The organism is Microbacterium sp. HSID17254 (genome assembly GCF_003989315.1).
Taxonomy (GTDB): domain Bacteria; phylum Actinomycetota; class Actinomycetes; order Actinomycetales; family Microbacteriaceae; genus Microbacterium.
Genome location: NZ_RBLT01000005.1, coordinates 112,858 through 167,368 on the forward strand (window position 1 = coordinate 112,858; position 54,511 = coordinate 167,368).

The window sequence follows — 54,511 nt, forward strand, 5'->3', positions numbered from 1 at the left end:
GACGATCGCGGCACCGCGGGGCATCGACATCGCGAAGTCCCGCAGCAGCGGCCGCAGCGCCAGGTACTCGTGCCCGGAGCTGTTCGCCACGACCGAGCCATCGGGGAGCCCGATGAGGTCGCGGTGCCGGAGGACCCCGTGGTGCGTGTGCAGCTCGCCGTCCTCGCGGAGCGTCACGGTGTGCAGGCGACCCTTCGGGCCGGTGAGCTGTACGCGGTCGCCCTCCCGGAAGGGGCCGCTGGGGCGCGGGGCGGACGTGGTCGTCATCGGGTGGCCTCCGTGATCGCGGCGCGGGAGCCGAAGAGCTCCACGAGGTCGGCGGCACCACGGCCGTCGAGGGTCGGCCACAGCTCGTGGGCGCCGAGACCGTCGAGCGGGACGATGTGGGGCACGCCGAGCGTCAGGGCGCCCGAGGCGAGGCCCGCGCGGAGACCGGTCGGGGAATCCTCGATGACCACGACCTCGGCGATGTCGACGTCGAGGAGCGCGGCGGCCTGCAGGTACGGCTCCGGGTGCGGCTTGGGGTTGTCGACATCATCTCCGGCCACGACGATGTCGAAGGCCTCGAACTCGATCAGCCCGACCACGTCGAGAGCCATCCGGCGCAGCGACATCGTCACCAGACCGGTCGGGATCCCGGCGGCACGGAGATCGCGGAGAAGCTCCTGGGCGCCCGGCCGGAAGGGGACGCCCTGGGCCCGCAGCGACTCCTGCACGGCCGTCGTGAGGTGGGAGACGATCGCCTCCGGAGCCATGTCGACCCCCGCGCCCTGGAGGATGATCGCGCTGTCGATGAGGCCGCTGCCCACGAGCTGCAGGGCGTCCTCATGGGACCAGGTGCCGCCGAACGACTCCACCAGTGCGGTCTCGGCCGCCATCCAGTACGGCTCGGTGTCGACGAGTGTTCCATCCATGTCCCAGAGGACCGCGCGGGGCTTGTTGCTCACTGAACCCATGCTAGCCGGGCCCGCCCACATCCCCTCGACGCGGGCTAGCCTGGGGGGACGGAGCCACGACCTCGAAGGGAGTACGGCATGGACGTTCTCGGTTCGCGCATCATCATCGCCGCCTTCGACGGCTGGAACGACGCCGGTGAGGCCGCGACCGGAGCCGTCGGCGCGCTGCAGGCGGCGGGCGGCTACGACCTCGTGCACTCGGTCGACCCGGAACTCTACTTCGACTACCAGTACACGCGACCCGCCACCCGGCTCGACGCCGAGGGCCGCCGTCAGATGACGTGGCCGGAGGCGGGGCTGTGGCGTCCGCGCGAGCCCGGACCCGGCCCCGAGTTCTGGCTCCTCACCGGTGCCGAGCCCGCGCGCACCTGGCAGGCGTTCGCGTCCGAGTTCATCGACGTCGCCCTGCGCGACGACATCACCGGCTTCGTGACCCTCGGCGCCATGCTCTCCGACGTGCCGCACACTCGCCCGATCTCGATTTTCGCGTCGAGCCAGAACGAGCAGGTCCGGGAGGCGCATGCGCTGGAGCGGTCGGTGTACGAGGGCCCGGTCGGCATCCTCACCGTTCTCGAGCACTTCGCCGAGAACGCGGGCATCCCCTCCGTGAGCCTCTGGGCGAGCGTCCCGCACTACGTCGCCTCTGCCGCCCCTTCGCCGAAGGTCACCCTGGCCCTCCTCGACCGTCTCGAGGAGCTGACCGGGGTGGATGTCGACCGCCGGCACCTCCGCACGGAAGCCGCGGCCTGGGAGGCGTCGATCGATGCCGCCGCATCCGAGGACGAGGACATGGCGGAGTACATCCGGCAGCTGGAGCGCACGCGGGACACATGGGACTCCCCCGATGCGTCGGGAGACGCGATCGCCCAGGCCTTCGAGCGCTACCTGCGGCGCCGCGACGACGGCCGCGGCGACCGCAAGCGCTGATCAGGCGTCCGGCTCAGGCCGAGGCCGGGATCACGCCCATCGCGAGCAGCACGAGCAGCACGCCGCCGAGCAGGATCCGGTAGATCACGAACGGCAGGAAGCTGCGCTTCGAGATCCAGTTCATGAAGAACGCGATCACGCCGAGCGCGACGACGAAGGCGACCCCTGTCGCGGCCATCGTGTCGCCGAGCGAGAAGAAGGACGGCTCGCCCCAGCTCTTGAACAGCTGGTAGAAGCCGCTGCCGAACACGGCCGGGATCGCCAGCAGGAACGCGTAGCGGGCGGCGGCGGCGCGCTCGTAGCCGAGGAACAGCCCCATGGTGATCGTGCCGCCGGACCGCGAGACGCCGGGGATGAGTGCGAGTGCCTGGGCGAGTCCGAAGGCGATGCCGTGCGGGTAGGTCAGATCGTCGAGCGTGCGGCGCTTGGCTCCGACGTGGTCGGCGATGCCCAGGAGGATGCCGAACACGATGAGCATGATCGCCACGATCCAGAGCGAGCGGAAGACGGTCTCGATCTGGTCCTGGAACAGGAGTCCGAGCAGCACGATCGGGATGCTGCCGATGATGATGAGCCACCCCATGCGCGCGTCCGGGTCGTTCCGCGGCACCTTTCCGGCGAGGGACCGGAACCACTGGGAGATGATGCGGACGATGTCGCGCCAGAAGAACACGACGACGGCGGCCTCGGTGCCGATCTGCGTGATGGCGGTGAACGCCGCGCCCGGGTCCTCCCCTGAGGGCAGGAACGTCCCCACGACCCGCAGATGGGCGCTGGAGGAGATCGGCAGGAACTCGGTGAGACCCTGGACGATTCCCAGGATCAGAGCTTCGAGCAGGTGCATGGAGAGGCCTTCGTCTTTCGGGGCGGCACGGAGCGCGTGGACGCCGCTCAGTACGTGCGCAGCAGATCGGCCAGCACCCGCTGACCGAAGACAAGTGAGTCTACGGGCACCCGCTCGTCGACTCCGTGGAACATCCCGGTGAAGTCGAGATCGGCCGGCAGGCGCAGCGGGGCGAAGCCGTAGCCGGTGATGCCGAGCGTGGCCAGCGCCTTGTTGTCGGTTCCCGCGCCCAGGAGGTACGGGATGACAGGGACACCGGGGTCGTGCCGCCCCAGCGCCGCCACCATCGCCTCGACGAGCTCACCTGTGAACGGCGTCTCCATGCCGATGTCACGGACCACGGTCTCGATCCGGATGTCGTCACCCACGATGCGCTGCAGCTCCGCGAGCACGTCGTCCTCGGTCCCCGGGATCACGCGGACGTCGATCAGCGCCTCGGCGCGCTCCGGGATGACGTTGTGCTTGTAGCCGGCGGTGAGAGCCGTCGGGTTGGTCGTCGTGCGGAACGTCGACCGCAGGAAGGCCTCAGCCGGGCCGGCCGCGGCGGCGAGGGCGTCGGGGTCGTCGGCGCTCCGGCCGCTCAGCGCGCTCAGGCCCTCGAGCAGCGCCTCCGTCGTCGGCGTGAGCCGGACCGGCCACCGCGTGCGGCCGATGGCGGCGACGGCCTCGGCGAGCTTCGTGACGGCGTTGTCCTCGTGCAGGCGGCTGCCGTGCCCCGCCCGGCCGGTGGCGACGAGGCGGATCCAGATCAGCGCCTTCTCCCCCACCTGCAGCAGGTACGCCCGACGGTCGTCCACCGAGATGGAGTAGCCGCCGACCTCGCTGATCGCGGCCGTCGCCCCGGCGAACCACTCCGGCCGGTCCTTCACGACGAGCGCGGAGCCCTCGACCCCGCCGTTCTCCTCATCGGCGAAGAACGCCAGGACGAGGTCGCGCTCCGGCTGCTCCCCCGCGCGCAGGATGTCGGCCACGGCGGTGAGGATCATCGCGTCCATGTTCTTCATGTCGACCGCGCCGCGACCCCACAGCATGCCGTCCTGCACGGTGCCGGCGAACGGATCCACCGTCCAGTCCTCGGCGACCGCGGGCACGACGTCCAGGTGGCCGTGCACGACGAGAGCCGGCTTGGTGCGGTCGCGGCCCGGGACCCGCGCCATGACGTTCGTGCGCCGCGGGATGGGCTCGTAGTACTCGACCTCGAGTCCCAGCTCCTCCAGGTACGCCCCGACGTACTCGGCCGCCTCGCGCTCCCCTTTCGCGTTGCCGCCGCCGTAGTTGGAGGTGTCGATGCGGATGAGGTCGCTCGCGACGCGGGCGACCTCCGGCAGGGAGGAATCGGTCATGGACTCAGGCTATCGAAACCGCGTGCCACGCCCGGGCGTCACGCTCGGTTCGAGACGCCTCCGAGAACGTGCTAATCTCATTCTTCGGTCGGCAACGATCAAATCCAACACCTGCGCGGGTGGCGGAATGGTAGACGCGCTAGCTTGAGGTGCTAGTGCCCGATAGGGCGTGGGGGTTCAAGTCCCCCTCCGCGCACAGAGAGCGAAGGCCCCGGATCCACGGATCCGGGGCCTTCGTGGTTTCCGGTGCGGTCATGGCGGTGCGCTGCGGTCCCGCGCGAGCGGGACCGCAGGACCGTCACACCGCGCCGACGCCGAAGAGCAGACCCAGCGCGTAGGTCACCGCCGCCGCGCCGAACCCGATGGCGAGCTGCCGCAGGGCCCGCCGGAGCGGCGGTCCTCCGGAGAGGACGCCGACCATCGCACCGGTGCTGAGCAGCGCGACGCCGACCAGCACGAGCGCGAGCACGATCGCCGCGGTGCCCTCCATGCCGAAGATCCAGGGCAGGACGGGCACGATCGCGCCGGAGGCGAAGAGGAGGAAGCTGGAGATGGCCGCCGTCCAGTCGTTGCCGACGACCTCGTGGGCGTCGCCGCCCTGGACGGCCACCGGCCCCGTAGCCGCACGCCGGACGCCTTCCTGGGCCGCCTGGACGATGCGACGGGCCCGGGCCAGCGACTCGCCCTGATCCATGCCGCGGGCGCGGTACACGAGCGCGAGCTCGTTCTCGTCGATGTCGAGGTCGGCCGCGGCCGCCGCGGCATCCTCGTTCGCCTCGGTGGCCGTGAGGAGCTCCCGCTGCGACCGCACGGACACGAACTCCCCCGCGCCCATCGACAGTGCGCCCGCGAGGAGACCCGCGATGCCGCTGAACAGGACGAAACCCGAGCTCACGCCGGTGGCGCCGATGCCGAGCACGAGGGCGAGGTTGCTGACGAGACCGTCGTTCGCCCCGAAGACGGCCGCGCGGAAGGAGCCGGAGAGGCGCCGGCGGCCGCGCGCGGCGAGACCGCGGACGACCTCGTGGTGGACCTTCTCGTCGGCGCGCATGGCCGGGGTGGCCCAGCGCTCGGCGTCGTACGGGGAGCGGGCCTCGGCACTCTGGGCGAGGGCGAGGACGAAGATCGAGCCGAAACGGCCGGCCATCCACCCCAGGAGGCGGGAACGGACCCCGGCCCGCGGCAGGCGCGTCGGTTCGCCGCCCAGCAGGTCGAGCCAGTGCTTCTCGTGCCGGCGCTCGGCCTCGGCGAGCCCGAGCAGGATCGCCCGCTCCTCCCCCGACCGGCGGGCCGCGAGGCGCTGATAGACGGCGCCCTCCGCCCGTTCCTCGACGAGATAGCGAGCCCAGCGCCGTCGATCGGCGGCCGTGGAATCGGCTGCGGCAGGGGCTGTCATGGAACCTCCAGGTGTCACGGTGCCCGGCGTCCGGGCAACCGTTCCACGCTATCCGCGCGGTGCCGCGCCGGCCGCGTCCTGGCACGGATTGCCAGCATTTCGGGGATCCGAAGCAGCGACCGGAAAGTGCTCAGGAGCGGACGCGCTTGCGCAGCACCTCGATGCGGGACTGCAGCTGTGTCACGGTCGCCTGCGCCACCGCCGGACCGCCGCAGATACGACGGAGCTCGGCATGCACGGCGCCGTGCGGCTGGCCCGACTGCCGGGCGTAGAGGCCTACCAGGCTGTTCAGCAGTTGGCGCTGCTCGCGCAGGGTGCGATGCAGCGGCGCCGGCAGTGTCGTCGTCTGCGTCGGGTCGGCCTGGGCCTCCCGGACCTCGCGGTGCCGGGACTGGCGGGCCTGCCGCTGCATCAGGAGCTCGTGCACGTGCTCGGGCTCGAGCAGACCGGGGAAGCCGATGAACTCCTCCTCCTCGGGCGTGTTCGGCTCGGCGAGCTGGCCGAACTCCTTCCCGTCGAACACCATGCGGTCGAAGTGGGCGACGGAGGAGATGGCCTGGTAGCTGAACTCCTGGGTCAGCGCGTCGGAGGCCTCGTCCTCGCGGTTCGCGCTCTCCAGTAGCGAGTCCTCGAGGCCGTCGTCGTCCTTCGACTGACGGTCGAGCGCGTGATCGCGCTGCTTCTCCATCTCGTTCGCGAGCTTCATCAGCACGGGGACGTGCGGGAGGAAGACGCTCGCCGCCTCGCCTCGACGACGCGCCCGCACGAAGCGGCCGATGGCCTGAGCGAAGAACAGCGGGGTGGACGACGACGTCGCGTACACGCCCACCGCGAGCCGCGGCACGTCGACGCCCTCCGAGACCATGCGCACCGCGACCATCCACCGGGCGGTGCCCTCCGAGAACTTCTCGATACGCTCGGAGGCGGTGGCGTCGTCGGACAGCACGATCGTCGGCTGCTCGCGGGTGATGCTGTGCAGGATCTTGGCGTAGGCCCGGGCGACGGTCTGATCCGTCGCCAGCACGAGTCCGCCAGCATCGGGGATGTGGTGCCGGATCTCGGTCAGACGGCGATCCGCCGCGGAGAGCACAGCAGGCATCCAGTCGCCCTCGGGGTCGAGGGCCGTTCGCCAGGCCTGCGAGGTGACGTCCTTCGTGTTGTCCTGTCCCAGATGGGTCTCGAGTTCGTCGCCGGCACTCGTCCGCCACCGCATCTTCCCGGCATACATGTGGAAGAGCACGGGACGGACGACGCCGTCCGCGAGAGCGCGGCCGTACCCGTAGGCGTAGTCGGTGCTGGAGACCCGGGCTCCGGTCTCGTCCGGGAGGTACTCCACGAACGGGATCGGTGCGGTGTCGCTCCGGAACGGGGTCCCCGAGAGCAGCAGTCGGCGTTTCGCAGGTCCGTAAGCATCGCGGATCGCGTCGCCCCAGCTCAAGGCGTCGCCGCCGTGGTGCACCTCATCGAGGATGACCAGGGTCTTCGCGTCCTCCGTCAGGTGACGGTGCACCGACGACTTCGCGGCGACCTGCGCATACGTGACCACGACGCCGTGATAGTGCCGCGCCGGTGCCCAGTCGCTGTTGCGGAAGCGCGGGTCGAGCCGGATGTGGACGCGGGCGGCGGCGTCGGCCCACTGGGTCTTCAGGTGCTCCGTGGGTGCCACGACGATGACCCGGTTCACCTCGCCCATGCGCATGAGCTCGACCGCGAGGGTGAGCGCGAACGTGGTCTTGCCGGCGCCCGGTGTGGCGGCCACGAGGAAGTCACGCTGGTCGGCCTGGAAGTACGCGTCCAGAGCCTCCTGCTGCCATGCCCGCAGCTTGTTCGCCGTTCCCCACGGGGCGCGCTGAGGGAAGGACGGAGAGAGCATCGACTCCACGATAATCGCTCCCACTGACACCGCGGCATCCGCCAGGGTGCCGCGCGCGTCCCCCTCGAAAGCACCGGCACGGGTAGGCTCGGTCACTGCGCGGCGGTCACCACCGTGCGCGCACGCCTTCGCGAAGGAGAGCCGGATGAGCGATCAGGAATCGACCAGGACCCCGTACGTCGCGAACGAGACCCCGCACCCGTGGCGCCGGTTCGTCGCGATCGGCGACTCGTTCACCGAGGGCATCGGCGACCCGGACCCGGCGGCCCCCGGGGGTCACCGCGGCTGGGCCGATCGCGTCGCCGAGGTGCTCGCCCAGCAGGTTGACGACTTCGCCTATGCCAACCTCGCCGTCCGGGGGAAGCTCATCGCGCAGATCGTCGCCGATCAGGTGGAGCCCGCCGTCGCGCTGCGCCCCGACCTCATCTCGATCTGCGCGGGCGGCAACGACGTCATCCGCCCCGGCACCGATCCGGATGCCATCGCCGCGCAGCTGGAGGACGCGGTGGCGCGCCTGTCGTCCACCGGCGCGGCCGTGGTCGTGTTCACCGGCATCGACACGGGGTTCACGCCGGTGTTCCGTCCCTTCCGCGGCAAAGTCGCGATCTACAACGAGAACGTCCGCGCGATCGCGGAGCGCCACGACTGCATCGTCGCGGACCAGTGGGCACTGAAGGTCGTGCAGGATGCGCGATTCTTCGACGACGATCGCCTGCACTACAACGCGCTCGGCCACCACGAGGTCGCGCGGATGGTGCTCCGCGCCCTCAACGTTCCGAACGACCTCGAGGCCATGCAGCCCGAGCCGCTGCCGCTGCGGACCTGGCGTGCCGCCCGCAGCGAAGACCTCGGCTGGGCCCGGGAGCACCTCGTGCCCTGGGTGCTCCGCCGGCTGCGCCACCAGTCGTCCGGCGACCACATCGCTGCCAAGCGCCCCGAGCCCTCCCCGGTCATCCTCCCCGGCAAGGAGTGACGCGCACTCTCACTCCGCGGGAGCGAGTGCCCACAGCGCCACGGCGGCGGCCGAGGCGACGTTGAGCGAATCCACGCCGCCGGCCATCGGAATGGTGACCACGGTGTCCGCGCTGTCGAGCGCGGTCCGCGTGAGACCGTCGCCTTCGGCTCCGAAGAGCAGCGCCACCTTCTCGGGCCGCTGTGCCGCATACATCCGGAGATCCACGGCTGTGTCACTGAGTGCGAGGGCAGCGATGTCGAAGCCCTGCTCACGGAGATCCGAGACCGCCGACGACCACTCGTCGATCCGGGTCCAGGGCACCTGGAACACCGTGCCCATGCTCACCCGGACGCTGCGACGGTAGAGCGGGTCGGCACAGCGCGCCGACACGAGCACCGCATCCGCCCCCAGGCCGGCGGCGGCGCGGAAGGCGGCGCCGACGTTGGTGTGATCGCGGAGGTCCTCCAGCACCAGCACCAGCCGGGCGTCGCGCACCACGTCGGCGACCGGCGCCAGAGCCGGACGGCGCATGGCGGCGAGGGCTCCGCGGTGGACCTGATAGCCGGTGACCTGTTCCGCGACCTCGTCCGGGACCACGAGCACCGGAACGGCGCGCTCCCCCAGGATGCGCCGCACCTCGTCGACGCGCCGGGCCGAGACCAGCACCGATCGGGGTTCGTGCCCGACGGCCAGCGCGCGCTCGATCACCTTGGCGGTCTCGGCGATGTAGAGTCCCTCCGCGGGCTCGCGGACGGCGCGGAGGGCGGTGTCGGTGAGGCCGCGGTAGTCGTCCAGCCGCGGGTCGTCGATGTCGGTCACATGCTGGAGGTCCACCGCTCCACTCTGCCATCCCGGTTCTCGTCCCCCCGCGCCGCGTAGACTCGATCGAGGAGGTCCTGTGAGCGTGACGAACACCGCCGAGCCGTCGGCCGAGCTCTCCCACGCCGCCGACCTGCTGCGCGGCAAGCGGATCGCCCTTCTCACCGGCGCCGGGATCTCGACCGACTCGGGCATTCCCGCGTACCGCGGCGAGGGGGCGCGCACCCGCAGCGACCCCATGACGATCCAGACCTACCTCGGCGACGAGGCCGCCCGGCGCCGCTACTGGGTCGGCGGCCACCTCGGCTGGCGGGCGTTCGCGCAGGCCGCCCCGAATCCCGGCCACCGCGCCCTCGCGGAGATGGAGTCCAGGGGCGTGGTCTCGGGTGTCATCACCCAGAACGTCGACGGACTGCACCTCCGCGCGGGCAGCTCGCACGTCATCGAGGTGCACGGGACCATGCGCCGCGTGCTCTGCCTGCACTGCGGTCAGGTGTTCGACCGTCGCGACATCGCCGTGCAGATCGAGGAGCGCAACCCCTGGATCACCGTCCCGGAGAACGTGGCGCTGGCTCCGGACGGCGACGTGCTCCCGGAGAGCACCGAGGGCTTCGTGGTCCCGACCTGCACCGTGTGCGCGGGCATGCTCAAACCCGACGTGGTGTTCTTCGGAGAGTATGTGCCGCAGGACCGCTTCCGTGCCGCCGAATCGTTGCTGCGCTCCAGCGACGCGCTCATCGTGGCCGGCTCCTCTCTCGTCGTGAACTCCGGCGTGCGCCTCGTGAACCGGGCGCGTCGACGCGGCATCCCTCTGATCATCGTCAATCGCGAGCCGACCCGCGCGGACGCCTGGGCCGATGTCACCATCGCCGCCGGCACCAGCGACGTGCTCCCCGCCCTGCAGGAGATGCTGTCGTGACCTATCTCACCCTCATCCGCCACGGTCAGACCGACTGGAACCTCGCCCGCCGCATCCAGGGGTCGACCGACATCCCCTTGAACGAGACGGGCCGCGAGGACGCGCGGTGGGCGGCAGAGAAACTCGCCGGCACGACGCACCATGCCGTCTACACGAGCCCGCTCGTGCGGGCGAGCGAGACCGCAGGCATCATCGCGGAGCGCCTGGGCTTGGAGATCGCCGGCGTGGTCCCCGACATCCGGGAGCGGGAGTTCGGCGAGGGCGAGGGCATGCTCGTCCCCGACTACATCTCGACCTACGGCGACTGGCACGCGGAGGTCCCCGGCGCGGAATCGCTGCACGAGGTCGGCGTCCGCGCCATCGCCGCGCTGCACCGCATCGCGCGCGACGCCCGGCGGAGGTCGGCGCCGCAGGCGGAGTCGGTGCTCGTGGTGACCCACGGCGGAGTCATCCGCGCCGTCATCGACCACGTCTCCGGCGGTACGCTCCCCCGGGACGGCGAGGTGCTGCGCAACGGCTCCGCGCACCGGTTCGTCGCGGCACCCGGCTACCTCCGGCTGCTCGAGGAGACGCCCGTCCTCTGACGGGACGGTCAGCCGGCGCGGGAGACCACGGCGCGCGCGTGGCGCAGGACGGGCTCGTCCACCATGCGCCCCCGGAAGCGGAACACACCGCGCTCCTGAGCCGCAGCGGCGAGCACCTCGCGCGCCCATGCCACGGTCTCGGCGTCCGGGGCATATGCCGCCCGGATGACCGCGACCTGACTCGGATGGATGCATGCCGTCGCGCGGAACCCCGACGCCGCCGCATCCTCCGCCTCCCGCTCCAGCCCCGCGGTATCGCCGATGTCGACGTGCACCGCGTCGATCGCCGCCTTGCCGTGCGCACCGGCCTCCAGGAGCACCCGGGAACGGGCATAGCGCGCGATGTCGCGGTAGCCGCCCTCCGTGTTGCGGGACGAGGTGCCGCCGAGGGAGGCCACCAGATCCTCCGCGCCCCACATCAGTCCGGCGACCGCCGGGTGCGCGGCGATCTCGGGCGCCGCATGGATCCCGCGCGCCGTCTCGCACAGCGCGAGCAGGGTGAAGCCCGCGTCGAAGGCGTCCAGGCTCTCCCCGCTCTCCGTCTTCGCCACCATCACGGTCCGGAACGGCGAGCGAGCCAACGCCTCGAGGTCGTCCGCGAACGCCGCGGAGTCCGGGGCGTTCACGCGCACGATGACGCGCGCGGGGTCGAGGTCCGCGGCGACGATGTTCTCGCGGGCCTCGTTCTTCGCCTCCGGCAGCACGGCGTCCTCCAGATCGAGGATCACGGCATCCGCCCGTTCCTGGGCCTTCGCGAAGCGTTCCGGGCGGTCCGCCGGGCAGAACAGCAGGGCAGGGCCGAGGTCGAAGGTCATGCGGCGTCCTCCTCCGGCCGGCAGCGCACCAGCACCGTCCGGACGGCCGTCGCGACCACCGTGCCGTCCTGGTTGCGTCCGGTGTGCGCAATCTGCACGACGCCCTGGCCGGGACGGGACGACGAGAGCCGCTTGTCGACGACGACGCTCTCGGTCGTGAGCGTGTCCCCGGCGAACAGCGGATGCGGGAAGGCGATGTCGCCGAGGCCGAGCTGCGCCACCAGCGTCCCCTGCGTGAGCTGGGCGACGGAGGACCCCACCATCGTCGACAGCGTCCACATGGAGTTCATGAGGCGCGCGTGGAACGGTTCCTGGGCATCGGCGAACGCCGCGTCCAGATGCAGCGCCTGGGTGTTCATCGTCAGCGTCGTGAAGAGGACGTTGTCCGCCTCCGTAGCCGTGCGACCGGGGCGGTGCACGTACCGGACGTCGGTCTCGAACTCCTCGTAGTACAGGCCGCGCTGCACGACCTCGCGCATGGTCATGCCTCCACGCTACCGGGCGAGTCCGAGCGCCCTGGCGATCACGAGGAGCTGGACCTCGGTGGTCCCCTCGCCGATCTCGAGGATCTTGGAGTCACGGTAGTGGCGCGTCACCGGGAACTCGTTCATGAAGCCGTTGCCGCCGAAGATCTGCGTCGCATCGCGGGCGTTGTCCATCGCGGCCTCGCCCGCGACGAGCTTCGCGATGGCCGCCTGCTCGGCGAACGCCTCTCCCGCGTCACGGAGGCGTGCGGCGTGGTGCCAGGCGAGCCGTGCGGTATGCACGCGCGCCCTCATCCGCGCCAGCGTGAACTGGGCGTTCTGCCGCGTGCTGAGGGCGCTGCCGAAGATGGTGCGGCTCTTGGCGTACTCGACCGCCGCCTCCAGGCACCCCTCCGCCGCGCCGGTCGACAGGGCGGCGATCGCGATGCGGCCCTCGTCCAGGATGCTGAGGAAGTTGCGGAACCCGCTCCCCCGCTCGCCGAGGAGATTGCCCGCCGGCACCCGCGCTCCGTCGAACGTCAGCGGATGGGTGTCCGACGCGTTCCACCCCACCTTGTCGTAGGGCGGCTCGACCGTGAATCCCGGCGTACCGTTCGGGACGATGATCGTCGAGATCTCCTTGCGTCCCTCGCTCTGGCCGGTGACCGCGGTGACCGTCACGAAACGGGTGATCGGAGTGCCCGAGTTGGTGATGAACTGCTTGGAGCCGTCGATCACCCACTCGTCGCCGTCGAGCCGCGCCGTCGTGCGCGTCGCCCCGGCATCGCTCCCGGCCTCGGGCTCGGTGAGTCCGAACCCGGCGAGGGCGCGACCGGCGAGGAGATCCGGCAGCAGCTCGCGCTTCTGCTCCTCGGTACCGAAGCGGAAGACGGGCATCGCCCCCAGGCTCACCCCGGCCTCGAGGGTGATCGCGATCGACTGGTCGACCCGTCCCAGAGCCTCGATGGCGAGGCCGAGCGCCATGTAGTCGCCGCCCTGCCCGCCGTACTCCTCGGGGAAGGGGAGTCCGAAGAGACCGAGCTCCCCCATCTGCCGCACGACGTCCATGGGGAGCGTGTGCGTGCGATCCGCCTCGTACGCCTGCGGAGCGACGACCGTGTCGGCGAACTCGCGTACCATCGCGGCGAGCTCCCGCTCCTCCTCGGTGAGATCGTGCATCATCGGTCCTCCTCCGTCATCGTCACGCGGGCGACCGGTTGATCGCGCCGCACCTGATCGCCCATAGCGACCAGCAGCCGCACCACGCCGTCGTGCGGCGCGAGCACGGGGTGCTCCATCTTCATCGCCTCGATCGATACGAGAGGCGCTCCCGCACGCACCGCCGACCCGTCCTCGACGTGAACAGCCACGACCCCGCCGGGCATCGGGGCGCGAGCCTCGGGCTCCGTGGCCCTGGCTTCGCGTTCCGCGGCGGCGAGGCGCCTCCGCATCCGGTCACGGCGATCCAGGGGACGCAGCCGGAGCGTCCGTCCTTCCTCGCTGACCCATACCGCGCCCTCGGCGTCGCGGGCCGCGTGCACCCGGTCCGAGCGCACCAGGGGTGGCGTCGCGCGCACGATCTCGTCGTCGTCCGTGAGCAGGGCGACGGGTTCTGGGGCGCACGGCGCCGCTCCGAGACGCCAGCCCGGGAGACTGTGCCACAGCGGGCCGGCGCCCTCGCGCCCGGTGACCGTCTCGGAGCGGGTCTGCACCACGCTGGCACCCGCCGCGAGTTGCGCCGCCGACGGAGTCACCGGTGCGAGCGGGAGCAGGGTCTCGATGAGTCCGGTGTCGAGGTCTCCCTCGCGCACACGTCGGTCCTGAAGCAGCTGGCGCAGGAACGCGATGTTCGTCTCCACGCCGAGCACCACAGTGCGGGCGAGGGCGTCGTCCAGGCGCAGCAGCGCCGTCTCCCGGTCCTCCGCCCACGCGATGACCTTCGCGATCATCGGGTCGTAGAACCCGCTCACCACGCTCCCGGACTCGACGGCCGCATCCACCCGGACGCCCGGAGGCGCCTCGAAGAGCAGCACAGTACCCGTCGAGGGCAGGAACCCCCGTTCAGGCGTCTCGGCGTACACCCGCGCCTCCACGGCATGGCCGGTCGTGCGGGGCTCGACGTCGAGCGGCTGTCCATCGGCCATGCGGAGCTGCAGCGCGACGAGGTCGAGTCCGGTGACCTCCTCGGTCACCGGATGCTCCACCTGCAGCCGGGTGTTCATCTCGATGAAGAAGACGTCTTCCGGTGCGTCCGCGTCGACGAGGAACTCCACGGTGCCGGCCCCGACATAGGCGACGCTCTCCGCTGCCCGCACCGCCGCCGCGAGCAGCCGGTCGCGGGTCGCGGACGGGATCCCGGCGGACGGCGCCTCCTCGATCACCTTCTGATGACGACGCTGGAGCGTGCACTCCCGCTCGCCGAGCGCCACGACGGTGCCGTGGACGTCGCCGAACACCTGCACCTCGATGTGTCGCGGTCGACGGATGAGACGTTCCAGGATGAGCGCGTCGTCGCCGAAGGCGGATGCCGCGACCCGTCGGGCGGAGCTGAGCGCGCTCGCCAGACCCGTGCTGTCGGCGACGACCTCCATGCCCTTCCCCCCGCCGCCCGCGCTCGGCTTCACGAGGAGCGGGAATCCGACAGCCTCCGCCTCCTCGCGGATCTCCGCGTCGGACAGCCCGCGCGCGTCGAACCCCGGCACCACGGGCACGCCGCTGCGGCTCACGTGCTCACGGGCTCGCGCCTTGTCCCCCATGATCTGCAGCGCCTCGACGGTGGGACCGATGAAGACGATGCCGCTCTCCGCACACGCCTCCGCGAGCCCGACGCTCTCGGAGAGGAATCCGTAGCCGGGATGGACGGCCTCCGCTCCGGAGGCACGAGCCGCCGCGATGACGGCATCGATGTCGAGGTACGACTCCGCGGCCGGTGCCGGACCGATCCGCACGGCGGCATCCGCCTCGCGGACGTGCGGCGCGTCCGCGTCCGCGTCGCTGTAGACCGCGATGCTGCGGATGCCGAGGTCGCGGAGGGTCCGGATGATCCGGCGCGCGATCTCGCCGCGGTTCGCGACGAGGACCGAGGAGAACGAGAGTTCGGGTGAAGGCGACATGGGGCTCACATCCGGAAGACGCCGAAGCGCGGCTCGGGCAGAGGGCTGCGGGCGACGACGTCCAGGGCGAGTCCGAGGAGGTCACGGGTCTGCTCCGGATCGACGATGCCGTCGTCCCAGAGCCGTGCGGTGGCGTAGTACGGCTCGCCCTGCTCTTCGTACTGCGCCCGGATCGGCTCCTCGAACGCCGCACGCTCCTCCGCGGTCCACGACTCCCCTCGCGCCGAGAGCTGGTCGTCCTTCACGGTGGCGAGCACCGAGGCGGCCTGGGGTCCGCCCATGACCGAGATCCGACTCGCGGGCCAGGTCCAGAGGAACCGCGGAGAGTAGGCACGTCCGCACATCGAGTAGTTGCCCGCTCCGAAGGAGCCCCCGATGATGACGGTGAGCTTCGGGACGCGGGTGGTCGCGACGGCCGTGACCATCTTCGCCCCGTCTTTCGCGATGCCACCGGCCTCCGCATCGGAGCCGACCATGAACCCGGTGATGTTCTGCAGGAAGAGCAGGGGGATGCCCCGCTGATCGCAGAGCTCGATGAAGTGCGCGCCCTTGAGCGCCGACTCGCTGAACAGCACGCCGTTGTTCGCGACGATGCCGACGGGGTGGCCGTGCAGCCGCGCGAAACCCGTCACCAGTGTGGTGCCGTACTCGGCCTTGAACTCATGGAAGGTGTCGCCGTCGACGAGGCGGGCGATGACCTCGCGCACGTCGTAGGAGGCGTTGACGTCCACCGGAACGACGTCATACAGGGAGCCGGCCTCCGCGGGCGGTCGACTGTCGCCGACGTCCCAGGCCGGGGCGAGCGGCGGCGGCAGCGTGGCGACGATATCGCGGAGGATCTCCAGGGCGTGCTCGTCGTCGTCGGCCAGGTGATCCACGACGCCGCTGCGACGGGCATGCAGCTCCCCTCCCCCGAGCTCCTCCGCCGTGACCACCTCGCCGATCGCCGCCTTCACCAGTGGCGGCCCGCCCAGGAAGATCGTGCCCTGTTCCCGGACGATGACGGTCTCGTCGCTCATCGCCGGAACGTAGGCGCCCCCGGCCGTGCACGAGCCGAGGACCGCTGCGAGCTGCGGGATGCCCTGCGCGGACAGCCGCGCCTGGTTGAAGAAGATGCGTCCGAAGTGCTCCCGATCCGGGAACACCTCATCCTGGCGGGGAAGGAAGGCGCCGCCCGAGTCGACGAGGTAGATGCAGGGAAGGCGGTTCTCGAGGGCGATCTCCTGCGCGCGCAGATGCTTCTTCACGGTCAGCGGATAGTAGGTCCCGCCCTTCACGGTGGCGTCGTTGCAGACCACCATGACGTGCCGGCCGTGGACCAGGCCGATGCCGGCGATGACACCGGCCCCGGGCGCCTCGCCCCCGTACAGGCCGTCGGCCGCGAGCGGCGCGACCTCGAGGAACGGACTGTCCTCGTCGAGGACGCGCGCCACCCTGTCGCGAGGAAGCAGTTTGCCGCGGGCGACGTGTCGCTCACGCGAGGCGGTCGGCCCGCCCTGCGCTGCCGCGGCGAGACGGTCGCGGAGCTGCTGGGCGAGCGCTTCCTGGGTTGCCGGCATCGTGACGTCCTCCTCGACCCACGTCGCGCCGGGTGGGAGCCTGGCGCGCTGCATGCATTCTCGGTTAGTGTTCACTAACCCGTTGATTCAGGTTAGCGAGGATTAACTGAGATGACAAGCCCCGCCACCGCCCGCGACCGCGCCAAGGCGGAACGCTCCGACGCGCTTCTGCATGCCGCGGCACGGCTCTTCGCCGCGCGCGGGTACAGCGGCGTGAGCCTGGAGGACATCGGCGCCGCCGTCGGCGTGTCCGGGCCTGCCGTGTACCGCCACTTCGCCGGGAAGCAGGCCCTTCTCGGCGCGGTCCTGGTCAAGGTCAGTCAGGACCTCGTCGCGGGCGGACGACGCGTGTCCGCGGAGACGACGGCAGCCGACGAGCGGATGCGCGGACTCATCCGCTTCCACGTCGAGTTCGCGCTCGGCAACGCCGAGGTGATCCAGGTGCAGGACCGGGACCTCGCCTTCCTCGACGACGACGACCGCGCCGAGGTCCGTCGCCTGCAGCGCGCCTACATCGAGCTCTGGATGGATGCGCTCGCCGCCCTGGATCGTCCGGAGTCCCTGGACCGCGACGAGCTGCGGCTGCGCGTGCAGGCGTGCTTCGGTCTCATCAACTCCACCCCGCACAGCACACGCGCCGCGACGAGACGGCACGCGGCCACCGCGACCGTGCTGGTCGCGATGGCCGAGGCCGCGCTGCGCGCCGCTAGCTGAGCAGCATCGCCCGCCCCGGATCCTCGAGGATGTCCGCCACGTCCTTGAGGAACGTCGCGCCCTCGGCCCCGTCCACGAGGCGGTGGTCGAAGGACAGGCTCAGCGTCATGAGCTGACGCAGCGCGATCTCCCCGCGGTACTCCCACGGCTGCCGACGCACGGCGCCGACCGCGAGGATTCCGGACTGCCCCGGCGGGAGGATCGGTGTTCCGGCGTCCACCCCGAACACCCCGATGTTCGACAGCGAGAACGTACCTCCGGCGAGTTCGGCCGGCGAGGTCTTCCCCCCACGCGCGGTCTCCGCGAGGGCACGGATCGCTGCGGACAGCTCCACCAGATTCATCCGCTCCGCGTCCCGGATCATCGGCACGATGAGACCACGCTCGGTCGCGGCGGCGATGCCCAGGTCGACGAAGCCGTACTCGACGATCTCCCCGGACTCCTCGTCCCATCGCGCGTTCAGGCCCGGAGCACGGCGCAGGGCGAGGCAGACCGCCTTCGCGACGACGGCGAGCGGGCCGATCCGATGCTCCGAGAGCGCTCGGTCGTCGCGGAGACGTGCCAGCATCTCCATGGTCGCGGTCACATCGACCGTGTGGAACACCGTGACGTGCGGGGCGGTGAAGGCGCTCTGCACCATCGCCGCCGCCGTGTGCTTGCGGACCCCGCGGATCGGGATGCGCGTCTCCCGCGGCCTCCCCTCCGCGCGCGGGAGAGTTCCGGAGATCGGGGTGGTCTCGCGCTCGGGTGCCCCGACCAGCCGCGACGGCTCCGCTCCGATGCGCTCCGCATACGCATCCACGTCTGCCCTCGTGATCACGCGGTCGCCGACTTCCGCGGCGACGAGGACGAGGTCGACGCCCCGTCGCTTGGCGTAGGCGCGCACCGGAGGGGTGGACCGTGGTCGCTCCAGAACGGGCTCGACCGCGACCGATGGCGTCGCGTCGTGCGGAGCCGCCTCGAGAACGGCCGTGTCGGCCGCCGAGGCCACCGGGGCGGCACTCCGGCGCCGTGCCCGGCGCGCGGGGCGTCCGCTCGAGGTCGGGGCGGCTCCGTAGCCCACGAGGTTCGGCTGCGCCTTCTCCGCGGAGGACTCCTGCTCGCCACCGGACGGCGCCGCCGGAGGGTCGTCCCCCTCGATGTCGAAGGCGATCAGCGGCGCTCCCACGGCGACGGTCTCTCCCGCGTCCGCGTGGAGGGTCGAGACCGTGCCCTCGTATGGCGACGGCAGCTCGACGACGGCCTTGGCCGTCTCGACCTCCGCGAGGGTCTGGTTCAGCGCGACGCTGTCGCCGGGCGCGACGAGCCACTGCACGACCTCGGCCTCGGTGAGTCCTTCGCCGAGGTCGGGGAGACGGAATTCGGCGATCATGCGTCTGCTCCCGTCAGGCTGTGCGGGCGATCCATCACGCGGTCGACCGCATCGAGGATCCGGTCGAGGTCCGGCAGGTGGTACTTCTCGAGCTTGGCCGGCGGGTAGGGCACGTCGTGGCCGGTGACCCGCAGCGGAGCGGACTCCAGGTACTCGAAGCAGCGCTCGGTCACGCTCGCGATGACCTCCGCGGCGAGTCCGGCTTCCCGGGAGGCCTCGTGCGCCACGACCACACGCCCGGTCTTGCGCACCGAGGCGGCGACGGAGTCGTAGTCCACCGGCGAGAGCGACCGCAGGTCGATCACCTCCAGGGCGATGCCCTCGTCCTCCGCGGCCTCCGCCGCCTGCAGCGCGGTGCTCACCATGGCCCCGTAGGTGAGGACGGTGACGTCGGTGCCCGGGCGCACCACCCGCGCGACACCCATCGGCGGGGCATCCGCGAGCGGGGCCTCCAGGTCGACCTCCCCCTTGTGGTGATAGAGGCGCTTGGGCTCGAAGAACACGACGGGGTCGTCCGAGGCGATCGCCTGGCGAAGACTCCGGTAGGCGTCCTCCGGGTTCGACACGGCGACCACCCGAAGGCCGGCCGTGTGCGCGAAGTACGCCTCCGGAGACTCGGAATGATGCTCCGCGGCACCGATGCCGCCGGCCCAGGGGATCCGGATGGTGATCGGCATCTTCACCCGCCCCTGGGTGCGGTAGTGGAGCTTCGCTACCTGGGAGACGATCTGGTCGAAGGCCGGGTAGACGAACCCGTCGAACTGGATCTCGACGACCGGGCGGTAGCCGCGGAAGGCGAGGCCGACGGCCGTGCCGACGATCCCGGACTCCGCGAGGGGGGTGTCGATGACCCGGGCCGCCCCGAACTCGTCGAGGAGGCCGTCCGTGATCCGGAAGACGCCGCCGAGCTTGCCGATGTCCTCCCCCAGGAGCACCACCTTCTCGTCGTCGCGCATCGCCTGACGCAGGCCGGCGCCGAGCGCCTTGCCGAGAGTGAGCTCGGTCATGGTCACGCCTCACCCTCGAACGACGCCAGATAGGCGGCGTACTCGTTGCGCTGCCGCTCCAGACCCGTGTGCGGCTCGGCGTAGACGCCGTCGAAGACCGCCAGCGGCGGACGGGTGACCATGCCCAGGCAGGTCGCGCGCATCTCCTTGGCGATGGCGTCCGCAGCCGCCTGCGTCTCGGCGACGTGCTCCGCGGTGAGGTCGCCGGTCGCGCGGAGGTACGCCTCGATGCGCGCGATGGGGTCGCGGCGCCGCCACGACTCTAGCTCGGCCTCGTCCCGGTACCTGGTGGGGTCGTCCGCGGTGGTGTGCGGACCCATCCGGTAGGTCACCGCCTCGATGTAGGCCGGCCCCTTCCCGGAGCGCGCGTGCTCCAGCGCCCAGCGCATCGCCGCCAGGCACGCGAGGACGTCGTTGCCGTCCACGCGGAGGCTCGGGATCCCGAATCCGGGGGCGCGTCCCGCGATCGGGTACTGCGACTGCACCGCGACCGGCTCGGAGATGGCCCAGTGGTTGTTCTGGCAGACGAACACGACCGGCGCCTGGTAGGACGCGGCGAAGATCATCGCCTCGTTCACGTCCCCCTGACTGGTGGCCCCGTCTCCGAAGTAGGTCACGGCGACCTCCGGGGCCTTCTCGTGCCGGATGCCGAGGGCGTACCCGACCGCGTGCAGGGTCTGGGCGCCGATGATGATCTGCAGCGGAGCGACCCGCAGGACCGCGGGATCGTAGGCGGCACCCTCCTCGCCGCGCCACATGCGCACGTAGTCCCCCGGCTGGGCGCCGCGGGCGTAGATCACGCCGGTCTCACGGTAGCTCGGGAAGACGTAGTCCTGCGGATCGAGGGCCCGGGCGGTGCCGATCTGCGTGGCCTCCTGCCCCTGGCACGGCGCCCAGAGACCGAGCTGCCCCTGGCGCTGCAGGGCGACACCTTCGGCGTCGATCCGGCGGAGGATGACCATGTCGCGATGCAGGGCGCGCAGCTGCGCGGCGTCGACATCGGCGACGAACGGGTCGAGGCGGGCGTTCGCGACGCGGGTCCCGTCCGGAGCGAGGATCCGCTCCGACAGCTCGAGATCCTGGGCGGTGTCCGCGATGGGGGTGGTCTGCGGCGACATCATCGTCCTCCTCGTCCCTGGCGGCCCTCGTGGGGCGACGCACAATGGAGCCGGCGTCATCACCGGCATGGTCTGAGGGTACGTCCGGTCAACACCTCGCTCAAGCAACTCAACGCCGATTGAGCATGTTGCTCATTTTTCTCCGATGCCGTGCTGCTAGGGTTTGGCACTATGCCTGGACTGGACCGGATCGACCTGGAGCTTCTCGCGGCCCTCGCCGACGACCCGCGCGTGACGATCGTCGCTCTCGCCGAGCGCATGAGCCTGTCGCGCAACACCATCCAGGCGCGGATGGCCCGACTGGAGCAGAGCGGCGTCTTCCTCTCCTACGAGCGCGCCTTCTCCCCCGACGTCCTCGGGTTCCCGCTGCAGGCGTTCGTCAGCATCGGCGTCCGCCAGACCGAGCTCCCCCGCATCATCAACGAGCTGGCGCGCATCCCGGAGGTCGTCCAGGCACACGGTCTGAGCGGCTCCATCGACCTGCTGGCGCGCGTGGCGTGCCGCGACGCCCGTCATCTGTTCGACACGGACGCCCGGATCCTCTCGATCGAGGGTGTGGAGCGGACCGAGACCTCGCTCGCCATGGGTGAGGTGATCCCGTTCCGAGTGGCCGGGCTCATCGGCCTCGCGCGACGGGAATCCTGAGGAACCGACGGATCGCGCCGGCCGCTTCCGACGGCGTCTCATAGTGGATCAGGTGACCCACCTGGGCGATCTCGACGAGAGACGCGTCGGGGAAGAGCGTCACCAGCTTCCGTTCCGCCTCGATCGGGGTGATGTCGTCGCGCTGTGCGGCGATGAGGAGCGTGGGCACGTCGATCGCGGGGGCGAACTCCCTGACGTCGTGCGAGACGCTCGCGACGAAGGCGTCGTGCAGCACGTCGCGATCGGAGAACCGCGAGAAGTAAGTGTCGTGCTGGTCGTGGATGAAGCGCCGCAACTCGGGGTCCCGCGTCTTCGCCATGGTCATGCTCATCACGCGGACGATCACCCGATTCCGCAGCAGCGCGGTCCCGATCCGCGGCGGGAGCTTGGCGCCGAGCGCGTAGTACAGCACTGCGAGTCGGGTCATGACGCCCTTCGGACCCTCCAGCGCCGGTGCGCCGATGGGGTTCACGAGGATCAGCCGCGGCGTCTCGAGCCCTCCGGCCACGGCGGCGGCGGCCACGATGGAGCCGAAGGAATGGCCGAGGATGACCGCCCCCGGCGCTGTGGCCGCGGCGAAGTCGGTCACCCACCCCGCGTACTCCTGCAGGTCGTGGCGACGACCGGGCAGCGGTGCGGACTCCCCGAACCCGGGCAGATCAGGCGCGAGCACGCGGAGCTCCGGAAGGAAGGCGAGGACCGACTCGAGGCCGTGGTGCTCGCCTCGGAAGCCGTGAACCGCGATGACGGTCGTCTCGGCGTCGTCCGGACCGTAGACCCAGTACGCCGTCGTTCCCCCGCGCACCTCCACCTCCTGGCGCTGCACCGGAATCCGGCTCAATCGCTCCGCATACGGGGAAGGCACACTCATGGTCCGAGTCTACGAGGCCTCTGCACTCCCGCCTTCCCGACGGATACCCCCGGGGCGTCCCCACCGTCTTGTCAGTGGCGTGGGTTAGTGTCCAAGAAGCCCCGGCCACCCAGGACGAGGCGCAGCAAGGAGTGTCGGTGCAGTTCACATCCACGGACATCGAGCAGGTGGAGTCCACCTGGCAGCAGTTCGTGCCCTCGGCGACCCTCCAGGACGTGGACCCCCGCCGGTTCCGCTTCGACTGGCGCTCGGTGGAGGCGGCGTCCATGTCGCTCGTCCGCTACCAGCTCGCGGCCCAGGTGCACTCCCGCGCCGAGCCGGAGGATCAGCTGCTGGTGTGTCGCGTCGATGCCGCCGACGCCCGGATCTGGTCGGGCCGGCAAGGACTCGACGCCGGTCAGCCGTGGCTCACGGACGGCGTCCGGGTCGAGGCGAAGTGGAACCAGGTCGCCCGCGTCCGTGCTCTCGTGTTCGATCGCGCGGCGGCGCGTGACTCGATCAGGCAGATCACCGGCGACGACCGCCTCGAGCTCCGCGCCACCGGACTCGCTCCGCACACGCGGGAGGACGGGGCACGGTGGGAGCGGATGTTCTCCTACATCGACGGCTCGTTCGGTCCGGATGGCGCCGACCCCCTCATCGCCGCCGAGCTCGAGCGCCACGCCCTGCTGCTGACCATGTCGGCGTTCCCCACCACCTTCAGCGAGTCGCTGCACCGTCCGGCCCAACGCTCCGCGGCGCCGGCCTCGGTGCGTCGCGCCCTCGCGTTCATCGAGGACAACGCACACCTGCCCATCACGGTGGACGACGTCGCGGCGGCGGCTTTCATGTCCACCCGAGGCCTGCAGTACGCGTTCCGCCGCGCGCTCGACATGACACCGAACGAGGCCCTGCGGCGCGCCCGGCTCGACGGCGCGCACCGCGATCTGCGACACGGCAAGGGCGCATCGGTGTCCGCGATCGCGCGCCGGTGGGGGTTCAGCAACGTCTCCCGGTTCGCCGTGGCCTATCGCGAAGCGTACGGGAATCCGCCCGTTCTCACCGCCATGTGACGGGAGACTGACACCGCGCGCATACTCTGTTCGCAGCAGACGGCGCGTCGCCCTGATGCGCACGATGTCGTGCGCAAATTGGCTAGAGTCCAAGTATCCCCGGGAGCGGTCTGCCGTCTTCCCCCCACGTTCCCAAGGAGCGCCATGAACATTCCCGCAGCCCCCGCCGCGAAGGTCGGCTGACCATGGGCAGCCTGTATTACGGCGACACCCAGACGCCGATCCAGATCGAGGACCGTGCGCTCGCCCACCTCAAGGTGGTCATCGCCACGAAGCTGCGCCGGAACGAGAGCTTCACGCTCTCCTGGCGCCACCCCGAGGGCGATGCCCCCGGGCGCTCCACACTCTGGCTGCACCCCTCCATCCCCCTCCGTTTCGTCTTCGAGGAGACCGAGACACCCGAGCTGAGCCGGCGCTGGATCGAGGAACTCGCGCACTCCGCGAACTCGAGCGGAGGCATCACCCTCGTCGAGGAGCATCTCGAAGGCGCGGACGTCGCCTGACAAGAAGGGCCGCGGGTTCTCCCGCGGCCCTTCTCCTTCCCGTGTGCGTGCGCTCAGAGCCCGTCGTCGGAGCTCGAGCTGACGGAACGCCGGGTCGTGGGCTCGCCCGTCGCCGGGTCGACGTACGTGCGCGACACCGTCTCCGTGCGACGCCGACGCGCGAGAAGCACGATGCCGATGAGGAAGATGATCACGCCGGCACCCATGAGGATGTAGCCGACCATGTCCAGGTCGACCCACGGCACGTCGACATTGATCGCGAACACGAGGATCGCTCCGATGACGAAGAGCGCGATTCCGCTGCCGATGCTCATAGTCTCTCCCGTTCCCGCGGCGCGGTGCCGCTCTCGGGGAGCATGTCAGTTCGCAACGGCCTCGAGGAGGGGCTTGACACGGCCGCGCTCAGGGCTTTCGGCGCGCGCTCACGCAGCGCCGGACTTCGGCTGACGAGCCCAGAGGTCCGGACCGAAGACCTCGTACTCGATGCGCTCCGGCGCGATGCCGCGTGCCGTCAGAGCGCTTCGGATCGCCTGCATGAACGGCAGCGGCCCGCACAGGAACACGCGCGCCGTCGGCGGGAGGTCGATGCCGGCGAGATCCATCCGGCCGGAACGCACCGCCGGCCCCTCCGCTGCGCCCTCGGTGTACCAGGTCAGGGTGCGGACGTCGTTCAACCGCTGCGCGTGGGCGCGCACGTCCGAGACGAGGGCGTGGGTCTCCGGCTCGCGGTCCACGTGGAACAGGCGCACCGACCGCTCGGGACGCCGTCGCGCGAGGTCGCCCACCATCGCTGCGACGGGCGTGATGCCGATTCCCGCCGAGATGAGGACCAGCGCGTCATCGGAGTCATCGAGAAGCAGGTCCCCGGCAGGCTGGGAGACGTCGAGCACCGTTCCGACGTGGGCGTTCTCGTGCAGCCAGGTCGACACCTGCCCGTCCGGTGCGCCGTCCGCGCCGCGCACGCGCTTCACGGTGACGCGCAGTGCCGCCTCCGGCGTCGACGAGGAGATCGTGTACTGCCGGGGCTGGCGCGTGCCGTCAGGGAGGTCGACGGCGACGGCCACGTACTGCCCGATGCGATGGGGCGCTCGGCGACCGTCCACCGGCTCCAGGATGAGGGAGATGACGTCGCGAGCCTCCTCCACGCGGTCGACGACCCGGTGCGGTCGCCACGGGTGGTCCGGGTCCGTGCCGGCGTCCGCGTAGAGCCGCGCCTCCTCGGCGATGAGGGAGCAGCCGAAGAGCCAGTACACCTCGTCCCACGCCGCATGCACTGCCGGCGTGATCGCGTCGCCGAGTACGTCATCGACCGCGGCCAGGAGATAGCGGCCCACGATCGTGTACTGGCGCGCCGAGATACCCAAGGAGACGTGGCGGTGGGCGATGCGTCGCATCACCGGGGAGAAGTCCGGCGCGTCCGGATCGATGAGGTGCACCGCGAACGCCACGACGGACGCCGCCAGCGCCTTGGGTTGATCGCCTTGGACCTGATGCGCGCGGTTGAAGACGTTCAACAGCTCAGGATGGGCCTCGAACATCCGCCGGTAGAACAGGGCGGTGATCTCGTCGGCGTGTGCGGCGACGACGCCGGCGGTGGCGCGGACGATGACTTCGGAGTCCGTGGAGAGCTGCATGACTGCCTTTCGGTCGGTGTCCGTTCAGCCTCTCGACGACGAGCGCGCCACGCCGCCGCGGATACCGTGGAAAACGAGGCCGCGGCGCGCGGCCGCCCTTCACCTCACGTAGCCGTACGACTCGACCCGCGGGAACGCGAGCCCATCGCCGTCGCCGGTCCACACGCCGGTGAAGCGCAGCACGACGCTGTCTCCGGCATCGAGCGGCCCGTTCCACGTGACGGCATTCCCCGCGACGGAAGCGCGACCGGAGGTCGCCTCCAGGGCCGACGCTGCCCAGGTCGAGTCGTCGAGGAGGCCGTCCAGGCGGAACGTGAGCGCGCTCTTCGTCGAGTCGACCTCGCCGTTGTTGAGGAACTGCATGGTGTACGTCACGGTGTCCCCCACCTGGGGATCGGTCGGACTCATGTTGAACGTGTACTGGAAGAAGAGACACGCCGCCCCGACGCGCTGCGTGAGAACGCCCGTGCTCTGCGTACTCGACGCCGTCGGATCCGCGGGCGTCGACTCGGCGTGAGCGGCGGAAGCGAGCACCGCCCCGCCGAGCGAGAGAGCGGCGGCCACGCCGAGGGTGGCCGAGGTACGGGCGAGGAGCGTCTTGGTCATGAGAGGTGCCTTTCTCCGACGCGCTGCGGCGTCGACGTCGTCGTCGAGGGAGAGCCCCTCGACGACGACAGGACGCTGAACGGCGCGATCGATCACGCGACGACGGTGAAGTCGTTGCGTGATCGATCGGCGTGGCCCCTCCCGGCCCTCAGTCGCCGGTGCGCGAACCCGAGACCCGGTGACGGACGCCGAGCGCCACGACTCCGGCGAGCAGCAGCAGCGCTCCCAGGAGGATCGGGCCGGTCGGCCCCTCGGCCCCGGTCAGGGCGAGCTCACCGCCCGGCGTGGGCGGAGGAGTGACCGCGGTCCCGTTGGTGAGCACGACCGCGACCGTCGCGTCTTCGGAGATCGTGAGCGTGGCACCGCCGTCGCCGACGTCGACTCCCGCGCCGGTGAAGCGCGGGCTCTTCCACGTGACGCCCTCCACGGAGCTCGGCGCCTTCTCGCGGAGCGTGACGACCGTTCCCGCCGGCAGATCCGCGAGTCCGTCGCTCTTCCCAGCGCGGAGCGCGAGTTCACCGGTGACGGGCTGTCCCGCGAGCTCGTACGAGTACTCCACCGTGAACGTCTGGTCCGCAGGGACCAGCGACGTCCCCGGGCCCGTGACGTTCTTGGTCACCGTGAAGCCCCCGACCGGCGGCGGCGTGACCGTCGTCGGGTTGGTGAGCGTCACCGCGACCGTCGCCCCCCGTGCGATGGTGACGGTCGCGCCGCCATCGGTGATCGCCACACCGGTGCCGGAGAAGACCGGCGCCTGCCAGGTCACGCCGTCGACGTCCGCCGGCGTGACCTCAGATAGGGTGACGACCGTGCCCACCGGCAGATCCTTCAGGCCATCGGTCTGGCCGGACCGCAGGGCGAGCTCGCCCTCCACCGTCTGTCCGGCACGCTGATAGGAGTAGGCCACCCGGAACTCGCGGTCGTCGGGCACCAGAGCCGCGCCGGCACCGCTGACCTCCTTGGTCACGGTGAATCCGCCGACCGGGAGCACCCCTTCGCCATCGCCCCCGCCCTGGGAGTAGATGACCGGTGTGCTCTCGGTGACCCAGCGGGAACCGGTCACGGTGTTGTGGAACGCATCACCGGGACGGACGTCGGTGGGCAGAGCCGTCTTGTAGCGGAGCACGTAGATCGCGTCGGCGACGATCGGCGCGTTCACCGTCACCGTGAACGACTCGGAGCTGACCTCCGTGACGGTGAAATCGCTGCCCGACTGTAGCCCCGTCGACACGGTGTACTTGCCTCCCGCCCAGTCCTTCGCGAGCACGTACGCCACGGTGACGGACGCGGGATCGAGCACGAGGCCGGCCGTGAACGTGTCGGTGAGCGTCGGAGCCTCCCCGGCCAGCGCGGAGGACGGGATGTTCACGCCCCACGCGATGTTCCGACCGTCGAGCGTCACGTCGCCCCACTTGGTCGGGGTCGTCGGCGCCGGGAACTCCGGGACCGGTCCGATCCCGCCCGGGACGTCGACCGGGACGACGGTTCCGCCGCCCGTGGTGAACGGGATCTCCGTCAGTGTGGTCTCCTCGTCGGCCCTGGCACGGAAGTGCAGTGTGCCGCTGACGTCGGTGTGGCTGTCGACGTAGTCCGTGAGCGTGCACACGAGCTCACCGGTCGACACCTCGCACATTCCGATGGTCTGGCCATCCGGAGCCGTCAGGGCGAAGGAATCCCGCACCCCGGTCAGGCTCGGGCTCGTCGGAAAGGCGAGGCGGAACGTGTCCCCCGCGGTCGCCGTGTCCGGCACTGCCCAGGTCGCTTCGAACGCGATCCGGTCCCAGACCTTAATCTGGTCGGTGGGTTCGGTGATGGTCAACGAGGTGATCCCCGCCACCTCCGCAGCGCGGGCCGTGGCCGGCGTCGCGATGACGGCCGCCAGGGCCGCCAGACAGATCGCGAGCAGAGCACCCACGAACGTCGTCAGGCGCGTTCCCCGCGCGCCCGATCTGATTGCATGCTGAATGACTGGCACTTTCGACTCCCCAGATGATCGATGAACTCGCGCATTTGGCTTCTTCCGCGCGAGTGATGTCCCCAGGAAGGGATGCAGAACGGCGCGTTCTGTTACGCGGTTCGGCCGAACGGGTTTCTCGCGGCACACGCAATATGCCGTGATCCTGCGGAAAACGGCGTCATGAAACGGTCACCTCGTCATCTCTCCCGTGACGGATCGCTTCCCCTTCCGACGCGTCCGTCCGTCTGTAGAGGCATTCGCCGTCTACCTGGTGCCGGGGGCATCGTTGTCTCTCCCCGCTCCCGGCACCTCCTTTCGCAGCGCATCGATGCTCCACCGGTAGCGCTTCAGCCCCGCGAGCAGGATCGCGGCGGCTGTGAAGACGAAGACCGGGTACCGGAACGGCGCAAGCGGTCCGAGGAAGACGAGCATCGTCACCCCGAACGTCGCCGTGAGCAGCGCAGCGACTCCCGCCGCGATCCGGGTCCACAGCCCGACGGCCAGAAGCAGGGCGAGGATGGTCTCCAGAGCCGTCGCCAGCACGGCCGCCGTGTCCACCACCACGTCGACGGGGACAGGGACGAGCTGCGCGGTGTACGCACGGAAGATCGTCCACGAGCCCCACGACACACCATCTGCCCCCGGGCCGCCGAGGACGCCGAAACGGTCGGCGACGGCGAGGGCGAAACTCGCCGCGATCGCGAGACGCAACGCGAACTGCCCCACATCCTCGATCCGACGACGCGTCCCCGCGTTCGGCACACTCGTGGTCGACATGGCTCCTGCTCCGATCCGGAGGCTGACGGGCGTCGAGACCTCCAGAGAAGAGACAGGAGAGCGCCGCGACGATTACGACAGACGAGGCCAGGGAGTAGGGCGGGTCGGACTTGAACCGACGATCGTTGGGTTATGAGCCCACTGCCTTAACCAGCTTGGCCACCGCCCCGTACCGCCCAGCCTAGCGGGGGGAGGTCTCACGCCTCGCTCGCCTGCGTGTGCGTGGCCACGTGTTCCAGGTAGATCGCGGCATTCGCCAGCAGCGCGGCGCGTTCGTCGTCGGAGAGCGCCCTGCGCACCTTCGCCGGCACGCCTGCCACGAGGGAACCCGGCGGCACCTCGGTCCCACCCAGCACGACGGCACCGCCGGCGATCAGGCAGCCCTCTCCGATCACGGCGCCGCTGAGGACGACGGCCCCCATCCCGATGAGAGAGCCGTCACCGATCGTGCAGCCGTGCACGACAGCGTTGTGCCCGATCGACACCCGTGACCCGACGAGGACGGGATGCCCGGCGTCGACGTGGATCGACACGTTGTCCTGCACGTTGCTGCCCGGTCCGATGACGATCGGCGAGGAGTCACCGCGGAGCACCGCGTTGTACCAGATGCTGGCACCGGCTCCGAGAGACACCGCGCCGACGATGCGCGCGCCGTCAGCGACGAAGGCGGTGTCGTCGAGCTCGGGGGTGCGATCCGGGAGGGCGAGGACGGAGGCTCCGGCAGCGATGCTCATGAGGCGAGACTACCCTCACTCCCCCGGAATCACGCGGAAGTGAGTGGAGCCTCAGCTTCCTTGCGGAATGCCTGAGCCTGAGTAACGTTGTACTCGTCAGACAGAGAACTTCATTCGGAGGAGCAAGAAGATGAGCAAGGCCCAGACCGTTTCCACCACCGCCATCGACCCGACTGTGGCCGCCGGTGCGGCGCAGTTCCTCTCCCCCGTCGTCCTCGGCCTCCAGGCGCTGACCGTCAACGGCAAGCAGGCGCACTGGCACGTCCGCGGCGCCAACTTCGTCGGCGTGCACGAGCTGCTCGACACGATCGTCGCCCACGCCGGAGACTTCGCCGACACCGCCGCCGAGCGCATCGTCGCTCTGGGCCTTCCGATCGACGCGCGCGTGAACGCCGTCGCCGAGAAGGCAGGCGCCACCGGCGTTCCGGCCGGCTTCGCGCAGTCGGACGATCTGATCCGCGCCGTGATCGCCGACATCGACGCGATCCTCGTCGATGTGAAGGCGGCCGTGGAGGGCCTCGACGAGGTCGACCTCACGAGCCAGGACGTGGCGATCGAGATCCAGCGCGGGCTGGAGAAGGACCGCTGGTTCCTCGTGTCGCACATCGCGGCCTGACACCGCGCACACGACGAAGGGCGGCTCCCTACGGGGCCGCCCTTCGTCGTGTGCGCGCTGCCTCAGGCGAGGTGCGTGAGGCGACCGCCGAGCAGCGTGGTGGTGACGGGCATCGTCCGGAGCCCCGCCGCGTCAGCGGTGCGAGGATCACTCCCGAGGAGCACGATGTCTGCGCTCTGACCGGGACGGAGCGACGTGCGGACACTCGCTTCGAGGGCCTGATCCAGCGTCACCCGCTCCTCCGGATGCCAGGCGGCCCGGTCGTCGTCGGTCCGCCAGACCGCCGCGGCGATCGCATGCCAGGGGTCGAGCGGCGCGACCGGCGCATCGGAGCCGAAGCGCACCTCCGCACCCGCCGACAACAGCGAGGCGAGCGGGTAGCCGATCGCGGTCTGCTCCGCCCAGTGGTGCTCGACGAGGTCGCGGTCGTCCACCGCATGCTGGGGTTGGACGCTCGCGCGCACCCCGAGCCGGCCGAATCGGGCGAGGTCGGCGTGCCGCACCAGTTGCGCGTGCTCCATCGACCCCGTGGCACCGGAAGCGCCGAACGCGTCGAGGGCCGCCGTCACGGCGCGATCGCCGATCGCGTGCACGGCGACCTCGATCCCCGCTCCCGCCGCAGTGGTCAGCAGCGCCGTGAGCTCGTCCGGAGGCACCGTCAGCACCCCGAAGTTCGCGGGGTCGCCGGGGTAGGAGTGTGAGCACGCCGCCGTACGGGTGCCGAGCGAGCCGTCGCTGATCACCTTCAACGACCCGACCCGCACGAGGGACCCGACAAGCCCGGTCGGATCCGTCACCGCAAGGCGCTCCCCCGTGCGGAGGCCCGCGGCGATCGCCCGATCGAGATCCGCCGGGTAGAACGCGAACTCGACACGGTGCGCGGCGAAGCCCGCGAGGATCCGTCGCGGCCAGGCATCGGCGTTCCACGCCATGTCGAAGTCGACCAGACCGGTCACGCCCCGTGCCGCGGCGGCCGCCCCCGCGCGGATGACCGCCTCATCGCTGTGGGCAGGATCGACGGCATTGAGCCGCCGGGAGATCTCGAACGCGTCCTCCTCGCGGAGCAGACCGTCGTCTCCGCGGAAGCCTTCGCGCGCCAGGGCCGCCGAGTTCAGCCAGACGCTGTGCACGTCCGCATTGATCAGGTAGGTGGGCACGACGCCCGTCTCGGCATCGAGCGCGGCCACGGATGGCCGATCCGGCCACAGCGCGTCCCGGAACCCCGTGCCGATCCGTCGGCCGTCCGGCAGCACGGGCGCGTCGCGCATCAACCTCGCGGCCCCGGCGGCCGAGTCCGCCGCGCCGAGCGGCACGCGCTCCGCGGCGAGGGCCCACTGCACAGTGTGCACATGGTTGTCCCAGAGCCCCGGCACCGCCCAGGCACCGTCGGCCTCGATGACCTCGCCGCGCGCCGGCAGGGCCCCGGTCGGCGCGATGTCGACGATGCGTCCGTCGGCGAGGTGGAGGTCGACCGGCTCATCATCCAGCAGGAACTCCCGCCCCGGACCGACGGGGCGGACGGCACGGACCGTTCCGACCTCGACTCCGAGGGCGCTCACGCCCTTCCACCCGTCCGTGCGTCCTGTGCACGACGCATCTCCGCGGCGAGGGCGGCGTTCGCATACGGCCCTTCGGCATGCAGCGCCGCGATCACCGCCTCGATGGTCTCCGCGGGCTTGTTCTGGCTCAGCTTCCGCTTGGCGACGACCTTCGTCGGGGTGAGGCGGAAGCCGACCGTTCCGGATTCGAGTCTTTCGATGAAGGCCGCGTCGTTCGGACGCTCCCACATCAGGCGCGGGTCGGGCAGCCGCGACTCGAACCGCGCGACCAGGGCATCGAGCACACGGAGGTTCTCCGCGGTGCTGAGGATCTCGGGAACGCCCGACAGGTGCACCGCGGTGTAGTTCCAGGTCGGGACCGCGGGAACGTCGCCGTACCAGCCCGGGGAGACGTACCCGTGCGGCCCCTGGAAGGCGAGCAGGATCTCCCGCTCCCCCAGGCCGTGGATGGCGTCGTCCGGGCGGCCCACGTGCCCCACGACCGTCAGATCATCGCGGTCGTCGTCGAGGAGGACGGCATAGTGCGAGGCGACCAGACCGTCCTCAGGCGCACTCACCACCGTCGCCCACGGGTTGGCGTCGATGACGCGGCGGATCTCGGCCACATCGGCGAGCGTGAAGCTCGGATTCTGTCGCATGGATCCCAGCCTAGAGCGGCGGGAGCCCCGGGGATCCCGCCCTCAGGCCTGACAGCGCGGGCACCAGTACAGCTTGCGGGCGCCGATCTCCTCCAGCGCGATCTCGGTCCCGCAGACCCGGCACGGCAGGCCGGCCCGGTGGTAGACCCAGTGACGATCGTCGCGGCTCGCCATCGCGGCGCGGTACTGCTCGGGGGACAGCCCGTCCATGGTCATCATCTGACCCGTCTCCACGCCGATGGCCAGCAATCGCACCCAGTCATGCCAGAGCGCCCTGACGACATCCTCCGGGACGTCGCGGCCGGGCGTGTGCGGGTTCAGCCGCTGCCGGTAGAGCATCTCGGCGCGGTACACGTTGCCGATGCCGCTGACGACCGCCTGGTCCATCAGCAGCAGCGCGATCGGGGTCGGCTTCTTCCGCACGGCGCGGACGAACCGCTCCTCGTTCTCCGCCGGATCGCCGACGAGCGGATCGGGACCGAGCTTGGCCACCGTCGCCAGCATCTCCTCGGGAGTCTGCAACACGCAGGCGGTGGGACCGCGCAGGTCGGCCACCGTGATGTCGGTCATGAGGCGCAGCCGCACCTGACCCACCACGGGCGGCGGCCATTCGTCGACCTCGTCGGTCAGCCCCTTGGTCTGCTCGGACATCCGCACGTGGACCCTGGCGCGCCGCGGCGCCCCGATCGATGCGAGGGAGTTCTCCCCCGCGTCGTCGAGGATCGCCTCGTCGAGAGTGGTGCCGCGCTGATTGGTCTGGCCCATCCTGCCGTTGGCCGACGCGATGGTGGGGTCGACGAGGATCTCCCCCGCGAAATCCCAGGCACCGTAGAGACCGAGATGCACGCGCAGCCAGAGGTCACCCTCCGCCTCGAGGAACATCTGCTTGCCCACGGCCTGCACGCTCACGGCCTGGCGTCCGTCGAGCACCGCGGCGCCCTCGGCGAAGCGTCCCTGCGGGCTGGAGGCGCTCATCGTCTTGCCGACGAAGTTGCGATCGAACTGCCGCGCGATGCGGTGGACGGAATGTCCCTCGGGCATGTCAGGCTCGGGGGTCCGGGAGGAGCGAGCCGTCGCGCTCGAAGTCGGCGATCTGTCCGATGCGCCGGACGTGCCGCTCGTCGCCGGAGAACGGCGTGGCGATGAACCGGTCGATGAACGCCGTGACCTCGTCGTAGGTGTGCTGACGAGCTCCGATGGAGATGACGTTCGCGTCGTTGTGCTCCCGCGCGAGCTCGGCCGTGGAGAGGTTCCAGACGAGCGCTGCGCGGACCCCGGCGACCTTGTTCGCGGCGATCTGCTCGCCGTTGCCCGAGCCCCCGAAGACGACCCCGAGCGCCGGCACCCCTGTCGCCTGATCGACGACGACGGCCTGCGCCGCCCGGATGCAGAAGGCCGGGTAGTCGTCGAGCGCGTCGTACTCCACCGGACCGTGGTCGATCACCTCGTGCCCCGCGGCGCGGAGATGCTCCTGCAGCCGGGTCGAGAACTCGAGTCCGGCGTGATCGGTGGCGATGTGGATGCGCATGTTCTCCATCCTAGGATCCGCTCCGTCCGCGACTCAGGGGGCGATGCCGGCAGCCGCGGGCTTGAACCCCGCGCGCACGTTCTCGCAGCACCCGGGACGGCAGACGTCGAACGCACCGGGCAGATCAGTGACGTGCGGACGCTCCGCGTTCGGGCGACCCTGCAGGCGCTCCTCGATGAGGTCGACGATGCCCTCGACGAAAGCCTCGCGGACACCGGGCGTCGGCGTGCGGACGAAGGCGAGGCCCGCCTCCTCCGCGGCCTCGGCGGCCTCGGTGTCGAGATCCCAGAGGACCTCCATGTGGTCGCTCATGAAGCCGACGGGGACCACGATGACCGCCTTGCGACCGCGCGCCGGGAGCTCCGCGATCACGTCGCAGACGTCGGGCTCCAGCCAGGGCTGCGACGCGGGGCCGGAACGAGACTGGTAGACCAGCTCCCAGGGCACGTCGGCGGCTCCCGGGACGGCGGCCCGCACCTGCTCCATCGTCCATTCCGACACGGCGAGGTGCTGGGCGGCGTAGGCCCCGCCCTCGCCCCAGTCGATGTCGCGGGCGCCGGAGCGCTCGGCGTCGGCGGTCGGGATGCTGTGCGTGGAGAAGAGGACCTGGATCTCGGTCGGCGCGAAGCCCTGGTCGAGGTAGCCCTGCACCGACTCCCGCACGCCCGCCTCGAAGGCCTCGACGAAGCCGGGGTGGTCGTAGAAGGGGCGGATCTTGTCGATGGTGACCGTCTCGCCGAGGCCGGTGTCGGTCAGCACGCGGGCGAAGTCCTCGCGGTACTGGCGGCAACTGGAGAACGAACTGTACGCGCTCGTTGCGAAGGCGAGGAGGGTGGTGTGGCCGTTGGCGGACGCCTCGGGGAGCACGTCCTCGAGGTACGGACCCCAGTTGCGGTTGCCCCAGTACACCGGGAGGTCGATCCCCCGGGCCACGAGCGCCTTCTCCAGCGCCTCCTTGAGCACGCGGTTCTGGCCGTTGATCGGGCTCACGCCGCCGAAGTGACGGTAGTGGTGCGCGACCTCCTCCAGCCGCTCGTCCGGGATGCCCCGACCACGCGTCACGTTCCGGAGGAAGGGGATCACGTCCTCCTGGCCCTCCGGGCCGCCGAAGCTCGCCAAGAGGATGGCGTCGTAGGCGACGGGCGTGGTCACATAGGGGTCGCCGCCGGCAGCGGCGGGCGAGGCAAAGGGAACGACATTCGGCTCGATCGCGGTCACCCCTCCATCTTCCCACCTCCGCGGACGACGAGCGTCCGCACGACCGTGACTATCCCCGGTTCGTGAGGATCGACGGCGCGCGCGTCGCTCTGGCGTAGGCTGTCATGGTTGCCGTCGGCGCCAACTGCGCCGACCCCCGGTTACATCCCCTCACCCCTGGGAGTACAGCTTTGCCTGGAGAGAACCTCACCCGAATCGAAGCGCAGGAGCGCCGCGACGTCGTCGACACGCACTCCTATGAGGTCGCCCTCGATCTGACCAAGGGCGCCGAGGTCTTCGGCTCTCGGAGCGTCGTGCGCTTCTCCGCGTCCCCCGACAGCTTCACCTTCATCGACCTCATCGCCCGCGACGTGCGCGAGATCTCGCTCAACGGAGAGCAGCTCGACCCCCGCGAGGTCTTCGCCGACTCCCGGATCGCACTCGCCGGGCTGCAGGAGGAGAACGTCCTCGTCGTCGACGCCGACTGTCTGTACACCAACACCGGCGAGGGCCTGCACCGCTTCGTCGACCCTGTGGACGGCGAGGTGTACCTCTACTCGCAGTTCGAGGTGCCCGACTCCCGTCGCGTGTTCGCCGTCTTCGAGCAGCCCGATCTCAAGGCCACCTTCCAGTTCACGGTGACCGCCCCCGCGGAGTGGAAGGTCGTCTCCAACTCCCCCACCCCGGAGCCCATCGTCCACGACGACGGGGTCTCGGCCACCTGGGGCTTCGAGCCCACGCCCCGGATCTCCTCCTACATCACGGCCCTCGTCGCCGGACCGTACGAGGCCACCTTCTCGGAGCTCACCAGCGCATCGGGCCGCGTGATCCCGCTCGGCGTCTACGGACGCAAGAGCCTCTGGCAGCACCTGGACGCCGACTACATCTTCGACAAGACCCGTGAGGGCTTCGCCTACTTCGAGTCGAAGTTCGGCGTGCCGTACCCGTTCGCCAAGTACGACCAGCTCTTCGTGCCCGAGTTCAACGCCGGCGCGATGGAGAACGCGGGAGCGGTGACGTTCACCGAGACGTATGTCTTCCGCAGCAAGGTCACCGACGCCGTCAAGGAGCGTCGCGTCGTGACGATCCTGCACGAGCTCGCCCACATGTGGTTCGGCGATCTCGTCACCATGAAGTGGTGGAACGACCTCTGGCTCAACGAGTCGTTCGCGGAGTGGGCGTCCACCATCGCGACGGCCGAGGCGACCGAGTGGACCGAGGCCTGGACCACCTTCAACGCGATGGAGAAGACCTGGGCCTACCGCCAGGACCAGCTCCCCTCCACGCACCCGATCGTCGCCGAGATCAACGACCTCGAGGACGTGCAGGTCAACTTCGACGGCATCACCTACGCCAAGGGCGGCTCGGTCCTCAAGCAGCTCGCCGCGTGGGTCGGCATCGAGGCGTTCTTCGCCGGTGTCTCGCAGTACTTCCAGAAGCACTCCTGGGGCAACACCGAGCTCAGCGACCTCCTGACGGAGCTGGAGGCCACGAGCGGCCGCGATCTCGGCACCTGGTCGAAGAAGTGGCTGGAGACGGCCGGTGTGAACACCCTGGAGCCCGTCGTGGCCGAGGACGACAACGGCAGGATCTCGCGCTTCGCCATCACCCAGACGGCTCCGGCCGACTACCCGACCATCCGTCCGCACCGTCTCGGCATCGGCTTCTACTCGCTGCAGGACGACGCGCTCACGCGCACCCATCACATCGAGGTCGACGTGGACGGCGACCGCACCGAGGTCCCCGAGCTCCAGGGCCTCGACCGTCCCGACCTCATCCTCCTCAACGACGACGACCTCGCGTACGCGAAGATCCGTCTCGACGAGAAGTCGCTCGCGACCGCGATCGCCCACCTCGCCGACATCCACGATCCCCTCGCCCGCTCGCTCGTCTGGGGAGCAGCCTGGGACCAGACCCGCGACGCGGAGACGGCGGCGTCCGACTACATCGACCTCGTTCTCGGCAACATCGGCCGGGAGACCGAGTCCACCACGGTCCGCACCACCCTCGCGCAGCTGCGCACGGCCGCGACCCTGTACGTCGCCCCGGCGGAGCGCGAAGCGGCACGGCTGAAGGTGGCGGATGGCCTCTGGGCACTCGCCGAGTCGGCGGAGGCCGGCAGCGACAGCCAGCTCCAGTTCGTCACCGCCTTCGCGAACAACCTGGTGACGCCGGAGCACGCCGGCATCGTCGGGCGTCTGCGCTCGGGTGAGGAGACTCTCCCCGGGCTCGACGTGGACGCCGACCTGAGCTGGCAGCTGCTCGTCGGCCTCGCGACGATCGGTGCGACCGACGCCGGGGCCATCGACGCCGCGCTCGCCGCCGACAACACCGCGAAGGGTGCGGAGTTCGCCGCGCAGGCGCGGGCCGCTCTTCCGGACGCGGCCGCGAAGCAGGAGGCCTGGGATGCGCTGATCGCGCGCGACGACGCCCCGAACACGATCGTCCGCTCGGCGGCGCTCGGCTTCGTCCACCCGGCGGGTGCGGAGGTGCTGGGCGCCTTCGTGCCGCAGTACTTCGACATGCTCCTGCCGGTGTGGGAGTCGCGGACCTACCAGATCGCGCAGTACCTGATCGTCGGGCTCTTTCCCACCGCTCTCGCCGACGTCGCGCTGCGCGACGCGACGCGGGGCTGGCTCTCCGAGCACCAGGACGCGCCGCCCGCTCTGCGCCGTCTCGTGCTGGAGAACCTCGCGGACGTGGAGCGCGCCCTCGCCGCGCAGTCCCGCGACGCCGAGGACTGACCCTCCACCGCCGACACCGACACGGGCCTCTGCCGCCGCTCTTCCAGCCGGCGCAGAGGCCCTCTCGGTACCATCGAGACGATGCTGATTTCCGCTGAGACGACCCCCACGCCGACGCCGACCGAGCTCCCCCCATGGGTGGAGGACATGCTCACGCTGCTGACCACGGTCGGCGGCAAGCTCCTGCAGATCGCCCTGATCATCGGCGCCTGCGTCCTCATCGCGCTCGTACTGCGCCGGGTGATCAGGCGGGTCGTGCACCGCATCGTCGACACCGCCAAGAACAAGGCCGCCGTCGACGACACCCAGGCACTCGAACGCTCCCCGCTGGCCGACATGCGACTGGTCCAACGCACACGCACACTCGGCACCATCCTGCAGAACATCGTCAACGTGATGCTCGTGATCATCGCGATCATCCTCATCGTCAACGCGATCGACAATGCTCTCCTCGGATCGCTCACCCTTCTCACGGCGGCGGTCGGTGCCGGCCTCGGTTTCGGTGCCCAGAACATCGTCAAAGACGTGCTGAACGGCATCTTCCTCGTCGCCGAGGACCAGATCGGCATCGGCGACGTCGTCGACCTCGGGCTGGCGAGCGGCGTCGTCGAGTACGTCAGTGTGCGCGTGACCCAGGTGCGGGACGTGAACGGGACCCTCTGGTACGTGCGCAACGGCGAAGTGACCCGGATCGGGAACATGTCGCAGGGCTGGGCGCGCGCGATCGTCGACATCGGTGTGGCACCCGATTCCGACCTCGAACAGGTCGAGCACATCCTGCTGGAGACGGCGCAGGGCCTGGCGAAGGACCCGAAGTGGCGCACCCGCATCGTGGAGAAGCCGGAGCTGTGGGGCCTGGAGTCGGTGGACGGCGACGCCCTCGTGGTGCGCGCCGTCATCAAGACCAGGGCGAACGCGCGAGATGACGTGGCGCAGGAGCTCCGACGTCGCCTCCGAGCCGCTCTGCTGGAGAAGGAGATCGACGTGCCGCGTCTCGCGGACGTCGTGCCCACCGGATTGGAGGGTGCGCGCCGCGTCCGGGGCGCCAACCCGCCGAAGACGCGCCCCAACGCCGTCACCGGGGTGCCCGTGATCCCGGATCGCGGCATCTGGCGGCGCAAGAAGAACACCGGCGGCGACGGGAGTGCAGACAAGTGACGTTCTACGACGAGGTCGGCGGGCGCGAGACGTTCGCGAAGATCGTCTCGGTGTTCTATCGCGAAGTGGCCCTCGACCCCGTGCTCAAGCCGATGTATCCGGAGGATGACCTCGGTCCGGCCGAGGAGCGCCTGCTCCTGTTCCTCGAGCAGTACTGGGGCGGCCCGAGCACCTACGGCGAGACCCGCGGCCATCCCCGCCTGCGGATGCGTCACATGCCCTTCCGGGTCGACCCCGACGCCCGGGATCGTTGGCTTCGTCATATGCGCACGGCCGTGGACGAGGCGCAGTTGTCCCCGTTGCACGAAACCACTCTCTGGGACTACCTGGAGCGCGCCGCCTATGCCATGGTGAACACATTCGAGCCGTCCGGCATCGGCACGGCACCCCAGGGGCGCACGACCCTGGAGACCCGCTCCCGTCAGGAATCAACGGAGACCCCATGACGACCACACCCCCGACCGCAGACGTCCTGGTGATCGGTTGGGGGTTGGCCGGTCTCGTCGCCGCCGCGGAAGCCCTCGAGGCCGGACGTCGGGTCGTCATCGTGGACCAGGAACCGCGGACGAACCTGGGCGGGCAGGCGTGGTGGTCCTTCGGCGGGCTGTTCCTCGTGGACTCTCCGGAACAGCGCCGCCTCGGCATCACCGACTCGCTCGAGCTCGCGACCCAGGACTGGTTCGGCACCGCCGGGTTCGACCGCCCCGAGGACGAGTGGCCCCGGCGCTGGGCAGAGGCCTATCTGCAGTTCGCGGCCGGCGAGAAGCGCTCGTGGCTCCGCGCCCGCGGCGTCGGCTTCTTCCCTGTGGTCGGCTGGGCCGAGCGGGGCGGCTACGGCGCCCTCGGTCCGGGGAACTCGGTCCCTCGCTTCCACATCACCTGGGGCACCGGGCCGGGGATCGTCACCCCGTTCGCGGCCGCCGTCGAGCAAGGAGAGCGCGAGGGACGGCTCACCGTCCTCGCCCGACACCGCGTCGAGGAACTCGTCCTCACCGGCGGGCGCGTGACCGGTGCCCGCGGGAGCGTGCTGGCGTCGGACGGTGCCGCCCGGGGCGTCCCCTCGTCCCGAGACGTGATCGGCGCGTTCGAGATCGACGCGACGGCGACGATCGTGGCCTCCGGGGGCATCGGCGGAAACCATGACCTCGTCCGCGCGGCCTGGCCCTCGCGCCTCGGCACTCCCCCGGCGCACATGCTCTCCGGCGTGCCCGCCTATGTCGACGGCTCGATGCAGAGCGTGAGCGCCGCCGCCGGAGCCCGCCTCATCAACGGCGACCGGATGTGGCACTACGTGGAAGGCATCACCAACTGGGACCCGGTGTGGCCGCAGCACGGCATCCGCATCCTGCCCGGCCCCTCGTCGCTGTGGCTCGACGCGACCGGACACCGGCTCCCCGTTCCGCTCTTCCCCGGCTTCGACACCCTCGGCACGCTCGAGTACCTGCGGCGGACGGGCCACGACCACTCCTGGTTCGTGACCTCGCGGCAGATCGTGGAGAAGGAGTTCGCGCTGTCCGGCAGCGAGCAGAACCCGGATCTCACCGGCAAGGACGTGGCGCTGCTCCTCAAGTCCCGCCTCGCGAAAGGGCCGACCGGACCCGTGCAGTCGTTCCTCGACGAGGGCGAGGACTTCATCGTCGAGAACGACCTGGAGTCCTTGCTGGAGCAGATGGCGGCCCACCCCGGGGGCGAGCTCCTGGACATCGAGGCCGTGCGCCGCGAGGTGGTCGCCCGCGACCGGGAGATGGCCAACGACTTCAGCAAGGACCCGCAGATCGGCATGCTGCGCTCGATGCGGGCCTATCGCGGGGACAAGCTCATCCGCACCGCGGCCCCGCATCGGCTCCAGGACCCCGCCGCCGGGCCGCTGATCGCCGTCAAGCTGCACGTGCTCACCAGGAAGTCCCTCGGGGGGATCAACACGGATCTCGACGGTCGCGCCCTGGATGGAAGCGGCGCGCCGATTCCCGGTCTCTTCGCCGCGGGCGAGGCCAGCGGCTTCGGCGGCGGAGGCGCGCACGGCTACCGAGCCCTGGAGGGCACGTTCCTCGGCGGGTGCCTGTTCTCCGGCCGTCAGGCCGGACTCGCAGCGGCTGCCCTCGGCTGATCCGGAGCTGCCCGCCGGTCCCGTGGTCCCGTCAGGCGCGGGTGCCGGTGGCTCGCACGCCGGTCAGCCCGGAGGCCACGGGACCGCGGGCGAGCACGTGGCCGCGGCGGAACGCGAGCCGCGTCCAACGACCGGAACGCGTCACGGGCACGTCCTCTTCGCCGGAGATGAAGCCGAGCGCGTCGGCCGCGAAAGCGACGCCGCGCGGCAGGCCGCCGAAGTCGTCGTCAGGCTCGCCCCAGATCGACGCGCGGAGCGCACGCACCGCCTCTTCGCCGGATCCCGGTCCCGCGCCGTGCGCGACCGCGGAGATGCCCCACTGCGCGCGCTGCGCGATGACGGAGGCGGGAAGGGTCGACTCCAGCGCCCACCCCTGTCGTGGGGGCGCGACACCGGCCCACGCGGGCGAGAGAGCGGTCTCCGGCAGAGCGAGGCGCTGCGGGTCGTCCGTCGACCTCAGGGCGTCGATCACGAGGTCGCACTCGAGTTCCGGGTCGGCACGGACGATGCGCATGGCAAGGATCGTCGGCGTCTGATCGAAGAGCCCCTGAGGCGCGAGGACCGCCGTGGTGAGCGCCAGGACGCCCTGATGAGCCTGGAGACGCACACCCTCGTCGGACACCCGGGCCGCGCGGCCCGTGAACGTGAGGACATCCTTCGCCGTGTCCGGATCGGCGAGCAGGAGCTGAGGTGTCACGCGTTCTAAACTACCAACGAGCGGCGACCCCGGGCCGCGGAGGGGAACACATGAGCGCCGACGAGCACGCCATCCAGACCGTGGAGCGTCTTCTCGACGTCCTCGACCTCGACGCCACCCAGGCGCGGACCACCGAGGACATCTTCACGGGCTCGTCGCACCCGATGCCGAGCGGCCGCATCTACGGCGGACAGGTGCTCGCGCAGACCCTCGTGGCCGCCGAGCGCACGCTGCCGGAGGACCGCGCCGTCCACTCGATGCACGGCTACTTCCTCCGTCCCGGCGATGCGAGCCAGGGGATCACCATCGCCGTCGACCGGATCCACGACGGACGTTCATTCTCCACTCGCCGCACCCAGGCGTACCAGAACGGCGTGCCGATCTTCTCGATGATCGCCTCGTTCCAGGATGCCGACCCCGGGGTGGAGCACGCGGAGCCCATGCCCGCCGGTGTGCCCGTCCCGGAAGACCTCGCCCCCGATGAGGACCGTGTGCCCGGACTCGCCGGAGGTGCGCGACGCATGCTGAGCGAGCGTGCGGCGGACATCCGGCACGTCGACTCCCCCCTCTACCTTCCGAACGATGACGAACGGGTCCCCCGGCAGGCGGTGTGGATGCGACTGCGCGCCCCGCTCCCCGACGACCAGCGGCTGCACCGGGCCGCCCTGGCCTACCTCAGCGACATGACGATCCAGGAGTCGATCCTGCGCGCTCACGGTGTCTCCTGGTCACTTCCCGGCCTGAAGGTCGCGAGCCTGGACCACGCGATGTGGTGGCACCGCCCGGCGCGCGTGGACGAGTGGCTCCTCTATGTGCAGGAGTCGCCGAGCGCCCGCGGCGGTCGCGGTCTGGCCACGGGGCGCGTGTACACCCGAGAGGGCACGCTCGTGGCGAGCGTCGCTCAGGAGATCATGATCCGGGTTCCCGAGGATCGCTGACGCTGCGCTCAGCGGTGTGCGTACTCGATGGAGGGACCGACGTACGGCTCCCACGCCTCGCGCATCTCCGCTGTCAGGCGTGTCGGCCGTCCCGTTCCCGCGTCGACGAGCACGATGATGGCCGTGGATCGCGCGTAGAGCTCACGCGGCTCGGCGGCCGGGTCGTTGTGCACCTCGTAGCAGACCTCGACGCTGGACCCGCCGAGCTTCCCGAACCACATCTGCACCTCGAGCGGGCGCCGCTGGTACGGAACCGGAGCGAGGTACTCGATCTCCTGCCGCGCGATGAGCGTCAGGATGCCCTCCTCGATCCCGGAGTCGAGGACGGCGGTGGACGGCGCCTCCTCGCCGGGTCCCGCACGCCAGAACGCGCGGACGCGCGCCTCCTCGAGCAGCTTGAGCATCGAGGTGTTGTTGACGTGGTTGAACGCATCCAGATCGCCCCAACGGAGGTGGATCGGGATGTGCAGGCGGGAACCCGGCGAGTCGGTGCTCATGGCCGCCTCAGTCGCGGGTGAGCTTGCGGTGCGTCGACCGGTGGGGCTTCGCCGCATCCGGGCCGAGACGCTCGATCTTGTTCTGCTCGTAGGCCTCGAAGTTGCCCTCGAACCAGTACCACTGGTCGGGCTTCTCGTCCGTGCCCTCGTAGGCGAGGATGTGCGTCGCGATCCGGTCGAGGAACCACCGGTCGTGGGTGATGACCACCGCACAGCCGGGGAACTCGAGCAGCGCGTTCTCCAGGGAGCTCAGCGTCTCGACGTCGAGGTCGTTGGTCGGCTCGTCGAGGAGGAGCAGGTTGCCACCCTCCTTGAGGGTGAGCGCGAGGTTCAGACGGTTGCGCTCACCACCGGAGAGCACGCCGGCCTTCTTCTGCTGGTCCGGGCCCTTGAACCCGAACTTCGAAACGTAGGCACGGGACGGGATCTCGGTCTTGCCCACCGTGATGAAGTCCAGGCCGTCGGAGACGACCTCCCACAGGGTCTTGTTCGGGTCGATCGACGACCGCGACTGGTCGACGTAGCTGATCTTGACGGTCTCGCCGATCTTGAGGTCGCCGCCGTCCAGCGGCTCCAGCCCGACGATGGTCTTGAACAGGGTCGTCTTTCCGACGCCGTTCGGGCCGATGACGCCGACGATGCCGTTCGGCGGGAGGCTGAAGCTCAGGCCGTCGATGAGCGAGCGGCCGTCGAAGCCCTTCTTGAGGTTCTTGGCCTCGATGACGACGTTGCCGAGTCGAGGACCGGCGGGGATCTGGATCTCCTCGAAGTCCAGCTTCCTGGTGCGCTCCGCCTCGGCCGCCATCTCCTCGTACCGTGCCAGACGCGCCTTCGACTTCGTCTGACGGCCCTTCGCGCTGGAGCGGACCCAGTCGAGCTCGTCCTTCAGGCGCTTGGCGAGCTTGGCATCCTTCTTGCCCTGGATGTCGAGGCGCTCCGCCTTCTTCTCCAAGTACGTCGAGTAGTTGCCCTCGTAGCCGATGAGGCGTCCGCGGTCGACCTCGGCGATCCACTCGGCCACGTGGTCGAGGAAGTACCGGTCGTGGGTGATGGCGATCACGGCGCCCTTGTACGACTGGAGGTGCTGCTCGAGCCAGAGCACGCTCTCCGCGTCGAGGTGGTTGGTGGGCTCGTCGAGGAGCAGCAGGTCGGGCTTCTGCAGCAGCAGCTTGGCCAGCGCCACACGGCGCTTCTCACCACCGGAGAGCGGAGCGATGGCCGCGTCGCCGGGCGGGGTGCGGAGGGCGTCCATCGCCTGCTCGAGCTGGGAATCGAGGTCCCAGCCGTCCGCCGCGTCGATCTCCTCCTGCAGCGTCCCCATCTCCGCGAGGAGCGCGTCGAAGTCGGCGTCCGGATCGGCCATCAGCGCGGAGATCTCGTTGAACCGGTCGACCTTGGCCTTGATGGCGATGCCGTCCTGGATGTTCTCGAGGACCGTCTTCGACTCGTCGAGCTCCGGCTCCTGCATGAGGATGCCGACGGAGTACCCCGGCGAGAGCTTGGCCTCACCGTTGGACGGGGTGTCGAGCCCGGCCATGATCTTGAGGATCGTCGACTTTCCGGCGCCGTTGGGGCCGACCATGCCGATCTTCGCGCCCGGCAGGAACGCCATCGTGACGTCGTCCAGGATGAGCTTCTCACCCACCGCCTTGCGGGCACGAACCATGGAGTAGATGTACTCAGCCACCGAAAACCGCTCCTTCTGTTGGCGTCGAAGATCGACACTCCAGCCTACCGGCCGCGAGTGGGCTTATCTGTGTACGCGAGTCACCAGTCGATCGGCCGCGTCGCGCCCACCAGGCACCGCCCGCCGGCGAGCTGGGGCATGACCGTGGTCACGACGGCACCGGTGGACGGACCGACCTGTCCGATCAGGCACTCCTCCTCGCCCCAGCGGACCGAGAACTGGATGCTCTCCGCCGGGTTCCCGACCGTGGACTGGTCCGGCGTGAGCTGCATGGCGTCCCGATCGAATCCCGCCGCGACGAGACCGTCGACGTACGCGCGCCCCTCCCCGCGTTGCTCCGTCCCCCAGACCTGCTCCGCCACCGCCGTGAAGACGGGGAGGTTGTCCTCGGCGCTCCCGTCCGGCACCAGAGCAGGAGCGGCGGACGGCGTCGGATCAGCGGTGGCTGTCGCCGTGGGAGTCGGCGTCGCCGTGGGCTCCGGCGCGCATCCGGCGAGGACGGCGGCCGAGACACCGGCGACGAGCACGAGCGCCGCAGCGCGGGACGGGAGGACCGATCTGAGCACGAGCAGAGTCTAGGCCGCCTCGGTCTCTGCAGGCTGATCCCACGCGTCGTGCGCCTCGTCATCCACCGTCGAGAGATCAGCGCTCTCCCCCGCCTCCCCGGATGACGGCCGGGAGCTCGGCCGATATGCCGTGGTCCCCCACCGCAGATCGTGTCCGATGGTGTCCGCGTCGATGTCGACGCTCGTCCCCTGCTTGCCGTTGCTCTCCCACGGGCGCACCCGGAGTCGCCCGGAGACGATGACGCTGTCGCCCACCCGCAGCGATGCCCGCGCGTGCTCCGCCAGCCGTCGGAAGGCGGCGATCGAGAACCAGTTGGTCCCCGCATCCACCCAGGTCCCGCTCGCCGGGTCGAAGCGCCGGTGCGTGCTCGCCAGCCGGAAGTTCGTGACGGGCACTCCGGCGCTCGTCCGCCCGGGGGTGGGGTCCGTCGCGACTCTGCCCACGATGGTCACGGTGTCGATCATGTGTTCGTCCTCTCGGTGCCGGCTCGGCGGCCGGATGACCTCCAGCGTGCACCGCGCCGACGGGTGCGCGAGGGCGCGATCGCGTGATCCGTGGACGGGCTCGAGCGGCGGTGCGTTGTGCAGAAGTGGCCCGGTCACCGCCGGATATCGACACCCGGACGAATGTCGGTGGCCGGTCGTATGTTCGAGCCATGGAAGGAGAGACCATGACCGCCACCACCACCTCGACCCCCGCTCCCGGAGTCCCGCTTGCAGCCCCGCCGCTCGCGTCCCGTCGAGAGCACCTCGTCCGTGCCGCCGATCACCTGTGGCGTGTCCAGGACAGCCGCGAGCATGTCCTCGGTCACCTCCGCGCGGTGGCCGATCCCCTCGGCGTCCGCTACCGCGCGGAGCGGCTCCATCTGGCGACGGGCGGCTTCCGGCTGATCGGCGAGTTCTGGCGCGCAGACGACGCGGTCGACGCGCTGCGGCACTGCTGAGACCCGTCGATCTGACGGCGATCAGTGGCGCCCCCGGCAGGATTCGAACCTGCGACCAAGAGATTAGAAGGCTCCTGCTCTATCCCCTGAGCTACGGAGGCGGACGTCTCTACCGTACCGCGCCCCGCGGGTCGATGTCGGGGCCGTCGATAGGATGGCGACATGGTGACTGCTTCGGAGAACGACCGCCTCGTCTGGATCGACTGCGAGATGACGGGGCTCGATCTCGCCGTCGACGAGCTCGTCGAGATCGCGGTGGTGGTCACCGACTTCGAGCTCCGTCCGCTCGACCCCGGATTCCAGGTCGTCATCCGTCCGAGCGCGGACGCGCTCGCGAACATGAACGACTTCGTCACCGCCATGCACGAGACCTCGGGGCTCATCGACGAGATCCCGCACGGAGTCACCCTCGAGGAGGCGGAGGAGCAGACGCTGGCGTACATCCGCCGCTTCGTCCCCCTCGAGCGCCGCGCCCCTCTCGCCGGCAACACGATCGGCACCGACCGGATGTTCCTCGCGAAGTACATGCCTCAGGTCGACCAGTGGCTCCACTACCGCAACGTCGATGTCTCCAGCATCAAGGAGCTCTCCCGCCGCTGGTACCCCCGCGTGTTCTTCCAGGCTCCGGCGAAGGACGGGGGCCACCGCGCGCTGGCCGACATCCTGGAGTCGATCCGCGAGCTCCGCTACTACCGGGAGGCCGTCTTCGTGGACGAGCCGGGCCCTTCCAGCGACGACGCCAAGGAGATCGCCGCGCGCACGGTGTCGGAGTTCGCCCCGAACATGTAATAGACTCGTGGGGTTGCCTGTTTCGACGGGCGCATGGTGGGTATAGCTCAGTTGGTAGAGCGCCTGGTTGTGGTCCAGGAGGTCGCGGGTTCAAGCCCCGTTACTCACCCCAGCTCGAAGAGGCTCGGACCGGTTCGGTCCGAGCCTCTTCGCCTCTCACGCGGGCCCTAGACTGTCCTGGTGTCACTGGCGGTCTGGTTCTCTCTTCTCACCGCATCCGTGGTGATCAGCTTCACGCCGGGGGCCGGCGCGATCAACACGATGTCCAACTCCCTCACGCAGGGCTGGAAGCGCTCGATCTGGGGAATCATCGGCCAGCAGATCGCGCTCATCGTGCATGTCGTGATCGTGGCTGCCGGCGTCGGGCTCCTCGTCTCGCGCTCGGACGTCCTGTTCAACCTCATCCGATACGCCGGCGCCGCCTACCTGGTGTACCTCGGCATCCGTTTGATCCTGACCCGCCCCGCTCCGGCGCTCGATGACGCGCCGGATCCCGTGGATGCCCGGGAGAGCCACTGGTCGATGATGCGCCGAGGCTTCTGGGTCAACCTGCTGAATCCCAAGGCGATCGTCTTCTTCCTCGCGTTCATCCCGCAGTTCATCCGGCTGGACCAGCCTCCGCTCCCCCAGTACCTGGCCCTCGTCGCGACCGTCGTGGTCGTCGACGTGCTCGTCATGTGGGGATTCTTCGCCACGGCCGCACGCCCCTTCCGGCGCCTCACCCGCTCTCCGCACGGCCAGCGGATCCTCAACACCGTGTTCGGAAGCCTCTTCATCGGCGTCGCGGCGCTGCTCGTCCTCCTGCACTGAGGAACCCGTCGTCGTCCCCGTAGGCTGGAGGGGATGGACATGGACGCCGCGGCCTTCGAGGCCCTCGTGATCGACGAACTCGACCAGCTGCCCGACGAGATGGTCGAGCAGCTCGAGAACGTCGTCTTCGTGGTGGAGGATCGTCCCGAGGACGGCAGCCTCGATCTGCTCGGCCTGTACGACGGCCTCGCGTTGCCGGAGCGCACGCAGTACGGGATGGGTGAGCTGCCCGATCGCATCATCGTCTACCGGGAACCGCATCTCGCGCAGTGTGAGGACATCGACGAACTCCGCGACGAGATCCACACCACCCTCGTCCACGAGATCGCGCACTACCATGGCATCGACGACGCCCACCTGCACGAGCTCGGATGGGCCTGACCGTGTCGACTGCTCTTCCCGAGATCGATGAAGCCACCGATCTCTCCGCTGCGCCCCTGGAGCCCTGGGAGGTCGTCGTGTGGAACGATCCGGTGAATCTGATGAGCTACGTCGTCCGCGTCTTCCGCATCTACTTCGGCTACACCCGCGAGCATGCCACCCGCCTCATGCTCGCCGTCCACCACGACGGACACGCGATCGTCGCCACCGGACCCCGCGAGACCATGGAGGTGCACGCGCAGGCGATGCACGACTACGGGCTCTGGGCCACCGTCAGGAAGGCCGCATGAACACCCCACCGATCACCGCCTCGGTCGCCACGATCGAGGGCATGCACCTGGCCCGGCTCGTCGATGACTTCATGGACCTGCTCCGGGATTCCGAAGGCGATGACCCGGGCGTGGCCCGGTTGACGCCGAACGCCTATCCGGACGACGACGACGCCGCGGCGGCGTTCGCCTCGGCAACCCGCGCGGACCTCCTGGACCGACGGCTGCACGATGCGCGGGTCATGCGCACGGCGCTGCAGGTGTTCGACCCCGACGCCGAGGTGACCGATGAGGGCGCCCGCGTTCCCCGCGACGTCCTCGTACGGCGCGAGGACGTGGACGCGTGGCTCCGCACCCTCACCGCCATCCGGCTCGTCATCGCCACGCGGCTCGGCATCACCGACGACGAACCCGACGTCGGCGGTGACGGCCAGGCCGTCTACGACTGGCTGGGATACCGTCTCGAGCTGCTCATCGAGGCCGTCGACGAGAGCGACGCCGACGCCCTCCGCTGAGCGGAATCAGGGGACCTCGATCACGCGAGTGGCGAGTTCCCTCGGACGGTCTCGCTCGAGGTGACGGCGCTCCTGCGCCGCCCACCGGTCCCAGTGCGGGCGGTAGGTGTCTCCATCCCGCGCCAGCGCACGGGCCTTCCGCGATGACTCGCCGGACTCCACCCAGATCCGGATGTCGGCCAGGCGTGCCGTCGAGGGTCGCAGGATCCCGCTGCCCTCGACGATGACGCCGAGGGCCGGATCGACGGCGTGGGTCTCCGCCTCCTCGCCGTGCTCCCAGTCCCAGCGACGCCACGCCCCGAGAAGCCCGCGTCCGTGGGGACGGAGGATGCCCTCGAGCGCGCGCTCCGCCCCGTCGTCGAGGCCGTCCCAGCCGGGATAGAGGGAGTCCAACGCGATGACCTGCACGCGTCCGGTGACCGGCCAGGCTCGCGCCACGCGCGCGGCCAGAGAGGTCTTGCCTGCGCCGCTCCCCCCGTCGATCAGCACGACGGGGTTGGAGGCCGCGAGTGCGCGGACGTCTTCCGCGATCAGCGTCGCCGCGTGCGAGAGCGCCGCTGCGACCGCATCGTCACTTCTTGAGGGCACGGATGATGCGCGTGAGGGCCCGACCGGCGACCCAGACGAAGGGCACGGCCACGACGAGGAGCGTCACGATGTTCGGCTCGAAGCGCAGGCCCTCCTCGCGCCGGACGTAGACGCCCACCGGCACCGAGACGCCGCCACCTCCGCCGCCTTCTCCGCCGTCCCCGCTGGCTCCGCCGAAGCCCGCGTAGGTGAACGCCACCGGAGTGACGGTGACGCCATCGATCTCCTGCGGTTCTCCGTACGCGCTCTTCACGCCGAAGGACGCGACCTGATTCCCGAGTTCCAGTGCAATGTTCGGCATGTTCCCACGGTAGCCGACGGCGGCCTGCGGCGCGCGGTCAATCGACGCCGTGGTCCTTCGGATGCCGCGCGGCGCCCCGTCCTTCACCGCGTCCGATGTGGCGCGCCCTGCTGATCGTCGCCGAACCGAACCGCGCCATGGCCTCGTCGACGGCCCCTTCGACCTTGCGCCAGTCCTCGTCCTCGTCCCACAGCGCCAGCGCGCCACCTCCCGCCGGCCGGAGGTTCTCCGCCCGGACGCCCACGAGGCGGACCGGATCACTGCGCTCGATGAGCGCGAACAGGCTCTGGGCCGCCTCGCCGATGCGCTGGCCGACCGCGGTCGGCTCCGGCAACGTCTGGGAGCGGGTGACGGTCCGGAAGTCGTCGAAGCGGATCTTGATCGCGACCGTGGAGGTCTCCCACCCGGCCCGGCGCAGGCGCGCGCCCACGCGATCGGCCAGCCGCAGCAGCTCCGCGCGGAGGAAGGCACGATCCGCGACGTCGTGGTCGAAGGTCTCCTCGTGTCCGATGCTCTTCTCCACGCGCTCCGTGTCGACCGCACGCGCGTCCTCCCCCCGCGCCAGCTGCGCGAGCCTCGCGCTCAGCGCCGGCCCCACGGCGCGGTCCAGCATCTCGGGCGATGCGGTGCGGAGGTCGCCGATCGTGCGGAGGCCGCGGGCCTCCAGGGCCTCCGCCGCCTTCGGCCCCACGCCCCACAGCGCTCGCACGGGGCGCGGCGCGAGGAAGGCGAGAGTGTCGTGTTCCGCGACCACGAGCATCCCGTCCGGCTTGGCCATCGTCGACGCCATCTTCGCCACATGCTTGGTCGCGGCCACGCCCACGCTGCACGTGATGCCGACCTCGGCGAGGACGCGCTCACGGATCTGGGCCGCGATCCGGGCGGGGCTCCCCCAGAGCCGGCGCACACCCTGTACGTCGAGGAACGCCTCGTCCACCGACAGCGGCTCCACGAGCGGCGTGAACGACTCGAAGATCGCCATCACCTGCCGCGAGACCTCTTGGTACCGGTGGAAGTGCGGCGGGACGATCCGTGCCGTCGGGCACAGCCGCACGGCCTGCGACACGGGCATCGCGGAGCGCACGCCGTAGCGCCGTGCCTCGTAGGAGGCGCTGGAGACCACGGAGCGGCCATCCGGAGCCCCGATGATCAGCGGCAGTCCGCGGAGACTCGGGTCGTCCAGCACTTCGACGGCCGCATAGAACGCGTCCATGTCGACGTGGAGGATGCGCGTACCGGAGTCGTCGGCATCGGCCGAGGACACCATGCGGCCTCTGCCATCACCGTGTCCCATGAATCCATTGTCCCCTGGGCCTCCGACATGGAGGCCCAGGGGCGAGAATCACTGCGCGGCGCGCTCGAGGATGAGTTCGCGGACGCGGGCGGCGTCGGCCTGGCCCTTCATGGCCTTCATGACCGCACCGATGATGGCACCCGCGGCCTGGACCTTGCCGTCCTGGATCTTGGCCATCACATCGGGCTGTGCGGCGAGAGCCTCGTCGATCGCCGCGATGAGCGCACCGTCGTCCGAGACCACGGCGAGACCGCGTGCGTCGACGACCTCCTGCGGCGTGCCCTCACCGGCGATCACGCCCTCCAGCACCTGGCGTGCGAGCTTGTCGGTCAGCGTCCCGGCGTCGACGAGCTGCTGCAGCGCCGCGACGTTCTCCGGGCTGACGAGGTCGACCGCGTCCTTCTCCTGCGCATTGGCGAGGCGGGTGATCTCCCCCGTCCACCACTTCCGTGCCGCGGCCGGCGTGGCCCCGGCGGCGATCGTGGCCTCGACGACATCGAGCAGACCGCCGTTGCGCACGTCCTGGAACTCCAGCGGGGTGAAGCCCCACTCGTCCATGAGCCGGTGTCGACGGGCGACGGGCTGCTCGGGCAGGGCGGCGCGCAGCTCCTCGATCAGCTCGCGCGGCGGCTGCACCGGAAGCAGATCCGGCTCGGGGAAGTACCGGTAGTCGTCGGCGTCCGACTTCGGCCGTCCGGGAGAGGTGGTCCCGGTGTCCTCGTGCCAGTGCCGGGTCTCCTGGATGATGGTGCCGCCGTCGGCGAGGATCTGCGCCTGACGCTGGATCTCGTACCGCACCGCGCGCTCCACGGATCGCATGGAGTTGACGTTCTTCGTCTCCGTGCGCGTGCCGAGCTTCTCCTCACCCCGACGACGGAGCGAGACATTGGCGTCGCACCGCAGGTTGCCGCGCTCCAGCCGAGCCTCGGAGATGCCGAGTCCGCGGACGATGTCGCGGATGGCGGCGACGTACGCCTTGGCGACCTCGGGAGCCCGGTGATCAGTGCCGAAGATCGTCTTCGTCACGATCTCGACGAGCGGGACGCCGGCGCGGTTGTAGTCGACGAGCGAGTACTCGGCGCCCTGGATCCGGCCGGTCGAGCCGCCCATGTGCGTGAGCTTGCCGGCGTCCTCCTCCATGTGCGCGCGCTCGATCGGGATCGTCACCATGGTGCCGTCCTCGAGCTCCACCTCGACCGACCCCTCGAAGGCGATCGGCTCGTCGTACTGGGAGATCTGGTAGTTCTTGCCCAGGTCCGGGTAGAAGTAGTTCTTCCGGGCGAACCGGCTGGACTCCGCGATTGAGCAGCCGAGCGCGAGGCCGAGGCTGATCGACGAGCGGATGGCCGTCTCGTTAACGACCGGCAGGGCACCGGGCAGTCCCAGGTCGACCGGGGCGATCAGCGTGTTCGGCTCCGCCGCGTGGTACGCCTCGTTCGCGGGGTTGGGAGCGTCGGAGAACATCTTCGTGTTCGTGTTGAGCTCGACGTGCACCTCGAAACCGAGGACGGGCTCGAACAGCTCGAGCGCCTTGTCGAAGTCCATGAGCGTGGCGGCGGCCATCAGCGCGCGCCTCCTTCCAGCTGGGGGGCACGGGACAGCAGCGGCGCGCCCCAGGAGTCCACGAGCAGCGTCTCGAGGGCGGCACCCACCCGGTAGAGGCGGGCGTCCTCCCGCGCCGGCGCGAGGAACTGGATGCCGACGGGCAGCCCGTCGTCGTCCGAGAGACCGCTGGGGATCGAGATGCCGGGGACGCCGGCGAGGTTCGCCGGGATCGTCGTGATGTCGTTCAGGTACATCTGCAGCGGGTCGTCGATCTTCTCGCCGAGCTTGAAGGCCGTGGTCGGGGCCGACGGCGTGGCGATGACGTCGACATCGGCGAAGGCCGCGGCGAAGTCCTGCTGGATCAGCGTGCGGACCTTCTGCGCGCTGCCGTAGTACGCATCGTAGTATCCCGCCGACAGCGCGTAGGTGCCGAGGATGATGCGGCGCTTGACCTCGTCGCCGAAACCGGCGTCGCGCGTGGCGGACATCACGTCCTCCACCGTGGGGTTACCCGCCGGGGTGACCCGGAGACCGAAGCGGACCGAGTCGAACTTGGCCAGGTTGCTCGAGGCCTCGGCCGGGAGGATCAGGTAGTAGGCGGCGACGCCGTACTCGAAGTGCGGTGCACCGATCTCGACGATCTCCGCACCCTGCGCTTCCAGCAGGGCCAGGGCGCTGCGGAAGGAGGCCGCAACCCCCGGCTGGAAACCGCTGTCGGGAAGCTCGCGGATGACGCCGACACGGAGGCCCTTGAGGCCGTCCCCGCGCGCACCCTCGCGTGCGGCCGCGGCGAAGGACGGCCACTGCTCGTCAAGCGACGTGGAGTCCTTCGGATCGTGGCCGCCGATCGCGTCGTGCAGCAGACCGGCATCGAGGACGGTGCGGGTGACGGGGCCGACCTGGTCGAGGCTCGACGCCAGTGCGATCGCGCCGTAGCGGCTGACGCCGCCGTAGGTCGGCTTCACGCCGACCGTGCCGGTCACGTGCGCCGGCTGACGGATCGATCCGCCGGTGTCGGAGCCGAGGGCGAGCGGGGCCTCGAAGGCGGCGACGGCCGCGGCGGAGCCCCCACCCGAGCCGCCGGGGATCCGGTCGAGGTCCCAGGGGTTGCGGGTCGGGCCGTAGGCGGAGTGCTCCGTCGAGGAGCCCATCGCGAACTCGTCCATGTTCGTCTTGCCGAGCGGGATGAGTCCGGCGGCACGGGATCGGGCCACGACCGTCGCGTCGTACGGCGAGCGGTACCCCTCGAGGATCCGCGAGCCGCTCGTGGTCGGCTGATCCGTCGTGACGAGCACGTCCTTGATCGCGAGCGGGACACCGGCGATCGGCCCGAGGTCCTCCCCCGCGGCGCGGCGGGCGTCGATTTCGGCCGCCGCGTCGAGCGCGTGCTCGTTGACGTGCAGGAACGCATGGACGTCGCCGTCGACGTGGGCGATGCGGTCGAGGTGCGCCTGCGTGGCCTCGACGCTGGAGACCTCCCGCGTCGCGAGCTTGTCGGCGAGCTCCGCCGCGGTCAGCCGGATGATGTCGCTCACTGCTCTTCTCCCAGGATCGCGGTGACGCGGAACCGGCCGTCGGCCTGATCC

General features: G+C 70.3%; 58 protein-coding genes, 4 tRNA genes and 1 pseudogene (2 of these 63 running past the window's edge). 22 read left to right on the forward strand and 41 right to left on the reverse strand.

Annotated features, from left to right (window positions below; translation table 11 throughout):
• On the reverse strand, nt 1–267 hold the 5' portion of the coding sequence (locus tag D8M34_RS03945) for a tRNA (adenine-N1)-methyltransferase (protein ID WP_126893226.1). 753 nt of this gene lie to the left of the window's left edge; the window shows 267 of its 1,020 coding nt (coding positions 1–267); it begins with the start codon at nt 265–267; its stop codon lies beyond the left edge, outside the window.
• Nucleotides 264–947: an HAD family hydrolase gene (locus D8M34_RS03950; protein ID WP_025103433.1), complete on the reverse strand. Its 684-nt coding sequence runs from the start codon at nt 945–947 to the stop codon at nt 264–266. Before D8M34_RS03950 ends, D8M34_RS03945 begins: the two co-directional genes overlap by 4 nt.
• 87 nt (nt 948–1,034) lie before the next feature.
• On the opposite strand from D8M34_RS03950, the gene D8M34_RS03955 reads away from it, so the two are divergent.
• Nucleotides 1,035–1,883, forward strand: coding sequence for a PAC2 family protein (locus D8M34_RS03955; RefSeq protein ID WP_025103432.1), 849 nt, complete (start codon nt 1,035–1,037; stop codon nt 1,881–1,883).
• A gap of 13 nt (nt 1,884–1,896) precedes the next feature.
• Here the strand turns inward: D8M34_RS03955 and D8M34_RS03960 are convergent, their stop codons facing one another.
• Together D8M34_RS03960 and D8M34_RS03965 are read right to left on the reverse strand one after the other, a co-directional pair.
• Entirely contained in the window at nt 1,897–2,727 is an 831-nt protein-coding gene (locus D8M34_RS03960; protein ID WP_085607482.1) for an undecaprenyl-diphosphate phosphatase, read from the reverse strand.
• Between the two features lie 47 nt (nt 2,728–2,774).
• A complete protein-coding gene (locus tag D8M34_RS03965) occupies nt 2,775–4,070 on the reverse strand; it encodes a M20/M25/M40 family metallo-hydrolase (protein WP_085607480.1) in 1,296 nt (431 codons plus the stop codon).
• Nucleotides 4,071–4,183: 113 nt separating this feature from the next.
• Between D8M34_RS03965 and D8M34_RS03970 the strand changes: the two genes are divergently transcribed.
• Nucleotides 4,184–4,266: transfer RNA gene (locus tag D8M34_RS03970), tRNA-Leu, on the forward strand.
• A 102-nt stretch (nt 4,267–4,368) separates the two neighbouring features.
• On the opposite strand, the gene D8M34_RS03975 is transcribed toward D8M34_RS03970, so the two are convergent.
• A complete protein-coding gene (locus D8M34_RS03975; protein WP_126893227.1) occupies nt 4,369–5,466 on the reverse strand; it encodes a VIT1/CCC1 transporter family protein in 1,098 nt (365 codons plus the stop codon).
• Nucleotides 5,467–5,596: 130 nt separating this feature from the next.
• A complete protein-coding gene (locus D8M34_RS03980) occupies nt 5,597–7,339 on the reverse strand; it encodes a DEAD/DEAH box helicase (protein ID WP_029989244.1) in 1,743 nt (580 codons plus the stop codon).
• Nucleotides 7,340–7,484: 145 nt separating this feature from the next.
• Between D8M34_RS03980 and D8M34_RS03985 the strand changes: the two genes are divergently transcribed.
• Complete coding sequence (locus tag D8M34_RS03985) at nt 7,485–8,312, forward strand: SGNH/GDSL hydrolase family protein (protein WP_025103427.1); 828 nt, start codon at nt 7,485–7,487, stop codon at nt 8,310–8,312.
• A gap of 9 nt (nt 8,313–8,321) precedes the next feature.
• Here the strand turns inward: D8M34_RS03985 and D8M34_RS03990 are convergent, their stop codons facing one another.
• Nucleotides 8,322–9,128, reverse strand: coding sequence for a TrmH family RNA methyltransferase (locus tag D8M34_RS03990; protein ID WP_238695592.1), 807 nt, complete (start codon nt 9,126–9,128; stop codon nt 8,322–8,324).
• A 64-nt stretch (nt 9,129–9,192) separates the two neighbouring features.
• Between D8M34_RS03990 and D8M34_RS03995 the strand changes: the two genes are divergently transcribed.
• A complete protein-coding gene (locus D8M34_RS03995; protein WP_126893229.1) occupies nt 9,193–10,032 on the forward strand; it encodes a Sir2 family NAD-dependent protein deacetylase in 840 nt (279 codons plus the stop codon).
• Nucleotides 10,029–10,616 (forward strand): histidine phosphatase family protein, encoded by a 588-nt coding sequence (locus D8M34_RS04000; protein ID WP_025103424.1) that lies wholly within the window; start codon nt 10,029–10,031, stop codon nt 10,614–10,616. The genes D8M34_RS03995 and D8M34_RS04000 overlap by 4 nt, the downstream gene beginning before the upstream one ends.
• A gap of 8 nt (nt 10,617–10,624) precedes the next feature.
• Here D8M34_RS04000 and D8M34_RS04005 read toward each other — a convergent pair whose 3' ends face one another.
• From D8M34_RS04005 to D8M34_RS04025, 5 genes are read right to left on the reverse strand one after another with little or no spacing between them, the layout of a single operon-like run.
• Nucleotides 10,625–11,431 (reverse strand): HpcH/HpaI aldolase/citrate lyase family protein, encoded by an 807-nt coding sequence (locus D8M34_RS04005; RefSeq protein WP_126893230.1) that lies wholly within the window; start codon nt 11,429–11,431, stop codon nt 10,625–10,627.
• On the reverse strand, nt 11,428–11,910 hold the full coding sequence (locus D8M34_RS04010) for a MaoC family dehydratase (RefSeq protein WP_371512203.1): 483 nt from the start codon (nt 11,908–11,910) through the stop codon (nt 11,428–11,430). The genes D8M34_RS04005 and D8M34_RS04010 overlap by 4 nt, the downstream gene beginning before the upstream one ends.
• 15 nt (nt 11,911–11,925) lie before the next feature.
• A complete protein-coding gene (locus tag D8M34_RS04015; protein ID WP_274543246.1) occupies nt 11,926–13,074 on the reverse strand; it encodes an acyl-CoA dehydrogenase family protein in 1,149 nt (382 codons plus the stop codon).
• Nucleotides 13,074–15,008: an acetyl/propionyl/methylcrotonyl-CoA carboxylase subunit alpha gene (locus D8M34_RS04020; RefSeq protein WP_126893232.1), complete on the reverse strand. Its 1,935-nt coding sequence runs from the start codon at nt 15,006–15,008 to the stop codon at nt 13,074–13,076. The genes D8M34_RS04015 and D8M34_RS04020 overlap by 1 nt, the downstream gene beginning before the upstream one ends.
• Nucleotides 15,009–15,013: 5 nt before the next feature.
• Nucleotides 15,014–16,567 carry a carboxyl transferase domain-containing protein gene (locus D8M34_RS04025; protein WP_126893261.1) on the reverse strand — a complete coding sequence of 518 codons (1,554 nt, stop codon included), beginning with the start codon at nt 16,565–16,567 and terminating at the stop codon, nt 15,014–15,016.
• A 111-nt stretch (nt 16,568–16,678) separates the two neighbouring features.
• Here D8M34_RS04025 and D8M34_RS04030 point away from each other — a divergent pair, with 111 nt between their 5' ends.
• Complete coding sequence (locus D8M34_RS04030) at nt 16,679–17,281, forward strand: TetR/AcrR family transcriptional regulator (RefSeq protein WP_025103418.1); 603 nt, start codon at nt 16,679–16,681, stop codon at nt 17,279–17,281.
• On the opposite strand, the gene D8M34_RS04035 is transcribed toward D8M34_RS04030, so the two are convergent.
• The 3 genes from D8M34_RS04035 to pdhA are packed head-to-tail and all read right to left on the reverse strand — an operon-like array spanning nt 17,274 to nt 20,778.
• A complete protein-coding gene (locus D8M34_RS04035) occupies nt 17,274–18,653 on the reverse strand; it encodes a dihydrolipoamide acetyltransferase family protein (protein WP_126893233.1) in 1,380 nt (459 codons plus the stop codon). The genes D8M34_RS04030 and D8M34_RS04035 overlap by 8 nt on opposite strands.
• Nucleotides 18,650–19,660 carry an alpha-ketoacid dehydrogenase subunit beta gene (locus D8M34_RS04040; protein WP_025103416.1) on the reverse strand — a complete coding sequence of 337 codons (1,011 nt, stop codon included), beginning with the start codon at nt 19,658–19,660 and terminating at the stop codon, nt 18,650–18,652. The genes D8M34_RS04035 and D8M34_RS04040 overlap by 4 nt, the downstream gene beginning before the upstream one ends.
• A 2-nt stretch (nt 19,661–19,662) precedes the next feature.
• Nucleotides 19,663–20,778 (reverse strand): pyruvate dehydrogenase (acetyl-transferring) E1 component subunit alpha, encoded by a 1,116-nt coding sequence (gene pdhA / locus D8M34_RS04045; protein WP_126893262.1) that lies wholly within the window; start codon nt 20,776–20,778, stop codon nt 19,663–19,665.
• 171 nt (nt 20,779–20,949) lie between these two features.
• Here pdhA and D8M34_RS04050 point away from each other — a divergent pair, with 171 nt between their 5' ends.
• Nucleotides 20,950–21,423 carry an Lrp/AsnC family transcriptional regulator gene (locus D8M34_RS04050; RefSeq protein WP_025103414.1) on the forward strand — a complete coding sequence of 158 codons (474 nt, stop codon included), beginning with the start codon at nt 20,950–20,952 and terminating at the stop codon, nt 21,421–21,423.
• Here D8M34_RS04050 and D8M34_RS04055 read toward each other — a convergent pair.
• On the reverse strand, nt 21,395–22,294 hold the full coding sequence (locus D8M34_RS04055) for an alpha/beta fold hydrolase (protein ID WP_126893234.1): 900 nt from the start codon (nt 22,292–22,294) through the stop codon (nt 21,395–21,397). The genes D8M34_RS04050 and D8M34_RS04055 overlap by 29 nt on opposite strands.
• Before the next feature lie 137 nt (nt 22,295–22,431).
• Between D8M34_RS04055 and D8M34_RS04060 the strand changes: the two genes are divergently transcribed.
• Both D8M34_RS04060 and D8M34_RS04065 read left to right on the forward strand, forming a co-directional pair.
• Nucleotides 22,432–23,346 (forward strand): helix-turn-helix transcriptional regulator, encoded by a 915-nt coding sequence (locus tag D8M34_RS04060; protein ID WP_126893235.1) that lies wholly within the window; start codon nt 22,432–22,434, stop codon nt 23,344–23,346.
• Nucleotides 23,347–23,531: 185 nt separating this feature from the next.
• Nucleotides 23,532–23,849 carry a DUF7882 family protein gene (locus D8M34_RS04065; RefSeq protein ID WP_062634616.1) on the forward strand — a complete coding sequence of 106 codons (318 nt, stop codon included), beginning with the start codon at nt 23,532–23,534 and terminating at the stop codon, nt 23,847–23,849.
• Between the two features lie 53 nt (nt 23,850–23,902).
• Here the strand turns inward: D8M34_RS04065 and D8M34_RS04070 are convergent, their stop codons facing one another.
• The 8 genes and pseudogenes from D8M34_RS04070 to D8M34_RS04100 all read right to left on the reverse strand — a co-directional run bounded on the left by D8M34_RS04070 (nt 23,903) and on the right by D8M34_RS04100 (nt 29,557).
• A complete protein-coding gene (locus D8M34_RS04070) occupies nt 23,903–24,163 on the reverse strand; it encodes a DUF6458 family protein (RefSeq protein WP_025103410.1) in 261 nt (86 codons plus the stop codon).
• Between the two features lie 108 nt (nt 24,164–24,271).
• Nucleotides 24,272–25,123, reverse strand: a complete 852-nt coding sequence (locus D8M34_RS04075; RefSeq protein ID WP_342343178.1) for an FAD-binding oxidoreductase — start codon at nt 25,121–25,123, stop codon at nt 24,272–24,274.
• A pseudogene (locus tag D8M34_RS19810) lies at nt 25,109–25,486 on the reverse strand (globin domain-containing protein); the annotation flags it as partial. The gene D8M34_RS04075 and the pseudogene D8M34_RS19810, both read right to left, overlap by 15 nt.
• A 96-nt stretch (nt 25,487–25,582) precedes the next feature.
• Nucleotides 25,583–26,185 (reverse strand): DUF7927 domain-containing protein, encoded by a 603-nt coding sequence (locus D8M34_RS04080; RefSeq protein WP_126893237.1) that lies wholly within the window; start codon nt 26,183–26,185, stop codon nt 25,583–25,585.
• 52 nt (nt 26,186–26,237) lie between these two features.
• Nucleotides 26,238–28,004, reverse strand: coding sequence for a DUF5979 domain-containing protein (locus D8M34_RS04085; protein WP_025103407.1), 1,767 nt, complete (start codon nt 28,002–28,004; stop codon nt 26,238–26,240).
• 306 nt (nt 28,005–28,310) lie between these two features.
• On the reverse strand, nt 28,311–28,823 hold the full coding sequence (locus D8M34_RS04090; RefSeq protein WP_126893238.1) for a DoxX family membrane protein: 513 nt from the start codon (nt 28,821–28,823) through the stop codon (nt 28,311–28,313).
• A gap of 95 nt (nt 28,824–28,918) precedes the next feature.
• A tRNA-Ile gene (locus tag D8M34_RS04095) sits at nt 28,919–28,992 on the reverse strand.
• A gap of 28 nt (nt 28,993–29,020) precedes the next feature.
• Nucleotides 29,021–29,557 (reverse strand): gamma carbonic anhydrase family protein, encoded by a 537-nt coding sequence (locus D8M34_RS04100; RefSeq protein WP_025103405.1) that lies wholly within the window; start codon nt 29,555–29,557, stop codon nt 29,021–29,023.
• A 130-nt stretch (nt 29,558–29,687) separates the two neighbouring features.
• Here D8M34_RS04100 and D8M34_RS04105 point away from each other — a divergent pair, with 130 nt between their 5' ends.
• The gene (locus D8M34_RS04105; RefSeq protein ID WP_126893239.1) at nt 29,688–30,173 is read left to right on the forward strand and encodes a Dps family protein; all 486 of its coding nucleotides are present in this window, start codon (nt 29,688–29,690) and stop codon (nt 30,171–30,173) included.
• A 62-nt stretch (nt 30,174–30,235) separates the two neighbouring features.
• On the opposite strand, the gene D8M34_RS04110 is transcribed toward D8M34_RS04105, so the two are convergent.
• Genes D8M34_RS04110 through D8M34_RS04130 form a run of 5 tightly spaced genes read right to left on the reverse strand, consistent with a single transcriptional unit; the run spans nt 30,236 to nt 35,116 of the window.
• Complete coding sequence (locus D8M34_RS04110) at nt 30,236–31,732, reverse strand: amidohydrolase (RefSeq protein WP_126893240.1); 1,497 nt, start codon at nt 31,730–31,732, stop codon at nt 30,236–30,238.
• On the reverse strand, nt 31,729–32,370 hold the full coding sequence (locus D8M34_RS04115; protein WP_025103402.1) for an FMN-binding negative transcriptional regulator: 642 nt from the start codon (nt 32,368–32,370) through the stop codon (nt 31,729–31,731). The genes D8M34_RS04110 and D8M34_RS04115 overlap by 4 nt, the downstream gene beginning before the upstream one ends.
• A 42-nt stretch (nt 32,371–32,412) precedes the next feature.
• On the reverse strand, nt 32,413–33,411 hold the full coding sequence (locus D8M34_RS04120; protein WP_025103401.1) for an Fpg/Nei family DNA glycosylase: 999 nt from the start codon (nt 33,409–33,411) through the stop codon (nt 32,413–32,415).
• A gap of 1 nt (nt 33,412) precedes the next feature.
• Nucleotides 33,413–33,898, reverse strand: coding sequence for a ribose-5-phosphate isomerase (locus tag D8M34_RS04125; protein ID WP_060922011.1), 486 nt, complete (start codon nt 33,896–33,898; stop codon nt 33,413–33,415).
• Between the two features lie 33 nt (nt 33,899–33,931).
• On the reverse strand, nt 33,932–35,116 hold the full coding sequence (locus D8M34_RS04130) for a ferrochelatase (RefSeq protein WP_025103399.1): 1,185 nt from the start codon (nt 35,114–35,116) through the stop codon (nt 33,932–33,934).
• Nucleotides 35,117–35,286: 170 nt separating this feature from the next.
• Between D8M34_RS04130 and pepN the strand changes: the two genes are divergently transcribed.
• The 4 genes from pepN to D8M34_RS04150 all read left to right on the forward strand — a co-directional run bounded on the left by pepN (nt 35,287) and on the right by D8M34_RS04150 (nt 41,104).
• On the forward strand, nt 35,287–37,839 hold the full coding sequence (gene pepN, locus D8M34_RS04135) for an aminopeptidase N (RefSeq protein WP_126893241.1): 2,553 nt from the start codon (nt 35,287–35,289) through the stop codon (nt 37,837–37,839).
• 81 nt (nt 37,840–37,920) lie between these two features.
• Nucleotides 37,921–38,997, forward strand: a complete 1,077-nt coding sequence (locus D8M34_RS04140; protein ID WP_025103397.1) for a mechanosensitive ion channel family protein — start codon at nt 37,921–37,923, stop codon at nt 38,995–38,997.
• Nucleotides 38,994–39,443 carry a globin gene (locus tag D8M34_RS04145; protein ID WP_085607453.1) on the forward strand — a complete coding sequence of 150 codons (450 nt, stop codon included), beginning with the start codon at nt 38,994–38,996 and terminating at the stop codon, nt 39,441–39,443. The genes D8M34_RS04140 and D8M34_RS04145 overlap by 4 nt, the downstream gene beginning before the upstream one ends.
• Entirely contained in the window at nt 39,440–41,104 is a 1,665-nt protein-coding gene (locus D8M34_RS04150; RefSeq protein ID WP_126893242.1) for an FAD-binding dehydrogenase, read from the forward strand. The genes D8M34_RS04145 and D8M34_RS04150 overlap by 4 nt, the downstream gene beginning before the upstream one ends.
• A gap of 31 nt (nt 41,105–41,135) precedes the next feature.
• Here the strand turns inward: D8M34_RS04150 and D8M34_RS04155 are convergent, their stop codons facing one another.
• Nucleotides 41,136–41,801: a hypothetical protein gene (locus tag D8M34_RS04155; RefSeq protein WP_126893243.1), complete on the reverse strand. Its 666-nt coding sequence runs from the start codon at nt 41,799–41,801 to the stop codon at nt 41,136–41,138.
• Nucleotides 41,802–41,851: 50 nt separating this feature from the next.
• Here D8M34_RS04155 and D8M34_RS04160 point away from each other — a divergent pair, with 50 nt between their 5' ends.
• Entirely contained in the window at nt 41,852–42,739 is an 888-nt protein-coding gene (locus D8M34_RS04160) for an acyl-CoA thioesterase (protein ID WP_025103393.1), read from the forward strand.
• A gap of 8 nt (nt 42,740–42,747) precedes the next feature.
• Here D8M34_RS04160 and D8M34_RS04165 read toward each other — a convergent pair whose 3' ends face one another.
• The 4 genes from D8M34_RS04165 to D8M34_RS04180 form a co-directional block, all read right to left on the reverse strand.
• Nucleotides 42,748–43,236 (reverse strand): acyl-CoA thioesterase, encoded by a 489-nt coding sequence (locus D8M34_RS04165; protein WP_025103392.1) that lies wholly within the window; start codon nt 43,234–43,236, stop codon nt 42,748–42,750.
• 7 nt (nt 43,237–43,243) lie between these two features.
• Nucleotides 43,244–44,923 (reverse strand): energy-dependent translational throttle protein EttA, encoded by a 1,680-nt coding sequence (gene ettA / locus D8M34_RS04170; RefSeq protein WP_025103391.1) that lies wholly within the window; start codon nt 44,921–44,923, stop codon nt 43,244–43,246.
• Nucleotides 44,924–45,003: 80 nt separating this feature from the next.
• Entirely contained in the window at nt 45,004–45,489 is a 486-nt protein-coding gene (locus D8M34_RS19340) for a DUF6993 domain-containing protein (protein WP_025103390.1), read from the reverse strand.
• Between the two features lie 9 nt (nt 45,490–45,498).
• Complete coding sequence (locus D8M34_RS04180; RefSeq protein WP_025103389.1) at nt 45,499–45,954, reverse strand: single-stranded DNA-binding protein; 456 nt, start codon at nt 45,952–45,954, stop codon at nt 45,499–45,501.
• A 206-nt stretch (nt 45,955–46,160) separates the two neighbouring features.
• Here D8M34_RS04180 and D8M34_RS04185 point away from each other — a divergent pair, with 206 nt between their 5' ends.
• Nucleotides 46,161–46,433, forward strand: a complete 273-nt coding sequence (locus D8M34_RS04185) for a hypothetical protein (protein ID WP_025103388.1) — start codon at nt 46,161–46,163, stop codon at nt 46,431–46,433.
• Between the two features lie 25 nt (nt 46,434–46,458).
• On the opposite strand, the gene D8M34_RS04190 is transcribed toward D8M34_RS04185, so the two are convergent.
• Nucleotides 46,459–46,534 (reverse strand) — tRNA-Arg (locus D8M34_RS04190).
• Between the two features lie 61 nt (nt 46,535–46,595).
• On the opposite strand from D8M34_RS04190, the gene orn reads away from it, so the two are divergent.
• The 6 genes from orn to D8M34_RS04220 all read left to right on the forward strand — a co-directional run bounded on the left by orn (nt 46,596) and on the right by D8M34_RS04220 (nt 49,197).
• Entirely contained in the window at nt 46,596–47,222 is a 627-nt protein-coding gene (orn, locus tag D8M34_RS04195) for an oligoribonuclease (RefSeq protein ID WP_025103387.1), read from the forward strand.
• A gap of 36 nt (nt 47,223–47,258) precedes the next feature.
• Nucleotides 47,259–47,334 (forward strand) — tRNA-His (locus D8M34_RS04200).
• Between the two features lie 68 nt (nt 47,335–47,402).
• Nucleotides 47,403–48,032: a LysE family transporter gene (locus D8M34_RS04205; protein WP_085607447.1), complete on the forward strand. Its 630-nt coding sequence runs from the start codon at nt 47,403–47,405 to the stop codon at nt 48,030–48,032.
• A 33-nt stretch (nt 48,033–48,065) separates the two neighbouring features.
• The gene (locus D8M34_RS04210) at nt 48,066–48,413 is read left to right on the forward strand and encodes a metallopeptidase family protein (protein WP_126893244.1); all 348 of its coding nucleotides are present in this window, start codon (nt 48,066–48,068) and stop codon (nt 48,411–48,413) included.
• Nucleotides 48,404–48,703, forward strand: a complete 300-nt coding sequence (gene clpS, locus D8M34_RS04215; protein WP_126893245.1) for an ATP-dependent Clp protease adapter ClpS — start codon at nt 48,404–48,406, stop codon at nt 48,701–48,703. Before D8M34_RS04210 ends, clpS begins: the two co-directional genes overlap by 10 nt.
• The gene (locus D8M34_RS04220; protein WP_126893246.1) at nt 48,700–49,197 is read left to right on the forward strand and encodes a DUF2017 family protein; all 498 of its coding nucleotides are present in this window, start codon (nt 48,700–48,702) and stop codon (nt 49,195–49,197) included. Before clpS ends, D8M34_RS04220 begins: the two co-directional genes overlap by 4 nt.
• A gap of 6 nt (nt 49,198–49,203) precedes the next feature.
• Here D8M34_RS04220 and D8M34_RS04225 read toward each other — a convergent pair whose 3' ends face one another.
• The 6 genes in view from D8M34_RS04225 to gatC are tightly spaced (at most 48 nt apart) and all read right to left on the reverse strand, a layout consistent with a single transcriptional unit that may run on beyond the window.
• Nucleotides 49,204–49,785 carry an aminobenzoate synthetase gene (locus tag D8M34_RS04225; RefSeq protein WP_062634657.1) on the reverse strand — a complete coding sequence of 194 codons (582 nt, stop codon included), beginning with the start codon at nt 49,783–49,785 and terminating at the stop codon, nt 49,204–49,206.
• Nucleotides 49,769–50,086 carry a hypothetical protein gene (locus D8M34_RS04230; RefSeq protein WP_060922768.1) on the reverse strand — a complete coding sequence of 106 codons (318 nt, stop codon included), beginning with the start codon at nt 50,084–50,086 and terminating at the stop codon, nt 49,769–49,771. Before D8M34_RS04230 ends, D8M34_RS04225 begins: the two co-directional genes overlap by 17 nt.
• 37 nt (nt 50,087–50,123) lie before the next feature.
• A complete protein-coding gene (locus D8M34_RS04235; RefSeq protein WP_126893247.1) occupies nt 50,124–51,380 on the reverse strand; it encodes a DNA polymerase IV in 1,257 nt (418 codons plus the stop codon).
• Nucleotides 51,381–51,428: 48 nt separating this feature from the next.
• On the reverse strand, nt 51,429–52,943 hold the full coding sequence (gatB, locus tag D8M34_RS04240) for an Asp-tRNA(Asn)/Glu-tRNA(Gln) amidotransferase subunit GatB (protein ID WP_126893248.1): 1,515 nt from the start codon (nt 52,941–52,943) through the stop codon (nt 51,429–51,431).
• Nucleotides 52,943–54,460, reverse strand: a complete 1,518-nt coding sequence (gene gatA / locus D8M34_RS04245) for an Asp-tRNA(Asn)/Glu-tRNA(Gln) amidotransferase subunit GatA (protein ID WP_126893249.1) — start codon at nt 54,458–54,460, stop codon at nt 52,943–52,945. Before gatA ends, gatB begins: the two co-directional genes overlap by 1 nt.
• A protein-coding gene (gene gatC, locus D8M34_RS04250; RefSeq protein ID WP_126893250.1) for an Asp-tRNA(Asn)/Glu-tRNA(Gln) amidotransferase subunit GatC crosses the window boundary here: on the reverse strand, nt 54,457–54,511 show its 3' end. The gene runs 245 nt beyond the window's last position; only the last 55 of its 300 coding nucleotides appear in the window; the start codon falls outside the window, past its right edge; it ends in the stop codon at nt 54,457–54,459. Before gatC ends, gatA begins: the two co-directional genes overlap by 4 nt.

What these genes read in the sequence shown, in the direction of transcription:
- gatB (WP_126893248.1), bottom strand. Translation starts at nt 52,943, where the DNA reads ATGGCCGCCGCCACGCTCATGGACTTCGACAAGGCGCTCGAGCTGTTC.
- D8M34_RS04030 (WP_025103418.1), top strand. Translation starts at nt 16,679, where the DNA reads ATGACAAGCCCCGCCACCGCCCGCGACCGCGCCAAGGCGGAACGCTCC.
- D8M34_RS04210 (WP_126893244.1), top strand. Translation starts at nt 48,066, where the DNA reads ATGGACATGGACGCCGCGGCCTTCGAGGCCCTCGTGATCGACGAACTC.
- D8M34_RS04065 (WP_062634616.1), top strand. Translation starts at nt 23,532, where the DNA reads ATGGGCAGCCTGTATTACGGCGACACCCAGACGCCGATCCAGATCGAG.
- D8M34_RS04160 (WP_025103393.1), top strand. Translation starts at nt 41,852, where the DNA reads ATGAGCGCCGACGAGCACGCCATCCAGACCGTGGAGCGTCTTCTCGAC.
- D8M34_RS04025 (WP_126893261.1), bottom strand. Translation starts at nt 16,567, where the DNA reads ATGCCGGCAACCCAGGAAGCGCTCGCCCAGCAGCTCCGCGACCGTCTC.
- D8M34_RS04140 (WP_025103397.1), top strand. Translation starts at nt 37,921, where the DNA reads ATGCTGATTTCCGCTGAGACGACCCCCACGCCGACGCCGACCGAGCTC.
- pdhA (WP_126893262.1), bottom strand. Translation starts at nt 20,778, where the DNA reads ATGTCGCCGCAGACCACCCCCATCGCGGACACCGCCCAGGATCTCGAG.
- clpS (WP_126893245.1), top strand. Translation starts at nt 48,404, where the DNA reads ATGGGCCTGACCGTGTCGACTGCTCTTCCCGAGATCGATGAAGCCACC.
- D8M34_RS04040 (WP_025103416.1), bottom strand. Translation starts at nt 19,660, where the DNA reads ATGACCGAGCTCACTCTCGGCAAGGCGCTCGGCGCCGGCCTGCGTCAG.
- D8M34_RS04015 (WP_274543246.1), bottom strand. Translation starts at nt 13,074, where the DNA reads ATGCACGATCTCACCGAGGAGGAGCGGGAGCTCGCCGCGATGGTACGC.
- D8M34_RS04105 (WP_126893239.1), top strand. Translation starts at nt 29,688, where the DNA reads ATGAGCAAGGCCCAGACCGTTTCCACCACCGCCATCGACCCGACTGTG.
- D8M34_RS03980 (WP_029989244.1), bottom strand. Translation starts at nt 7,339, where the DNA reads ATGCTCTCTCCGTCCTTCCCTCAGCGCGCCCCGTGGGGAACGGCGAAC.
- D8M34_RS04180 (WP_025103389.1), bottom strand. Translation starts at nt 45,954, where the DNA reads ATGATCGACACCGTGACCATCGTGGGCAGAGTCGCGACGGACCCCACC.
- D8M34_RS04235 (WP_126893247.1), bottom strand. Translation starts at nt 51,380, where the DNA reads ATGGGACACGGTGATGGCAGAGGCCGCATGGTGTCCTCGGCCGATGCC.
- D8M34_RS04005 (WP_126893230.1), bottom strand. Translation starts at nt 11,431, where the DNA reads ATGACCTTCGACCTCGGCCCTGCCCTGCTGTTCTGCCCGGCGGACCGC.
- D8M34_RS04020 (WP_126893232.1), bottom strand. Translation starts at nt 15,008, where the DNA reads ATGTCGCCTTCACCCGAACTCTCGTTCTCCTCGGTCCTCGTCGCGAAC.
- orn (WP_025103387.1), top strand. Translation starts at nt 46,596, where the DNA reads ATGGTGACTGCTTCGGAGAACGACCGCCTCGTCTGGATCGACTGCGAG.
- D8M34_RS04120 (WP_025103401.1), bottom strand. Translation starts at nt 33,411, where the DNA reads ATGCCCGAGGGACATTCCGTCCACCGCATCGCGCGGCAGTTCGATCGC.
- D8M34_RS04115 (WP_025103402.1), bottom strand. Translation starts at nt 32,370, where the DNA reads ATGCGACAGAATCCGAGCTTCACGCTCGCCGATGTGGCCGAGATCCGC.
- D8M34_RS04050 (WP_025103414.1), top strand. Translation starts at nt 20,950, where the DNA reads ATGCCTGGACTGGACCGGATCGACCTGGAGCTTCTCGCGGCCCTCGCC.
- D8M34_RS03960 (WP_085607482.1), bottom strand. Translation starts at nt 2,727, where the DNA reads ATGCACCTGCTCGAAGCTCTGATCCTGGGAATCGTCCAGGGTCTCACC.
- D8M34_RS03965 (WP_085607480.1), bottom strand. Translation starts at nt 4,070, where the DNA reads ATGACCGATTCCTCCCTGCCGGAGGTCGCCCGCGTCGCGAGCGACCTC.
- D8M34_RS04165 (WP_025103392.1), bottom strand. Translation starts at nt 43,236, where the DNA reads ATGAGCACCGACTCGCCGGGTTCCCGCCTGCACATCCCGATCCACCTC.
- D8M34_RS04125 (WP_060922011.1), bottom strand. Translation starts at nt 33,898, where the DNA reads ATGCGCATCCACATCGCCACCGATCACGCCGGACTCGAGTTCTCGACC.
- D8M34_RS04010 (WP_371512203.1), bottom strand. Translation starts at nt 11,910, where the DNA reads ATGCGCGAGGTCGTGCAGCGCGGCCTGTACTACGAGGAGTTCGAGACC.
- D8M34_RS04035 (WP_126893233.1), bottom strand. Translation starts at nt 18,653, where the DNA reads ATGATCGCCGAATTCCGTCTCCCCGACCTCGGCGAAGGACTCACCGAG.
- D8M34_RS03985 (WP_025103427.1), top strand. Translation starts at nt 7,485, where the DNA reads ATGAGCGATCAGGAATCGACCAGGACCCCGTACGTCGCGAACGAGACC.
- D8M34_RS04100 (WP_025103405.1), bottom strand. Translation starts at nt 29,557, where the DNA reads ATGAGCATCGCTGCCGGAGCCTCCGTCCTCGCCCTCCCGGATCGCACC.
- D8M34_RS04230 (WP_060922768.1), bottom strand. Translation starts at nt 50,086, where the DNA reads ATGCCGAACATTGCACTGGAACTCGGGAATCAGGTCGCGTCCTTCGGC.
- D8M34_RS04150 (WP_126893242.1), top strand. Translation starts at nt 39,440, where the DNA reads ATGACGACCACACCCCCGACCGCAGACGTCCTGGTGATCGGTTGGGGG.
- D8M34_RS03955 (WP_025103432.1), top strand. Translation starts at nt 1,035, where the DNA reads ATGGACGTTCTCGGTTCGCGCATCATCATCGCCGCCTTCGACGGCTGG.
- D8M34_RS04090 (WP_126893238.1), bottom strand. Translation starts at nt 28,823, where the DNA reads ATGTCGACCACGAGTGTGCCGAACGCGGGGACGCGTCGTCGGATCGAG.
- D8M34_RS03975 (WP_126893227.1), bottom strand. Translation starts at nt 5,466, where the DNA reads ATGACAGCCCCTGCCGCAGCCGATTCCACGGCCGCCGATCGACGGCGC.
- D8M34_RS04220 (WP_126893246.1), top strand. Translation starts at nt 48,700, where the DNA reads ATGAACACCCCACCGATCACCGCCTCGGTCGCCACGATCGAGGGCATG.
- D8M34_RS04070 (WP_025103410.1), bottom strand. Translation starts at nt 24,163, where the DNA reads ATGAGCATCGGCAGCGGAATCGCGCTCTTCGTCATCGGAGCGATCCTC.
- D8M34_RS04185 (WP_025103388.1), top strand. Translation starts at nt 46,161, where the DNA reads ATGACCGCCACCACCACCTCGACCCCCGCTCCCGGAGTCCCGCTTGCA.
- D8M34_RS04055 (WP_126893234.1), bottom strand. Translation starts at nt 22,294, where the DNA reads ATGAGTGTGCCTTCCCCGTATGCGGAGCGATTGAGCCGGATTCCGGTG.